This is a genomic window from Arthrobacter sp. MP_M4 (assembly GCF_035984855.1).
Classification (GTDB): domain Bacteria; phylum Actinomycetota; class Actinomycetes; order Actinomycetales; family Micrococcaceae; genus Arthrobacter.
This window is the reverse complement of record NZ_JAXCHX010000029.1, coordinates 1-48169: the sequence shown is the minus strand read 5'-3', so window position 1 is coordinate 48169 and position 48169 is coordinate 1. Positions and strand designations below refer to the sequence as shown.

General features: G+C 66.2%; 48 protein-coding genes. 25 read left to right on the top strand and 23 right to left on the bottom strand.

All coding sequences use genetic code 11. From position 1 onward, the window contains the following. Positions 1–167: 167 nt before the first annotated feature. The 5 genes from RCH15_RS16860 to RCH15_RS16840 all read left to right on the top strand — a co-directional run bounded on the left by RCH15_RS16860 (position 168) and on the right by RCH15_RS16840 (position 6689). On the top strand, positions 168–2651 hold the full coding sequence (locus RCH15_RS16860) for a DEAD/DEAH box helicase (protein ID WP_326961811.1): 2484 nt from the start codon (positions 168–170) through the stop codon (positions 2649–2651). Positions 2652–3062: 411 nt separating this feature from the next. Continuing rightward, entirely contained in the window at positions 3063–4091 is a 1029-nt protein-coding gene (locus RCH15_RS16855) for a nucleotide-binding protein (RefSeq protein ID WP_326961810.1), read from the top strand. Positions 4092–4122: 31 nt separating this feature from the next. After that, the gene (locus RCH15_RS16850) at positions 4123–5712 is read left to right on the top strand and encodes an AlbA family DNA-binding domain-containing protein (RefSeq protein ID WP_326961809.1); all 1590 of its coding nucleotides are present in this window, start codon (positions 4123–4125) and stop codon (positions 5710–5712) included. Positions 5713–5997: 285 nt separating this feature from the next. Beyond that, on the top strand, positions 5998–6276 hold the full coding sequence (locus RCH15_RS16845; RefSeq protein WP_326961808.1) for a hypothetical protein: 279 nt from the start codon (positions 5998–6000) through the stop codon (positions 6274–6276). Then, positions 6276–6689, top strand: a complete 414-nt coding sequence (locus RCH15_RS16840) for a hypothetical protein (RefSeq protein WP_326961807.1) — start codon at positions 6276–6278, stop codon at positions 6687–6689. The genes RCH15_RS16845 and RCH15_RS16840 overlap by 1 nt, the downstream gene beginning before the upstream one ends. A gap of 106 nt (positions 6690–6795) precedes the next feature. On the opposite strand, the gene RCH15_RS16835 is transcribed toward RCH15_RS16840, so the two are convergent. Next, complete coding sequence (locus RCH15_RS16835) at positions 6796–7542, bottom strand: haloacid dehalogenase type II (protein WP_326961806.1); 747 nt, start codon at positions 7540–7542, stop codon at positions 6796–6798. 45 nt (positions 7543–7587) lie between these two features. Here RCH15_RS16835 and RCH15_RS16830 point away from each other — a divergent pair, with 45 nt between their 5' ends. Then, complete coding sequence (locus RCH15_RS16830) at positions 7588–7725, top strand: hypothetical protein (protein ID WP_326961805.1); 138 nt, start codon at positions 7588–7590, stop codon at positions 7723–7725. 260 nt (positions 7726–7985) lie between these two features. On the opposite strand, the gene RCH15_RS16825 is transcribed toward RCH15_RS16830, so the two are convergent. Next, on the bottom strand, positions 7986–9461 hold the full coding sequence (locus tag RCH15_RS16825; RefSeq protein ID WP_442784537.1) for an SLC13 family permease: 1476 nt from the start codon (positions 9459–9461) through the stop codon (positions 7986–7988). A gap of 12 nt (positions 9462–9473) precedes the next feature. Further along, positions 9474–10592 (bottom strand): PrpF domain-containing protein, encoded by a 1119-nt coding sequence (locus RCH15_RS16820; RefSeq protein WP_326961804.1) that lies wholly within the window; start codon positions 10590–10592, stop codon positions 9474–9476. A gap of 240 nt (positions 10593–10832) precedes the next feature. Between RCH15_RS16820 and RCH15_RS16815 the strand changes: the two genes are divergently transcribed. Further along, positions 10833–11771, top strand: coding sequence for a LysR family transcriptional regulator (locus RCH15_RS16815; RefSeq protein ID WP_326961803.1), 939 nt, complete (start codon positions 10833–10835; stop codon positions 11769–11771). A gap of 23 nt (positions 11772–11794) precedes the next feature. Here the strand turns inward: RCH15_RS16815 and RCH15_RS16810 are convergent, their stop codons facing one another. The 5 genes from RCH15_RS16810 to RCH15_RS16790 form a co-directional block, all read right to left on the bottom strand. Further along, entirely contained in the window at positions 11795–13096 is a 1302-nt protein-coding gene (locus RCH15_RS16810; RefSeq protein WP_326961802.1) for a flavin-containing monooxygenase, read from the bottom strand. Between the two features lie 2 nt (positions 13097–13098). Next, a complete protein-coding gene (locus RCH15_RS16805) occupies positions 13099–13485 on the bottom strand; it encodes a TfoX/Sxy family protein (RefSeq protein ID WP_326961801.1) in 387 nt (128 codons plus the stop codon). 105 nt (positions 13486–13590) lie between these two features. After that, on the bottom strand, positions 13591–14883 hold the full coding sequence (locus tag RCH15_RS16800) for an ArgE/DapE family deacylase (protein ID WP_326961800.1): 1293 nt from the start codon (positions 14881–14883) through the stop codon (positions 13591–13593). Between the two features lie 116 nt (positions 14884–14999). After that, a complete protein-coding gene (locus tag RCH15_RS16795) occupies positions 15000–16331 on the bottom strand; it encodes an MFS transporter (RefSeq protein ID WP_326961799.1) in 1332 nt (443 codons plus the stop codon). 169 nt (positions 16332–16500) lie between these two features. Beyond that, entirely contained in the window at positions 16501–16809 is a 309-nt protein-coding gene (locus tag RCH15_RS16790; RefSeq protein ID WP_326961798.1) for a helix-turn-helix domain-containing protein, read from the bottom strand. A 303-nt stretch (positions 16810–17112) separates the two neighbouring features. Between RCH15_RS16790 and RCH15_RS16785 the strand changes: the two genes are divergently transcribed. From RCH15_RS16785 to RCH15_RS16775, 3 genes are all read left to right on the top strand, one after another. Beyond that, a complete protein-coding gene (locus RCH15_RS16785; RefSeq protein ID WP_326961797.1) occupies positions 17113–17859 on the top strand; it encodes a hypothetical protein in 747 nt (248 codons plus the stop codon). 96 nt (positions 17860–17955) lie between these two features. Further along, positions 17956–19650, top strand: a complete 1695-nt coding sequence (locus RCH15_RS16780) for an amidohydrolase (RefSeq protein ID WP_326961796.1) — start codon at positions 17956–17958, stop codon at positions 19648–19650. Next, on the top strand, positions 19647–20900 hold the full coding sequence (locus tag RCH15_RS16775; protein WP_326961795.1) for a M20 family metallo-hydrolase: 1254 nt from the start codon (positions 19647–19649) through the stop codon (positions 20898–20900). The genes RCH15_RS16780 and RCH15_RS16775 overlap by 4 nt, the downstream gene beginning before the upstream one ends. A gap of 199 nt (positions 20901–21099) precedes the next feature. Here RCH15_RS16775 and RCH15_RS16770 read toward each other — a convergent pair whose 3' ends face one another. The 5 genes from RCH15_RS16770 to RCH15_RS16750 all read right to left on the bottom strand — a co-directional run bounded on the left by RCH15_RS16770 (position 21100) and on the right by RCH15_RS16750 (position 25458). Beyond that, positions 21100–21444: a TfoX/Sxy family protein gene (locus RCH15_RS16770; protein ID WP_326961794.1), complete on the bottom strand. Its 345-nt coding sequence runs from the start codon at positions 21442–21444 to the stop codon at positions 21100–21102. Continuing rightward, complete coding sequence (locus tag RCH15_RS16765; RefSeq protein WP_326961793.1) at positions 21441–21827, bottom strand: hypothetical protein; 387 nt, start codon at positions 21825–21827, stop codon at positions 21441–21443. The genes RCH15_RS16770 and RCH15_RS16765 overlap by 4 nt, the downstream gene beginning before the upstream one ends. A gap of 418 nt (positions 21828–22245) precedes the next feature. Beyond that, complete coding sequence (locus tag RCH15_RS16760; RefSeq protein ID WP_326961792.1) at positions 22246–24045, bottom strand: glycoside hydrolase family 15 protein; 1800 nt, start codon at positions 24043–24045, stop codon at positions 22246–22248. A 37-nt stretch (positions 24046–24082) separates the two neighbouring features. Then, positions 24083–24559 carry a hypothetical protein gene (locus tag RCH15_RS16755; protein ID WP_326961791.1) on the bottom strand — a complete coding sequence of 159 codons (477 nt, stop codon included), beginning with the start codon at positions 24557–24559 and terminating at the stop codon, positions 24083–24085. Between the two features lie 443 nt (positions 24560–25002). Beyond that, on the bottom strand, positions 25003–25458 hold the full coding sequence (locus RCH15_RS16750) for a DUF4383 domain-containing protein (protein ID WP_326961790.1): 456 nt from the start codon (positions 25456–25458) through the stop codon (positions 25003–25005). 446 nt (positions 25459–25904) lie between these two features. Between RCH15_RS16750 and RCH15_RS16745 the strand changes: the two genes are divergently transcribed. Continuing rightward, the gene (locus RCH15_RS16745) at positions 25905–26753 is read left to right on the top strand and encodes an esterase/lipase family protein (protein ID WP_326961789.1); all 849 of its coding nucleotides are present in this window, start codon (positions 25905–25907) and stop codon (positions 26751–26753) included. A gap of 105 nt (positions 26754–26858) precedes the next feature. On the opposite strand, the gene RCH15_RS16740 is transcribed toward RCH15_RS16745, so the two are convergent. Then, complete coding sequence (locus RCH15_RS16740; protein ID WP_326961788.1) at positions 26859–27452, bottom strand: TetR/AcrR family transcriptional regulator; 594 nt, start codon at positions 27450–27452, stop codon at positions 26859–26861. A 193-nt stretch (positions 27453–27645) separates the two neighbouring features. Between RCH15_RS16740 and RCH15_RS16735 the strand changes: the two genes are divergently transcribed. Both RCH15_RS16735 and RCH15_RS16730 read left to right on the top strand, forming a co-directional pair. Next, complete coding sequence (locus RCH15_RS16735) at positions 27646–28098, top strand: nuclear transport factor 2 family protein (protein WP_326961787.1); 453 nt, start codon at positions 27646–27648, stop codon at positions 28096–28098. Beyond that, positions 28095–28982, top strand: a complete 888-nt coding sequence (locus RCH15_RS16730; RefSeq protein ID WP_326961786.1) for an SDR family oxidoreductase — start codon at positions 28095–28097, stop codon at positions 28980–28982. The genes RCH15_RS16735 and RCH15_RS16730 overlap by 4 nt, the downstream gene beginning before the upstream one ends. 142 nt (positions 28983–29124) lie before the next feature. Here RCH15_RS16730 and RCH15_RS16725 read toward each other — a convergent pair whose 3' ends face one another. Next, positions 29125–29859: a YoaK family protein gene (locus RCH15_RS16725; protein WP_326961785.1), complete on the bottom strand. Its 735-nt coding sequence runs from the start codon at positions 29857–29859 to the stop codon at positions 29125–29127. Between the two features lie 107 nt (positions 29860–29966). Between RCH15_RS16725 and RCH15_RS16720 the strand changes: the two genes are divergently transcribed. From RCH15_RS16720 to RCH15_RS16695, 6 genes are read left to right on the top strand one after another with little or no spacing between them, the layout of a single operon-like run. Beyond that, complete coding sequence (locus RCH15_RS16720; protein ID WP_326961784.1) at positions 29967–31640, top strand: ABC transporter substrate-binding protein; 1674 nt, start codon at positions 29967–29969, stop codon at positions 31638–31640. 9 nt (positions 31641–31649) lie between these two features. After that, positions 31650–32600, top strand: coding sequence for an ABC transporter permease (locus tag RCH15_RS16715; protein WP_326961783.1), 951 nt, complete (start codon positions 31650–31652; stop codon positions 32598–32600). Beyond that, positions 32601–33494 (top strand): ABC transporter permease, encoded by an 894-nt coding sequence (locus tag RCH15_RS16710; RefSeq protein ID WP_326961782.1) that lies wholly within the window; start codon positions 32601–32603, stop codon positions 33492–33494. It begins immediately after the preceding gene. Between the two features lie 4 nt (positions 33495–33498). Next, positions 33499–35328, top strand: a complete 1830-nt coding sequence (locus tag RCH15_RS16705) for a gamma-glutamyltransferase family protein (protein ID WP_326961781.1) — start codon at positions 33499–33501, stop codon at positions 35326–35328. Next, positions 35312–36943 carry an ABC transporter ATP-binding protein gene (locus tag RCH15_RS16700; protein ID WP_326961780.1) on the top strand — a complete coding sequence of 544 codons (1632 nt, stop codon included), beginning with the start codon at positions 35312–35314 and terminating at the stop codon, positions 36941–36943. The genes RCH15_RS16705 and RCH15_RS16700 overlap by 17 nt, the downstream gene beginning before the upstream one ends. Then, positions 36924–37631, top strand: coding sequence for a GntR family transcriptional regulator (locus tag RCH15_RS16695; protein ID WP_326961779.1), 708 nt, complete (start codon positions 36924–36926; stop codon positions 37629–37631). Before RCH15_RS16700 ends, RCH15_RS16695 begins: the two co-directional genes overlap by 20 nt. A gap of 104 nt (positions 37632–37735) precedes the next feature. On the opposite strand, the gene RCH15_RS16690 is transcribed toward RCH15_RS16695, so the two are convergent. After that, entirely contained in the window at positions 37736–38122 is a 387-nt protein-coding gene (locus RCH15_RS16690; RefSeq protein ID WP_326961778.1) for a hypothetical protein, read from the bottom strand. 111 nt (positions 38123–38233) lie between these two features. On the opposite strand from RCH15_RS16690, the gene RCH15_RS16685 reads away from it, so the two are divergent. Further along, positions 38234–39388: a DUF6226 family protein gene (locus tag RCH15_RS16685; protein ID WP_326961777.1), complete on the top strand. Its 1155-nt coding sequence runs from the start codon at positions 38234–38236 to the stop codon at positions 39386–39388. Positions 39389–39430: 42 nt separating this feature from the next. Here RCH15_RS16685 and RCH15_RS16680 read toward each other — a convergent pair whose 3' ends face one another. Further along, entirely contained in the window at positions 39431–39787 is a 357-nt protein-coding gene (locus RCH15_RS16680) for a VOC family protein (protein WP_326961776.1), read from the bottom strand. 163 nt (positions 39788–39950) lie between these two features. Between RCH15_RS16680 and RCH15_RS16675 the strand changes: the two genes are divergently transcribed. Together RCH15_RS16675 and RCH15_RS16670 are read left to right on the top strand one after the other, a co-directional pair. Beyond that, entirely contained in the window at positions 39951–40523 is a 573-nt protein-coding gene (locus RCH15_RS16675; protein ID WP_326961775.1) for a hypothetical protein, read from the top strand. Positions 40524–40672: 149 nt separating this feature from the next. Then, positions 40673–41944: an acyltransferase family protein gene (locus tag RCH15_RS16670; protein WP_326961774.1), complete on the top strand. Its 1272-nt coding sequence runs from the start codon at positions 40673–40675 to the stop codon at positions 41942–41944. On the opposite strand, the gene RCH15_RS16665 is transcribed toward RCH15_RS16670, so the two are convergent. The 3 genes from RCH15_RS16665 to RCH15_RS16655 form a co-directional block, all read right to left on the bottom strand. After that, positions 41938–42216, bottom strand: coding sequence for a GlcG/HbpS family heme-binding protein (locus RCH15_RS16665; RefSeq protein WP_326961773.1), 279 nt, complete (start codon positions 42214–42216; stop codon positions 41938–41940). The genes RCH15_RS16670 and RCH15_RS16665 overlap by 7 nt on opposite strands. Positions 42217–42435: 219 nt before the next feature. Further along, complete coding sequence (locus RCH15_RS16660) at positions 42436–42840, bottom strand: VOC family protein (RefSeq protein ID WP_326961772.1); 405 nt, start codon at positions 42838–42840, stop codon at positions 42436–42438. Between the two features lie 10 nt (positions 42841–42850). Beyond that, complete coding sequence (locus RCH15_RS16655) at positions 42851–43288, bottom strand: helix-turn-helix transcriptional regulator (RefSeq protein ID WP_326961771.1); 438 nt, start codon at positions 43286–43288, stop codon at positions 42851–42853. A 257-nt stretch (positions 43289–43545) separates the two neighbouring features. Here RCH15_RS16655 and RCH15_RS16650 point away from each other — a divergent pair, with 257 nt between their 5' ends. Then, positions 43546–43749, top strand: a complete 204-nt coding sequence (locus RCH15_RS16650) for a cold-shock protein (protein ID WP_024365339.1) — start codon at positions 43546–43548, stop codon at positions 43747–43749. Between the two features lie 113 nt (positions 43750–43862). On the opposite strand, the gene RCH15_RS16645 is transcribed toward RCH15_RS16650, so the two are convergent. Continuing rightward, entirely contained in the window at positions 43863–44213 is a 351-nt protein-coding gene (locus tag RCH15_RS16645) for a hypothetical protein (RefSeq protein WP_326961770.1), read from the bottom strand. A 418-nt stretch (positions 44214–44631) separates the two neighbouring features. Here RCH15_RS16645 and RCH15_RS16640 point away from each other — a divergent pair, with 418 nt between their 5' ends. Both RCH15_RS16640 and RCH15_RS16635 read left to right on the top strand, forming a co-directional pair. Next, positions 44632–45099 carry a hypothetical protein gene (locus RCH15_RS16640; protein WP_326961769.1) on the top strand — a complete coding sequence of 156 codons (468 nt, stop codon included), beginning with the start codon at positions 44632–44634 and terminating at the stop codon, positions 45097–45099. 108 nt (positions 45100–45207) lie between these two features. Continuing rightward, positions 45208–45960, top strand: coding sequence for a ZIP family metal transporter (locus tag RCH15_RS16635; protein WP_326961768.1), 753 nt, complete (start codon positions 45208–45210; stop codon positions 45958–45960). Positions 45961–46114: 154 nt separating this feature from the next. Here the strand turns inward: RCH15_RS16635 and RCH15_RS16630 are convergent, their stop codons facing one another. Further along, positions 46115–47008, bottom strand: coding sequence for a glucose 1-dehydrogenase (locus RCH15_RS16630; protein WP_326961767.1), 894 nt, complete (start codon positions 47006–47008; stop codon positions 46115–46117). A gap of 492 nt (positions 47009–47500) precedes the next feature. After that, positions 47501–48169, bottom strand: a 669-nt coding sequence (locus RCH15_RS16625; protein WP_326961766.1) for a hypothetical protein, incomplete at its 5' end; no start/stop codon positions are given.

Below are 48169 nucleotides of genomic sequence, written 5' to 3'. Positions count from 1 at the left end.
GACTGGACATGATTACTGGATTCCTGGTTCTCGCCCCACGCGATTAAGCGGACTTGCTATGAGCCCTTGGTACCGTTCCAGCCTGACACGTAGGGAGGAAGCGACCTTCTCGGGCACCAGCTAATCCGGAGGAGCTTTTCGGTTCTCTACCCAAGACGCCGACCCGTGTGCCTGCGCTTTGGGCACATCAAGCAGACCAGCTGCGCTCCTACTTCGAAGAGCACAAGAACAGCCCGGATGTTGCATTGGAACTGCCCACTGGCTCGGGAAAGACCCTCATGGGTCTTCTTATATCAGAGTGGCGGCGGCGATCACTATCGCATCGAGCGGTATTCGCGTGTCCGACACAACAACTTGCCGAACAAGTTCATGCCTCAGCCCAAGCGCAGGGGCTAGAGACAGTCCTCCTCATAGGCAGGAGCGTCCAGTGGGATGATTCTGACTTGAACGCATACACTCGCGGCCGAGCAACAGCTGTGACTACCTACAGTCAGATCTTTAGCGCCTATTCCAAGCTGTCAGATGCACAATCCATCGTCTTCGATGATGCGCATGCAGCGGAGGGCTATGTTGCAGAGTCATGGGCCCTGGAAATTCCGAAAAGGCTCTCCGTATATCAGCAAGTTTTCGACACTCTAGCTGAAGACCTGGATCCCTTGTTAGTCGCGCGAATTTCAGACGGCGACGCCAGTGAGGCATCCGAGCCTGAGGTGAGGATGCTGCCCTTAGCAGTCGTCGCCAAAAACAAGACGGCGCTGGCCCAAGTCCTGAAGAACGCCATCCTCGAAGAGGAAGACCTGAAGTGGTCCGTGCGGCGCGTTTTACCTCATCTCTCGTCATGCCTGTTCTACGTGGACAAGTCGCGGTGGTACGTCCGTCCGATGATCCCACCCACGTTCGAGCATGGGCCCTTCACCAACCCCGCACAGCGGATCTACCTCTCGGCAACGATTGGCGCAGGTGGTGAACTTGAGCGCGCCTTCGGACGACCTGCAATAGCAAAGATCGGTGTTCCGGCGGCTTGGGAAAAGACGGGGAGCGGACGACGCTTTTTCGTTTTCCCCAGTCTTGCTGAAGCCGCGCAACTACCGGGCGTTGTGCCTGAGGGTGCCCCGCCTCTCACAAAGCAGCTTTTCGACCTGGCAGACAAGCGACTTATTTTGAGCCAAAACGGCAAGACCACCGAACAAATAGCAGTGGTGCTGGAAGTTCCCGAAGATGAGATATATCGCGTCAGTAGCAGGCAGTTCAATGAATTTGCTGAAGCTAACGTAGGAACTCTACTAGCCGCAAACAGGTATGACGGGATGGACCTTGCCAACGAAATCTGTCGGATGATGTTGATTCACGGACTGCCAGGTGCCAGTCACCTTCAAGACAGATTCTTCGAATCAAAGCTTCGAGCCAGAAGAGTCCTACAGGAGCGGCTCCGGACCCGTGTAGTTCAGGGCCTTGGTCGATGCACGCGAGGGCCACAAGACTATTCAGTTGTCGTAGTGCAGGACGAGTCTCTCGTCAGGTTCCTCTCACGCGATGAGAACATCGAGGCTATGCCAAGGGAGATGCAAGCCGAAATTCGATTTGGTCTCAACACAAGCGAAAATGTCACAGAACCGCAGCTCGTGGCGCTCACACGAAGTGCTTTGAAGCAGGACAAGAAGTGGACGGCTCAGGCCGAACCGCAAATTATTGATTGGCGAGAGGACTCCGAGGTGAAACCCTATGCCGAGTCCAGTGAACTTGCTGCTTCAGCGGCGAAGGAGGTCCGGGCTTGGCGCGAGGCCTGGACCGAGCAGTGGGCAGCAGCCGGCCAGCTCGCGATGGAGGTCCACTCAGAATTGAATGGAAATGAACTAACCCCTTATCGATCGCTTTGGGCCTATCTGGCTCACTCTTGGTTGGCCTTGGCCGCCGAAGATGGCGCGCCAACCAGCAAGAAATCTCAAGAGTATTTAGATCTCGCGCACAACTCGTCGTTCGGCACTACTTGGCTCAAGGAGATCCAGCGCGTCAAGTCTTCCACTCCTACGTTGGAAGAATGGGACAAGCAGGCGGTCGCGGCAATTCATGGGAAGGCGGCCGCCGGGACCCGGCCAACGAAGTTGCAAAGCGAGTTGACTCAGATGTTGGCCGATGTGGGGCAGACAAACTCCAAGATCTACGAGCGCGGACTCACTGCCCTCGGGACATTCCTTGGTACGCGGGCTTTCAAACCGGAAGGTGATGCGCGGGCGGACAGCGTTTGGCTTCTGCCGGAGTTGTGGATGGCGATGGAAGCGAAGAGCGAGCAGCTCGTAGGTGGCACCATCAATCCGACCTATGTTCGTCAGACCAATACCCAGCTGGACATGCTGGCCGAAGACGAGGGGGTGGAGGGATATCCAGTTCAGAGCATCAGTGTCATCATCAGTCCGAAGGGAGTCGTGCGGCCCGAAGCTGTTGCTGGTGCTAACAAAAACGTCTATCTGGTGGTTCCAGAAACGATCAGGGAAATCGCAATCGAAACCAAGAAGGCTTGGGCAACAATTAGGACGTTCGCGACTGATCAAGAAGACAAGGGGCAACGGAATGAGGTCGCCGGCATCCTATGGGAGTGCGGCCTTCTCCCGACGCAAATTAGAGAGCGTCTCACTCGTGATCCTGTCAAATAGTACGTGTCTGGATGCCCTCGAATCGGAGGCGCAACCGAGTTAACTGCGCTCTCATTTAGTGGTCGCAGTTGGGGCAACTGTCATCAAATCGACAGTCGCCCCTGCTGCGCGGTTTCCTCCGAACAGTCTCGCGGGGAGCCCCAGGTATTGCCGAACCCGCAGGCTGTGGCGTTCCAATGCGTCTTAGCCAGATCGGAAACTGTGTCGCTCCGTCGGAGGTAGGCCAGCACGTTCGAAGTCGGCAGTCACGGAGCCTTGCTTCAGGTAAGTGGTCCACAGGTTTACTGAACCCGGAAGATTACGGAAACCAGCGTCGCGCCGTTTGCTGATCGGGTCCCCGATCCTCTCGCGTTGGTGGACCCGCTCGTCACGACAACACTTCCATAACGGTTAGTCCCCTAGGATTAGCCAATGGTGTCCTCACTCTTTCCTCCTCGCCTGCGCGCTTTGATTGCCAAAGCCTTAGGCTCCAGTACCTTCATTACGCAGTCCGATCTGGATAATCTTTGGATAGGTTACGGCTCTTATGAAGGTCCGCTGTCCGGTAATAAACCTTCGAAGGCCAATACTCTGGTTAGGTCCATCGCTCAAGGCTCAGATGCTGATGATCAGTTCCTGGCAATGCTCAACGATGTGTACTACACCTCTGGTGAAGGTGACCGCAGACGGAATGATGCCGAAGCGTTCAAGCCACTGCTCGTCGATCTCCTACGCCGGGGGTTCATCATCGATGAAGACGAGGGAATCCAGAAGCCCGCTTTGAAACATTCCAGCGTTTCAGAACCCGCGTCCAAAAATCAGGTCGTACCAGCCCATGTGCCCGGCTCGACAGCAACGCCAACAGTTAGGACAGAAGTGGATAAAATAGGCGACGGCCGCTCAGTATTCATTGTTCACGGTCGAAACACCGCAGCTAGGGACGAGTTGGCCAAATTTCTTCGCCACCTTGACGCTAAGCCAATCAGCTGGACTGAGGCAGCTGCCCTCACGAAAAAGCCCTCGCCGACCACGATGGAAATCATCAACGCCGGTATGGCCAAGGCCCAAGCGATCGTTGTCATCTTCACACCGGATGACGAAGCTCAACTTAAATCCAAGTACGTCAAAGCCGACGATGGACTACACGAGAAACAACTGACCGGGCAGGCCCGTCAGAATGTTCTTCTTGAGGCAGGGATGGCCCTGGGGGCAGCACCAGGCAGAACTGTTCTCGTGCGCCTCGGCCAGATTCGGATGATCTCCGACATCGAGGGAATCAACTGGATCGATCTAGGTGATGGCTGGGATGCCCGTACCCGACTCAGGGATGCGCTGGTCAACGCCAACGTCAGTCTTGAACTAAACAAGGACCTTACGGCGCCTGATGCCGGGAAATTCGCAGGCATAGATCTTGGTCAAACGACGGAGACCAAGCTGGTTCAGCAAAGCGTCGCTAGCTAGACGTCGCCGAGCAAGTCTCCAGGATCAGCAAATGAGTGCAACCGAACCTGAATACTCCGGCCCCATGCCGCCATTTGCATATGACGGCCAGGTTGGTGAGGAAAAGCTTGGTGAGCTCCTCGCTGTTGGAGCCGAACACTCCTACTTGGATTTCAAGACAGAACTAGATCTCAAAGACCCAACAAAAAAGCTCGACTTCATCAAAGACTGTGCAGCCATGATGAACCTGCCGCGAGGTGGGTACCTGGTGATCGGCGCACACGATGATGGAACACCGGCTAAGGGTTTTGAGGCGCCAACGAAGGAGATGTTCGATTCAGCCGCGCTGACTGAGATGGTCAAAGGCTACGTGGATGCACCTATCGATATCCGTGCCCAGGTTCACACCCTCCGCTTGAAGGGCGTCTATGCCAGCATGGCCGTCATCTACGTCGCACCGCCAGCAGACGGTATGCCTGCGGTGACGTCAAAGGCCGGCACCGCACAAAGCCAGGGCGGTGGGCGCATCCATCGCTTCGACCGAGGAGTGATCTTCACCCGCGAAGGATCCTCGAACGTTCCGGTTAGCCATAGAACTTGGGGAAATGTACTAGCGAACTTCAGGCAGCAACAGCGGGCGGAATCACGGCAAGATGTTGACGCGCTCATACGACGGACACTTCAAATGATGGGAAGTGGAGCTGCCCCGCCCAGGGTCCTGCCGCTTTTGAACATGGATTCGATTACCTTCTCTGAAGCCGTAGTTTCAAACCTCAGAGACGGTAGTACCAACGTTCTGCGAAGGTTCCTGATTACCGGCAAGAACGCTTACCTCAACAGCGCAAGCGATGTAGGTCGCAAGACGGCACTGAACAAAATCACGGCCGTGGCAGTTGAAGCACTTCTCTTGAGCGATATTGCTGCCGTCGAGTACGCCATGGATGCGCTCTTTGTGCTTTACGAAAGCCACCTGGTCGATCCGACTCGCACGGGTGGCAAACCAGGAGCGCAACCCATGTGGCTGGACATCATCCTGCACACCATGGTGATTGGTGCGGCGGCTGTCCGGGGTGGCATGTACGAAGCCATTCCCACCATCGCCCTGCGGAGAGTAGGCGACGAAAAATACTCGTACCGGTCTTGGATCCGTCACGGCCTTACCGAGGCGGCAAGGGCAGGACTATTTGTCCGGGCAGGTGAATCCTCGAAGGGCGGAAACTTGATCGCGCTTAGTTCAGAACTGATGGTAGAGAACCCGACGTTCTGGCCAGATATTCAAGGGTTTTCAGCCTCCGATCCAACTGCGGCGTTCGTAGATTCCCTTTGTCAGTTCGATTTTCTGTGGTGCTGTCTTTCCGTGGCCAACGTCGGAGAAGGACCTTTGTCAGCGTCCTTCTATCCGAGTTGCTCCGCTTACCACCAGTCAAGGATTCTTCCTCTGTTTCGAAGACTGGAAGCCGAACCGAAAATTAGGAACGCGGTCTTCGGAGACATCCCGGAGCCACAGATAGCGAACGCCATCATCACCGTGATTGAGATGGCCTACAGACAATCCTGGGATTACGGTGGCTGGTGGGACAGCCCTAGCGACCTTCCCACTAACGGATGGACCAAGAAGACGGCGACGCCGATTGATACTTAATTCGAGCCACGCCTCTAATGGTCGATGCAGGTTCCTGGAATCATTTCTGGTCCTCGCCCACGAAACCATAGACAGAGGAAGATCCCTTGGTCTGTCTTGAGTTCTGCTTGCTCCCGGTCCGGAAACCACCGTGCTCGTTGAGGGATCCGCCTGCGGGCGGCCGATTCCTTCTCCTAATCCGACTCGGTGTCTCGAGACCTCTGTGTACCGAGACGCATTCGATGCAAGACAACTAAATGCCCGGTTGAGCGATACCGAGCGATTACAGAAGGCCGCCAGTGGCCGGTGACCAGTCCCGCTAGTGAATTCCGGCCCCTTGAGCTTTCAGCGGGACTGGATGAAGCCCTCGCGCAAGCCGGCGCGGCACCGCTGGAAGCCCGGCCCCTGGTGGTCTCCATCGGCTCGAGTACAAGCGCCGACGTGATGCGGCGGAAATTCGCCAACTACCACCAGCCCGTCAGCACGGTCCTGCCGCTGGTCCGGGGGCAGCTGCACAACATCGCCGTTGGCCACTCCGTCCACGTGAGCAAGGCCGGCTACATCGCGGCCGCCCGTATCCGCTGATGGGAGAGTGCACAGCGGTCTGGCTTTCGTGGCTGGACGATGTCCAGCTGATGGCCCTCGACGAAACGGAGCCCAACTACCGGCGGATCCAGCTTGACGGCGAAGCCTGCCCGCTCGTGGTGGACCACGAGGATCGTCGGGGGGAGTTTTCGCTGTTCACCTCGCGCTGGGGCGTGCTGATTGACGGCGACGGCGGGAAGCTTCCCTTCCTCGACCAGCCCGCCCTCTTCGGGCTCCTCGCCGGCAGCGGCACCAGGGACCTCCTGGAGGAGGGGAAGTCCGTGTTCGGCGGGCCGCCGAAGCTTGTAGCCGAGCAACTCGCGTTGCCCTCGGTCCAGGCATGGGCCAGGGAATGGTTCAGCTCGGCCGGCCTCGCCGCACCAATGGACTTCGACGGGCCTTGCGCGAGGTAGCCCTCTGGAAGGTCGCTTTCACCCGGCGGCGATGTTTCCGGCGATGTGGGCTGTAATCGGCATCGCGGCACAGGATTCAGATCACGAAGCCGTATGCGGCATCAGCTCAGGCCTCGAGCTCGTGGGCCAGTTCGGTGATGCTCGATGCCGAGAGGTCCCAATCGCTCTCCGGCGTCAGATCCGCGGTCTGGCCCGGGCCGTATTCGGTGGGGCGGGCGATGAACGCCGTCGCCAGCCCGGCCTCCCGGGCAGCACGCAGGTCGTTGTTGTGGGCGGCCACGAGCATCACCTCACCGGGCCTGAGGTCCAGGAACTCCGCAGTCCGAAGGTAGGCCGTGGGCATCGGCTTGTACGTGCGCGTCATGTCCGAGCCGATGATCACGTCCCACGGAAGGCCGGCGTTTCTGGCCATGTCCAACAGCAGCGAGGTGTTGCCGTTGGAGAGCGGACCCACGATGTAGCCACGGCGGACGGCGGCCAGACCTTCCAGGCTGTCCGGCCATGGGGGCAGGCGGTGCCAGGATCTGTTCAACTCCTCCAGGGTTGCTGCGTCCAGCCGGTCCGGATCGAAGCCGTGGTGGCGGAGCACCTGGTCCAGGTTTTCGCGGTGGAGGGTGTCCAGGGTGGCGAATGCACGTGATCCGGAGCGGATGGACTCCATTGCCGGCTGGTAGAGGGCGCGCCAGTCATCGGCGAACGCCCCGGCATCGATATCCTGTCCGTGTGTTGCGGCGAAGGAGGCCGCCTGCCGGGCGACGCCGGTGCGCCAGTCCACCACCGTGCCGAAGGTGTCGAAGAGGACGGCGCGTACCCCGCACCCGGTTGACGGTGAACGGTATGGCTGGATCGTCATATCCTGTCTCCTTCCCGAAACTTCCCTGACGGTTAGTCTGGCAGTATGCGCACTGATTTCGATCCCGCAACCACGTCCGCCCGTGATTTCTACCGGTTGCTTACCGCAGTGGTGGTTCCCCGGCCCATCGCCTGGGTTTCGAGTGTCCCGCCGGATGGACTACTGCCGCCAATCCATGGGTAGCGAGGCACGCCCAGGGTGTCGCAGATCGGGCCCCGCCTTCCGGTTGATCAGTTGCTGTTCGTGCGACCCAACCCCTTCGTGGCAAGCCAAAGGCAGGGCGGCTGTGAAAGCCGCCCTGCCTTTGGCGCGTCCGCGTCTTCCCTGCGCCCGTCTGTCGGGTTTCCTGTTGCGGTGGAGTGCAGGGTTGTCCCGTCCGCGTGCCGGACGTGGATCCGGCAGTCTTTTACATATCAGCGCGAGCTCTGGACCGGCGGTGCAGCCTACATAACCCCGGTAGGCACCAGCAGCGCCCAGGCCAGCGCGGGAGCCACGAGAACAACTCCTCCGGCGTACATCATGAGCTGGCGGTAGACGCGCTGGCGGTCGTTGTCGCGGGCGTTCGCCACCACCAGGGCGCCGTCGGTGGAGAAGGGCGAGACGTCCACCACGGTGGCCGCGATGGCGAGGGCCGCGACGGTGCCGGAGGCGCTTAGTGAACTCGTGGCCAGCAGCGGACCGGCCATCGGGATGAACGCGGTGAGCAGCGCCGTCGAGGACGCAAACGCGGAGCCGACGCCGATGACGTAGCAGAGGACCAGAGCGATCAGCAGCGGCGCCCCCAGGGCCAGGGCCATCTCGGCGAGGGTGTCGATGACGCCCACGTGCTGGAGCAGCGAGACGTAGGTGATCATGCCGGCCACGAGCAGCACGGTGGACCACGAGACGCCCCCAATGAACGTCTTGTGTTCCTTGATGTTGACGAACGCCAGCAGCAGGCCGGCGGAGAGGGCGACGAACCCGATCGGCAGGTGGAAGCCCAGGGTGCACACCAGGATCGCGGCGATCAGAACCAGCGTGAAGATCTGCTGGCCCCCGGGACGGCCGGTGCGGGGCGTGTCGAGGCCGGCGTACTCGTTGGCGTGCTTGTCGCGCAGCTTGCCCAGCAGGGCGAACAGCACGATGGTCAGCGCGGAGAGGATGAAGTTGAGGGCGAAGCTGGCCGTGAAGAGCCCGCCCTGCGAGATGGGGAAGCCGTTCTTCAGCGCGATGTCATGCACCAGGACGCCGGCGACGGAGAGCGGGGAGAAGCCGCCGGCGTGCGCTCCGTTGATCACGAAGGCGCCCATCAGGACCGGGTGGATGCGCGACTCGTAGGCCAGTCCCAGTGCCGCCGGTGCCAGCAGCGCCACGGCCGCCGGGGAGAAGGTGCCCAGCGCCGTCAGCGCGGCAGCCAGGAGGAAGAACACCCAGGGCAGCAGCATGGTCTTGCCCCTGACCAGGCGCACGCAGGTCTGGACGATGATGTCGATCGACCCGTTCCGCTGGGCCATGCTGAAGAAGTAAGTCACGCCGATGATCGTCAGAACGATGCTGGCCGGGAAGTCCTCCAGGATTTCCTTGTCGCTCATTCCGAGCATGAAGTAGCCGACGCCGAAGGATGCGACCAGTCCCATGACGCCGATGTTCAGCGGCCATTTTGTGGCGACGACAAACATCACCACGAGGATGACGAGCGGGATGATCTGGGTGGCGGTCATGGTCTGCTCCGATCCAGAGGCGGCCGCGGGGTTGAAGAGGACACCTCCGAACAGGAGGGCGGCCAGACCCATGATAGTGACGGCGGCTACCGTCATCAGCAGGACGCGGCGGCGGCGGTCGGGGCGCCCGGAGGGCTCGATGCGGGTGCCGCCGGGGGCGGTCCCTACATCCGTCTGGTCCGTGGGCTGTTCTGCAGTCTTTTCTGAGATGTTAGTCATGATGCTCTCTCCTCATTGAGTAGCGCTGGCAAAGGAGGCGCCGACGGCGGTGCCGAGGGCCTCGGGAAGGTGGATGGTGGTGGAGGCGATGGTGCGGGCTGTGCGGTCGACGCCGACGAGCAGCGACCCGTCCCGTTCCTCGCTCCAGGTTTCGATGACCCCGGCCGGGGTGCGCAGCCGCAGGGTGGGGCGAACGGTGCGGCCGGTGATGTCGGCAAGCAGCGTGCCCGGGGTGCGGGCCGCGAGGGTCAGGGCGATGCTTCCGGTGATGGCCAGGGCCGGGTGCGGCTTGCCCATCGAAAGCATGACGACGTTGACGTCGCTTTCGGCGTCGGACGGGGCCGGGGCACCCACGACGGCGACCTTGGGGACGGCGCGGGCGGCGTCGGCGGGAGTGGCTGCCAGCCCCATCCGCACGGCCGCCTGGCGCCGGATGTGCTCCAGGGTGTCCAGCTGCAGTTCCAGCCCGGCGGGCCAGCTGCCGAAGCGCTCCGGGTCCAGGCCCAGGTCCGCGGCGCGCAGCATGACTACCGGCGCTCCGGCGTCGACCATGGAGACAGTCCAACGGGTTCCGCCGGCGACGATGGTGTCTGAAGCCGATTCCGTGGGAAGCAGTTGGCCGGTGGTTTTGCCGGCCGGGTCCAGAAAGCCGAGCCCCACCCGGTAGCCGGGGAACGGCACACCGGGCATCTGGGCCTGCGGGACGATCGGCAGAGCGCCGGCCGGCGTCGACACCCGCTGGATGATGACCTGGCCGGTGTTGGTGTTCCGGGTGACGATCCGGGTGACGTCGCCGGTGGGGACCACCCAGCCCTTTTCGATGGCATACAGGCCGACCACTGCCGAGCAGTTGCCGCAGTTGCTGCCCCAGTCCACGGTCGCCTCTTCTATGCCGACCTGGGCAAAGGTGAATTCGACGTCGACGCCGGCGTCGGCAGGGCGGTGAACGATCATCGCCTTGCTGGTGGTTGAGGTGGCGCCGCCAACGCCGTCGACCTGCCTGTGGTCGGGGCTCCCGAACAGCCGGGGCAGCAGCACGTCCGGGCTGGTCCCGGTTTCGTCCAGCTGGCCGGTTTCGAAGACCCAGCATTTGCTGGTGCCTCCGCGCATCCACTCCGCTTCGATCTTCATGGTCTGTTCCTTGCTTCGATTCTGCCCCGAGGTGTTCAAGGGCTTGATTCGAGATTGATCCAGATCACAAATGAAGACAAGGTTGGATTTCTGCAAAGGAGTGTAGCGATGCTTAATTCGCCTGGGTGCAGGATGTAAGTGCCTGCCTCAGGCGGTGGTCCCGTCGGAAATCAGCGGCTGTTCCCCGCGAATCAGGCGGTGAATGTATAGAATTAACTGATTCAACAGAAGGGTAAAGCGTTGCTTAACGATCATGATCAGGAATTGTTCGACATTCGGCGCCTTGCCTTGCTAGTGGAGGTGGTGGAGCAGGGATCCATCACCGCCGCAGCCGAGCTGATGATGTACACGCCCTCCGCCGTCTCGCAGCAGCTGCGCAAGCTTGAGCAGGAAGTGGGGCAGCCGCTCCTGAACCGCCGCTCCCGCGGGGTGGTGCCCACCGAGGCGGGGCAGATACTCGCCGGCCATGCACGCAAGATCATCGGGCAGATGCGGGCGGCGCAGTCGGACCTGGACCAGATCGCCGGCCTCAAGCGCGGCTCCCTGACCGTCGGCACCTTCCCGACACTCGCCGGATCCTTCCTGCCGGTGGTGATCCGGGCGTTCAAGAAGAGGTACCCGGCCATTGGCCTGTCGCTGCGCAGCGCGCGCTTCGATGACCTGGTGAGCGACCTGCAATCCGGAGTGACGGGCCTGTGTCTGCTCTGGGACTACCCCTGGAACCGCTTTCACGACGATTCCATCCGGATCACGGAGGTGTTCCAGGAGAGCACGGTGCTGCTGGTCTCCCGCAGCCACCCGCTGGCCGACCGCGACGAGATCCGGATGGAGGAGCTCCGCAAGGAATCATGGATCGTCCGCGCCGAGGCCCACCCCGTCGTCGAGGTGCTGCAGCGCTCCGCACACGAGGCGGGGTTCGAACCGACCATCGGCTTCCTGGCCAACGACTACCAGGAAGCGCAGGCGATGGTCAGCGTCGGAATGGGTGTGGCCATGGTGCCGAAGACGGCCGTGGCCTTGCAGCACCCGGACGTCCGCGTCATCAGCCTCGGCTCCGCCGCGCCCCTGCGGCGGGTGCTGCTGGCCCAGCGGCAGGACAAGGTCTACGCCCCGGCAGAGGTCGCGTTCCATTCCACGTTGCTGGAAATCGCCCGCGAACGGGCCGGAGACTACTTGTAACGACGGCGACGGCGACGGCGGCGTCACCGCCGTGCGATGTGCCCTGCCACGAACTCCGCGTCGTCACCCACCACCGGGAGCGTGGCCGACAGGTGCTTGGTGAGCCAGGGGAGGCCGACGGCGTAAAGACCCGGAACCTCGGTGACACCCCGACTGTGGCGCGGGTAATTCCACGCGTCGAGCACCGGGATGTCGAGGAAGCTGAAGTCCAGGCCGTACCCGGTGGACCAGATGACCGAGGTGACGCCGTCGGCGTCGAGGTCCAGGCGGGCCCCGGATTGCGTGGGCAGCCAGTCGTCCGCCGGCACCGGGTCAGCGGCCGGTGCGTCGATGCCGGCCGCCTCGATGTAGGCGTCGGCCAGGCGCCCGAGCCGCGCACCGAACCCGGCCTCCACCAGGGCGAGGCGTGCGGGGAGGTCGTCGCTGAAGACGAGTTCGCCGTCGTCCGTGCCCTCAAACCGGCCGTGCAGCCGGATACCCCGGCGGCCGAGGTCCCGCAGATGGATGCTGTGGCCACCGCCGTTGCCGGAGATCAGCGGGTTGCACAGAAAGCGCGCGGCGGGGGAGGGGAGCTGGTCTGTCTGGAGGCCGTTGATGCCGTATTCGGGGCCGTGGAGGTTGACCTGCAGGATCCAATAGAAAACGTCCTGGCCGCGGTACCGCCGCGGGGCCTCGGGGCAGGCCGAGACGGAGAGGTGGACCTCGCGGCCGGCCTCGAGCAAGTCCTCGGTGATTTGCCCGCCGGACTGTCCGGTGCCCACCACCAGCACGGCGCCCTCCGGGAGCTGTTGCGGGTTGCGGTAGTCGTGGCTGTGCAGCTGGCGGATGTGGCCGGGAAGAGCGGCCGCGGCCGGCGGGACCCGCGGGACTTGGAAGGCGCCGTTGGCGAGGACCACGTTCCGTGCCTGCCAGCGGCCGTGATTGGTGTCCACGGCGAAGCCGCCGTTGGCCGGGAAGCCGCCGTTGGCCGGGAAGCCGCCGTTGGCCGTGCTGACGCGGGTGACTTCCATGCCGAGCCGGACCGGTGCCGCGATTCGCGCGGCGTAGTTCCGGAAGAGCCCGATCACCTCATCCCGGGGGAGGAAGGCGTTCGGTTCGGGGCCGTCGTAGGTCATGCCCGGCAGCAGGAACGAGAAGTTGGGTGTGTTGAGGTAGAACGAGTCCCACCGGTCCTGCCACGCGCCGCCGAGTGTGTCCCGCCGTTCCAGCAGCTGATGCTCCACGCCGTGCCGGGTCAGCCAGTAGCTCGTGGCCAGGCCGGCCTGCCCCGCACCGATCACCAGGGTGTCGATCTTCTGGACTGGGCCCGCGGCGGTGGAGGGCATGGCTACTTCTTCGCGACCTTCGTATTGGGGGCCTTGGGAGCCTTCGGCGGCAGTCCGGCCACGTGCTCGAAGGCCTTCTCCACCCAGGCCCGGGCCCGCGCTTTGTCGCCGTCGCCCTCGCCGTTCCAGACCTCTGGCAAGCCGGTGTATCCGCCCATGGGGCGCTCGGCGGGCCCGAACGGAACCGTCCGCTCCGTGCTTTCGAGCAGTTCTTTGTCCTCGTCGGCCAGTTTCACCCCGATGGTGGGGCCGAACAGGCCGGCGAACATGTTTCCGTGCACGAAGGCGCCGAGGTTCCCGAACATCGGCTTGATCACCACCTCGGGGAAGTCCGGGAGCACCGCGCGGAAGTGCTCCTTGTCGGCGTCGGACGCTTTGGGCATGTCCATCGGTACCTCCGGAAACTGCGGGTGCGGAACAGTTCCTTTTGCAGGATATGCCCGCGGCCGGATCCGGTATAGACCGTGCCGGAGGGCACCGGCTTAGCCCGCGGTTTAGCTCCCCGCCACCGCCGCCGGCCGCTCGTCCAGGCCGCACCAGTCGGCGATGAACAGGGCAATGCTCTTGGTGATCCGGCGGACGGACTCGACGGAGACCCGCTCGTCGAAGCCGTGGATCGACTCCGAGACCGGGCCGTACACCAGCGCGGGGGTGTCGGCGTAGAGGGCGAAGACCCGGCCGTCGAGGTAGCCCGGGGTGGTAAAGCTCTCCAGCTCGCCGCCGAAGACCTGTTGGTGGGTGCGGCCCAGCAGGGTTTCGGCGTCGCTGCCCGGTTCCAGCACGTAGCCCTCGGCGAAGAACCCGGTTTTGACGCCGACCGCCTTGATGGGGTCCGGGCCGGTGCCCAGCTGCGCGAGGCACTCCCGGAGTTCAGCCCAGGCGTCCTCAGCCGCGATGCCCGGATAGATGGCCGCCCGCACGTCGAACTCGCACCACGCCGGCACGCTGGAAGGCCAGTCCCCGCCGGCGATCCCGCCGAAGTTGAAGTTGATCGGGTGCTCCAGGTCTTCGAAGTGGCGGTGCTGTCCCCGCTCGGCGTTCCACTTCTCCTCCACCTCACGCAGCGCGGTCATCGCCGTGTACGCGGCGTCGATCGCGTTGAAGCCGGTGCCCATCTCGCGCGGGTGGGTGGGGTTGCCGGTGACCCTGACCTTGAACCAGAGCACACCCACGTTGGCGCGGACCAGCATGTCCTCTTCCGGTTCGGGAATGATCACCGCGTCGGCCTGGTAGCCGCGCATCAGGGCGGACAGGGAACCGTTGCCCGTGCACTCCTCCTCGACGACGGACTGGAAGTGGATGCGCCCGGCCGGCTCGAACCCGGCGGCGCGAACGGCGTCGAACGCGAAGAGGTTCGCCGCGAGCCCCGCCTTCATGTCGCCGGCACCGCGGCCGTACATCCACCCGTCGATGACCGGGGCGTCCCAGGGGTAGCGGGACCAGTCCTCGGCCGGGCCCTCCGGGACGACGTCGATGTGGCCGTTGAGGATCAGCGACCGGCCGCGTTCGGTGCCGGGGCGGTAGGTGCCCACCACGTTGGTCATCCCGTCATAGGAAACCGTCACGGGGCCGAAGCCCTCATGGGCGGCCAGCTCCTGCGCGTCCAGCTCCCAGCGGTCCATGTCCAGGCCGCGGCCGGACATGGCGCCGAACATCAGGTCCTGGGCACTGCCCTCCCGAGTCCGCAGTGACGGGTGCTTGACCAGGTCCTGGGTGAAGGACAGCTGCGCGTCGAAGCCGGCGTCGACGGCGTCGAGGATGCGACGGGTGTGGTCGTCACTGAGCATGTTCGTCTCCTAACGGGCGGGGAGCCGTCCGCCGGACGGCTCCCCGCTGTTGATGGTTGAGCATTGGTTAGTGATGGCGACCGGGGGTGGGGTCCCGGCGGGCCCGCAGCCGGTCTCTAGGCGTCCGCGACGAGCTTCTTGTCCTGCACACGCAGGCGCTCGCCGAAGAACCCGCCCACGGCGGTGAGCAGCGAGATGATCATCAGGATCAGGGCCGCGCCCCAGGACTGGTTGCCGGAGACGCCCAGCATGGCGGTGGCCAGCAGCGGCATGAACCCGCTGGTGGCGCCGGCGATGTTGTAGCCGAGGGCCACGCCGGAGTAGCGCAGCTTCGGCGGGAACAGTTCGGTCAGCAGGGCCCCGTTCACGGCGTACGCCACCGCGATGAGCATGATGCCGATGGTGATGGCCAGCGTGATCAGGAGCGGGGACTTGGTGTCGATCATCGCGAAGAGCGGGAACGCCGTCACGGCGCTGACGATGCCGCCCCACATGGTGACCTTGCCGGGGCCGATCTTCTCGGCCAGCCGGCCCATGAGGAAGGTGACGCCGATCTGGGCCACAGCGGCAACCAGCGTCGCGTTGACCATGACGTTCCGGTCCACCTTCAGGGTGTTCGCGCCGTAGCTCACCACGAAGGTGGTGATCATGTAGAAGCCGCCGACGCCGAGCAGCGCGGCGAGGATTGCCACCAGCAGGCGGCCGCCGGCGTGGCGGAATACATCCAGGGCCGGGACCTTGGAGGTTTCGCCCATGGCGAGCAGGTCCTTGAAGATGGGGGACTCCTCGACCTTGAGGCGGATCCAGAGCGCGACGCCGAGCATCGGGAATGCCAGCAGGAACGGAATGCGCCAGCCCCAGGCGTCAAACGCTTCGGACGGGAAGAGCAGAACCAGCGAGAAGGCACCGGAGGCCAGCAGCGTCGCCACCGGCGACCCGACCTGGACCAATGCCGCATACCGGCCGCGCTTTTCCACCGGGGCGTGTTCCACGGCCATGGTCACAGCGCCGCCCCACTCGCCGCCGACGGCCAGGCCCTGGACCAGGCGCAGGACCGCCAGCAGGACCGGCGCGGCCAGTCCGATACTGCCGAAGTCAGGCAGCAGGCCGATCAGGGCGGTGGCGAGGCCGATCATCACGATGGTGATCAGCAGGGCCGGACGTCGGCCGTACCGGTCACCGATGTAGCCGAAGATGACGGCACCGATCGGACGGGCCGCGAAGCCGACGCCGAAGGTGGCGAAGGAGGCCAGCAGCGCCGCGGTGGGGTCCATGTTGGTGAAGAAGAGCCGGTTGAACACCAGCGCCGCGGCGGTGCCGAAGAGGTAGTAGTCGTACCACTCCAGCGCGGTTCCGACGAAGGCGGCGCGGGCAATTTTGCCCGCGTCCTTGCCGGAAATCACCGGAGGGGCACCTGCGGCGGGGGAGAGCGAGTTTGAGGTCGTCACTGCGTGGGCCCTTTCGAGCGGGGGGAGTTGTGCATCTCGGGTCCTGCGGCAGCCGGCAGGCGGGAGCCTGCGCGCTGCGGTGGTCCTTCGAGACTAGGCGAGTGATAAAGCCCTGAACAATGACAATTTCCACCCACTTTTCGCTCCCTAATTGGGCTTTTTCACAAAATTATTCGGCGACGTCGCTGTACCGGCTCAGCGCGATGAGGGCCCGGGCGGCCTGGGCCGGCACCGTGAGGTCCAGGCCGATCACCTCGTGCAGGCTGTGCAGGCGGTTCACTACGGTGTTGCGGTGGCAGAACAGTTCTTCGGAGGTTTCCTTGATGGAGCCGGTGCGTCCGTAGCTGCGTGCCACCTGCAGCAGGCGCTGGCGCTCCAGCGGCGTGCAATCGTCCAGCGCCTGCCGGATCGGCGCCGAGAAGTCCGGAAATTTCCGCTCCAGCAGTCCGCCGGCGATGCCCATCCAGGTGTCCTCCATGGTGGCAAGGCCGGCGCCGCGGGGGGGGGGGGGGGGGCGCCCCCCCCCCCCCCCCGCCCCCCCGGGGGGGGGGGCCCCCCCCCCCCCCCCCCGGGGGGGGGGGGGGGGGGGGGGGGGGGGGGGGGGGGGGGGGGGGGGCCCCCCCCCCCCCCCCGACGCGGCAGCCGCGGGGACGGCGGCCAGCCCCTCCACGCCGGGGACGTAGCCGGCCGGGAAGGGCGGAGCCTCCGCGGACCAGGTGCGCCCTTTGCGCTGTTGCCGGAAAAGGTACAGGACGCCGGCGTTCTCGTAGGCGTAGATGCGGTGGTCGGACTCGGACTGGCGCTGCGCCTGCGCCACGGACTCCGCGGTGACCGCCAGCACTTCGAAGCTGCCGGCGGCCTGCACGCCGAGGGCGGCGGCCAGCTCGCGGACTTCGGCAGGGCCGCCCAGGTCTGCGTTAAACAGCCGGGACAGCAGCCGCTGCCGGTAGAGCTGCTTGTTGCGGGCCAGCCGTGCTTCCTCCTCGGCATAGGCCTGCTGGATGCTGCTTACGTAGCCCTCGACGGCGTCGAGGACCCGGTCCATGTTGGCCACCAGAACGCCGATTCCGGTGGTCCCTGCCACGCGTTCCAGCCCCTTCCAGAGCACCCGGAAGTCATTGCGGATCGCTTCGAGGAACGCGTCCAGGGGGACTCCCTGGCGGGCCCGGCGCGACGCCACCTCCCGCGGCAGCGTCTGCAGGTCGGCGGGAAGCGGCAGGCCCGCCATCTGAAAGAGGAACATGTCCATGGTGTCGGCCGCGGTCTGGTAAACGTCCTCCGGGGGAACCAGGGCGTCGCCGTAGGAAATGGCGGAGAACCGGGCGAGGAAGTCTTTGACCAGCAAGTCCCGGTCCCGCCAGAGGCTCTCCAGCAGCTCGGTCCATTCCGGTTCCATGGGCCGCCCGGGCCGGAAGTCGCGGGGAGCGGCCGCGGCGGAACGGGCGTAGCCGCCGTCGTGTGTTGTCATGAGCCCACTTTATGCAAAAGCATAAATTTCGGCCAGAAAGCGGCGTTGGATGTCCATTGAGGGCAGCAATATTACAGCGTTGAATGGATTGGGAGCTTCACCTCCCGTACCAACCCGACCGTCAGCGCGGACCGGGGCCCACAGCAAAGAGGATTCATGCCCGTTGATCTCCTGATCCGCAACGCCCACATCCTGACCCAGGATGCCTCCCGCCCCACCGCGACCAGCCTGCTCATCCACGACGGTAAAATCCTCGACGTGGACCCGGACTCCGCCCTCGCCGGCTCCGCCGCACGGACCATCGACGCTGCCGGACTCACGGTTGTTCCCGGGTTCAACGATGTCCATGCGCACAGCGTGTGGTTCGGGCTGGGGCTGATGGAGGCCAATCTGGGAACGGTGCGCAGCCTGGCGGATGTGTACCGGATCATCGCCGACGCCGCGGACGGGCTGGCACCGGGCGACTGGGTGGTGGCTTCGGGCTTCAGCCCGCTGCTGATCGGCGGCCAGCAGCCGGACCGCGACCGGCTGGATGCAGCGGCCGGCGGGCGCCCGGTGTGGATCAAACACTCCTCCGGCCACGCCTGCACCCTCAACGGCGCGGCCCTGGATCTTGTCGCCGCGGGCGCCGACCTCAGCGCCCCGATCGACGGCGGCGCCGTCGTCGTCGATGACGACGGCATGCCCACCGGGCTGCTGGAGGAAAACGCGATGCGCCTGGTGCAGGAGATCTTGCTGCCCTACCCGCTGGAGACGATCGAACGGGCCCTGGACCTGGCCACTTCGCATTACCTTTCCGAAGGCATCACCAGCGTCACGGACGCCGGCGTCGCGGGCGGTTGGATCGGCTATTCGCCCCGCGAGTTCGCGGCCTACCAGAACGCCCGCGACCGGGGCCTGCTCAGCGTCCGGATGCAGCCGATGATGGTCATCGACGCCCTGCACGGAGTGCCCGGCCACGACGACGACCCGGCCTTCACGGGTCTGGACGGCGGCATCCGCACCGGGCTGGGCGACGACTGGCTCCGGCTGGGCCCGGTGAAGATCTTCAGCGACGGCTCGCTCCTGGGCAGCACTGCGTACATGACCGAGGACTATGTCGGCTGCTCCCACAACCACGGCTACCTGCAGATGGACGCGGAAAAGCTGCGCGAGTCGGCGCTGGGCGCCTACCGGGCCGGGTGGGCGGTCGCGATGCACGCCATCGGCGACCACGCGATCGACCATGCGATTGACATCATCACCGAGGCGCAGGAGAGCTACGGCCCGAACAGCCAGCCCAACCGGATCGAACATGGCGGCGTGGTCCGGCCCGACCAGCTGGACCGGATCGCCAAGGCCGGCATCGTGCTGGTCCCGCAGCCGCACTTCATCACCGAATTCGGCGACGGCATGGCCCGCCTGCTGGGTCCGAAGCGCACGGTGTGGTCCTATCCGGCCAAAAGCCTGCTGAGCCGCGGGCTGGTGCTGCCGGGCAGCTCGGACCGTCCCGTCTCCAACGGCCGGCCGCTGGACGTGATGCAGTCGTTCGTGGAGCGGCTGACCCCCTCCGGCACGGTCTACGGTCCGGCGGAACGAATCACCGCAGCCGAGGCGCTGGCGGCCTACACCACGGGTTCGGCCGCCGCGACCGGCACCGGGGACGTCAAGGGACGCCTGGCCGCCGGATACCTGGCGGATCTGGTGTTCCTCGACCAGGACCCGACCGCCATCGACCCGTCCCGGATCGGCGCCACCCGCGTCCTGGCCACCATGGTGGGCGGACAGGTCCGTTTCGGCGCAGACAATCTCCCGCCGCGGGCCCGCGGCGAAGACCTCGAGGCAGCATTGACAGGGAAGGAAACCCCATGAGCACCACCGACGAGCAGTTCCTTGCAGATTTCGCGACCATGTCCGGGTTCGGCGCGACCGCTGGCGGCGGCGTCGACCGGCAGGCCGGCACCGCCGCCGACCACGCCACCCGGTCGTGGTTCAGCCAGTGGCTGGCGCAGCACGGCTATGCCGAAACAGTGGACGAGGCAGGCAACCAGTTCGGCACCCTGGAGCTGGTGCCCGGCGCCCCCTACGTGCTGGTCGGCTCGCACCTGGACTCCCAGCCGTTGGCCGGCCGGTACGACGGGGCCTACGGCGTGCTCGCCGCGGCCCACGCCGGCAGCCGCGTCGCCGCCGAGGCCCGGGCCGGGAACCTGGACCCCGCCTACAACCTGGCCGTGGTGAACTGGTTCAACGAGGAAGGCAGCCGCTTCGCGCCCAGCATGATGGGCAGCGGCGTCTTCACCGGAAAGCTGACGCTGCACGACGCCCTCGCGACGGCGGACCCCGCGGGCACGACCGTCGCCGAGGCCCTGGCCGCAGGACACCGCGACGCCGACGCCGACGCCCCGGTCCTCGCTCAGGTGGCCCGCTACGCCGAAATCCACATCGAGCAGGGCCGGGAGCTGGAGGAGAGCGGCACACACGTGGGCATCGTGGACCGGACCTGGGCCGCGAGCAAGTACCGGGTGAGGGTGGACGGGGCGCAGTCGCATACCGGCGCGACCCGGATGGAGGACCGCCGTGACGCGCTCTACGGGGCCGCGCTGGTCATCGCCGCGGCCCGGGAACTGGCCGCGGAATTCGAACCCGGGCTGCTGCACACCTCGGTGTCCGAACTGTTCGTCTTGCCGAACTCGCCGGTGACGATCGCCCGGCAGGTCCTGATGAACCTGGATCTCCGCTCTCCGGACGAGTCCGTGCTGACCCTCGCGATGGAGCGGCTGAGCAAGCGGATCATCGACGCCGAGACCGATTCCCGCACGGACATCCACCTCACCCTCACGCACAACTGGGGGTTGTTGTCCTACCAGCCCGGCGGAGTGGCCCTTGGCAAGGCCAGCGCGGACAGCCTCGGCTACACCCACAAAGAGGTCATGACCGTCGCCGGGCACGATTCGACCAACCTGAAGGACGTCGTCCCGACCGTGATGTTGTTCGTCCCCAGCGTCGAGGGCATCTCCCATAACGAGGCCGAGTTCACCCGCGACGAGGACGCGCTGCGCGGCGTGGAACTGCTCACCGACGTCACCCGTCGTCTGGTGCGCGGCGAATTGGAAGAGAACTGACAGCACAGCCGCCTAAATGGGGGCCGCTATTCCACATGCCGCCGCCACCTGAACCTCAACCCCTGCCTCTCGGAACTCCTGCACCTGTCCCGGGTCCCGAGGCCGGGGCGGGGCATGGCCATCCATGTCCGCAGGTCAAAGCCGGGGTACCTGACCCGGCTCTCACCCGACGGCCAGCCGTAGAGGTAGCCGGACCTGTCTACGCTGTTGCGTCCCGGGAGTCGACGCCGACCCCCACCCAGAAGGAGAGCTCCGCGGCGTCGTGGATCTGTTGGCCCGGCACGCTGAGCCAGCCCCGGCCCATCGGCCGGTTCTTGCCCATGAGGGCCGGTACCCCGCCACGTTGCAGCAGCTCGTCGCGCCGGGCGGGATCGGTCCGTACGAGGAGGTCGCCGGTGCGGCCGGCGGCAACTGCCATCCGTTCATCCACCATGAACGATATGCCGCCGAACATGGGCACTTCGCGGACGTTGCCGGCCGGTCCCAGCAGGTCCCGGAGCCTTTGGGCGAGGTCCTCGCGCGGGCCTGGTCCGGCCGCCGTCACCGGCCACCCTTCGCGAGGTAGTCCTGACCGTCGTAGTGCAGGTCCAGGGTTGCGATCACGCCGCCGTGAAAGGTGAAAAACTCGGCAAACCGGACCCTGCCGGCGGGCATCTCGGCGTCGTACAGGACGGCGGACCCGAGCTCGCTATGCACCTCGCGGACCACGTCGATGCTTCGAACGGTCGCAATGAAGCCCTTCACGCCGTGGAGGAACCCGTCCGTGGCATTGAGAATGTGGCCCGCGAGGGAGCCGGTGAAATCGAGGTGGTCCGAGAGTAGTTCGCGGAGCCTCTGCCCCTCATCAAAGGCGTCGATTCCTGCGACAAGGACGCGGTAGTACTCCTGGAGTGTTGCCGGCGCGGACGCCGAGACGGTGCTGGCCACGGAGCTCTCCCTCGCTAGTACAAGTGTCTTCGAAGATGGCGTCCTGGCCTCCTATTGTCAAGGACGTCTGACGGTGACCGGGTCGCTTTGCCCATCGTGATTCGCTGCCGCGTTAGGTGCCGGCCACCAGCCCGCGCGCGGCATGCACCATCGGTGCGCCGGCCATTTCCACGATCCGCGCGCCGTCGTCGTACTGTCCACCCCGCCATCCCCAGGCGCACGCCGAGCACATTCGTTCCGGCGATGAAGGTGAAGACCCCGAACGCCCGGCCCGGGTCCATTAAGATGATCCCGCTGGCCATGGTGAGGGCGAAGTATCCCGGCGTGAGGGTCTGCACCCGCTGGTAGAAGCGGGAGCCGAAGAAATTCCGGCCGGCGATGACAGGGGTCATGGCACCAAGCTAAGGGCTTGCTGAATTCACCCTTGCGGCTCCTCGCACCCAACGTCGCGGAGCGCCAGCGCCGCCTGGACCAACGCGGCGTGGGTCAGGGCCTGGGGGTAGTTCCCGAGCAGGGCACCGGTGCCCGGGTCGGCTTCCTCGCTGAACAGGCCCAGCGGGCCCCCGACCACGAGCAGCGCTTCGAAGAGTTCCTCAGCTTCCGCGGTCCTTCCCGTGAGGGCGAGGGCCTGCGCCAGCCAGAAGGAGCAGGGCAGGAAGGCGCCCTCGTCCCCGGGCAGCCCGTCCTGGCCGGGCGGGTAGCGGTAGAGGAAGGGGTAGCCGGCGGACAGCTCCGCCCGGACGGCATCCACCGTGCCCCGGAGCCGCGCCGAGCCTGGCGACTCGAAACCGGTCACCGGCAGGATCAGCAGGGCCGAGTCCAGATTGCTGGAGCCATAGGACCGGGTGTACGTGTTCCTGGCCGGGTCGAATCCCCGGGCCCGGATGTCCGCGGCGAGGGCGCTTCTCGCGGTTTCCCAGCGGCGCCGGCGCCGCGTGCTGACCCGGTGGGTCTCGGCGATCCGCAGCGCCCGGTCCAGAGCCAGCCAGCCCATGACCTTGGAGTGCACGTGCTGCGCGGGGTCGTCGCGGATCTCCCAGATGCCGGCGTCCGGTTCCGGCCACCGCCGTGCCACGAGATCCGTGAAGCCCCGCATCGCCCGCCACGTTTCCGAATTGAGCCGGTGCCCCTGCGCCGCGAGGTTCCACGCTGCGTCCAGGACCCAGCCGTAGCCGTCGAGTTGGTGCTGGTGGGCGGCCCCGTTGCCCGTCCGCACCGGGGCGCTGCCCGCGTACCCCGGCCAGTTCGCCAGGGTGCGCTCGCGGGGGACATGCCCGCCGGTCAGCGTCAGTAGGGCCGGCAGCCGGGGCCGCTGCAGCCTGCTGGCATGCAGCAGCCAGTTCAGGAAGTTCAGGGCCTCCCCGTCCTTGCCCAGGGCGAGGAACGCGGCAATGCCGATGCTGGCGTCCCGCGGCCAGGCGAACCGGTAATCCCAGTTCCGGATCCCGCCGGGGTCCTCCGGCAGGGACGTGGTCGGGGCCGCCACCGGCGCGCCCGACGGCGAGTACGTCAGCAGCTTCAACGTCAGCAGGCTCCGCAGGACCGCCTCGCGGAACGGGACGTCCCCGCTGATGCCCGATGCCCAGTCCCGCCAGCGGGCTTCGTCCGCGTCCACCAGGTCCCACGCGGTCTCGGGGTCCACCCAGACCAGCGGCTCCGCGTAGGCCAAAGCGAGCACCAGCACCACGGGATGTCCGGGCACGACGGTGACTGCCGTCGTCGTCCCCGGTTCCACCCGCAGGCCGCCGCTACAGCCCAGCGACATGGCCAGGGCGCCCCAGTCGCAGACCAGGTGCTGCCCCTGCCGGATGCGCGGGCGGAGGTGGCGCTCGCCGAAGCGCGGGTCAAAGACGACGGCGGCCTGGGCCGGTGCGCCCGTCGCCTCCAGCCGCCGGATCAGGAGGGTGGTGGGCAGCAGCCGGCCGGATACCTCCGCGATCATCGCCTCGGTCAGGGTCAAGGTGCCGCCCTCCATGGCCCAGACTGTCTCGAGCGTCGCCGTGTGCGGGCGGTACCGTCGGATAATTCGTTCAGCGGGCAGGGCTGGGCCGGCGCGGAAGGTGCCGGCCTCCGGCCCGCCGAGAAGGGAGCCGAACACGGGGTCGCCGTCGAAGGTGGGGGCACAGAACCAGTCGATGCCGCCGTCGGCCGAGACCAGGGCGGCGGTGCGCGTGTCGCCGAGGAGCCCGTAGTCGGCGAGGGCGGGGGAGGGGGCCATGGCGTCCGTGGTGCTTCACCTTCTTTCGCTGGTTTGCTCAGTGCGCCGTGAGGAGCAGCCCGAGCAGCGAGCCGTAGACCAGGTGGGCTGCCACGGCCACCGCCGGCGTCTGGATCCCGTAGTTCAGGCCCAGCAGGCCGGGCGGTTCGAGGGCGGCGCGGCTGGCCGGACCGGCCCTGGTGCTGGCCATTCGGGGGTGAATGGCGGGCAGCAGCGGCAGGATAATGGTCAGGGCCACCATGACATGCAGGAGGCCCAGCAGCGCGCCGACCCACCAAGTGGCCCTGCCGAGCAGCGCGAAGACTGCCGCGTAGCCGAGGGCGAAGACCTGCCCAACGGCGAGGTGGATGAAGAATCCGGCGATCCGTGCCTTGTCCGGATCGGGCGTGACGAGGCTGCCCAGGACCAGGGGCAGGTCCAGCCGGGTCCAGCCGGCCATCTGGCAGGCGATCATCACCGCGGTCAGGGCGGTGGTGGCCAGCAGCCCGAACAGGGCCCAGCCTGGCCAGTCCATCTCAACCGCCCCGCTGGTTGCGGCGTGAGCATGCCGCTGGGGTTGTTTTCATGCCGGACCTTCTAAAGCTCGATTCCCTGATTTTTGAGTTGCGCCGGCGCGATGGGCAAGGTCCGTGGGTCGTCACGCTCGGGTTGGCCCTCAGCGGCGCCCCGCCTCCGGATACCGGCGGGGGATTCGTGGCGTAAAGCGCAAGGGCTTCCAGCCCGACGAGGACGAAGAGGATCCAGGCGACACCGCCGATCCGATACAGGGAGGCCCACGCCGCGGCCTTGGGCCAGAAAAGCGCCGACATGCCTCGATGATGGGCCGGAAACCGCCGTCGTTACAGGGCCGAACGCCCCCCGTGTCGTCCGGCGCGACTGCGGCCCCGGCACCGGCCGGGGGCAGGTGTCGGGGCCGCAGGGTGCGGCTGGGGTCCTGGCGGGCAGCCGGACCCGGGCTTAGGCGCGGGCCTTGGCCCCGGTGCCGCGGGTCAGGAGAACGGCGAGGGCGACCATGCCCAGGCCAAGCACCAGGTGGAGGATGTTGTCCGGGCCGTTCAGCGGGACGAAGTTTCCTGCTGATTCCTGGTCCACCACCAGGCCGTAGACCCAGAGGACCAGGTAGATGATTCCGCCGTAGAGCAGGAACGACTTGGCGCCGGTAGCGGTGCGGGCCAGCAGCAGGCCGGCCGCGCCGAAGAGCAGGTGGACGATGTTATGCAGGGCCGACACCTGGAACAGACCCAGCAGCATCGCATCGGAGTGGTGGCCGGCGAACTGCAGGGACTCGTAGTTGGTGGTGATTCCCGGGACGAAGCCCAGGACGCCGACCAGCAGGAAGACGGCGCCGACGGCGAGGCTGGCCTTCTGGACGGTGGTCCGGGCTGCGGTGCGGGTGTGGTTTGTGGTTGTCATGACTGGCTCCTTGAGTGCGGGTTGCGATGATGGGGCGGCCGTTGGCCGGCCGGTCCGGTGCTTATGCCAGCAATTCGGAGAACGCAGGGCGGCGGATTGCCCTGCGGCAATTTTTTGTCGACGCCGACGGTGGGCACTTCCTGATTCAGGGCCGGTCCCCGCGTCGTCGGCAGTGAACATTCGTGCAAGCCCCCAGGGCAGGCCTGTGCACAAGCGTCCGCTGCGAAACAGCTACTGAGCAGTAACTTTACTTCAAAGAAGGCTCGTCTACCCGTGCGGAACCGTCTCCGCTGGACGCCCCCGATGACGCGCACGTTTGTGCAGTCTCCGCCGTCTGGACCGCGGACCTGCCTACCATCTGAAGACCGTGGCGCCGATTCGACCGGCACGAAGGACCGGCAGCCGCGGCTGGTCCCACCCGCTGACACGCGAACAAAGAGGTCTCCATGTCATTGCTCACCAGAACCTTGTCCATCGCCGCCGCCGCGGTCCTCGCTGGCTCCCTCACCGTGGCTCCCGCTCAGGCCGGCACCCTTGATGTCGCCCCGCCCGGCGCCAACGACTGGACGTGCAAGCCCTCCGCCGAGCACCCCTATCCCGTCATCCTGGTGCCCGGGACCTTCGAAAGCATGGCCAAGAACTGGTCCACCCTCTCGCCCTACCTCAAGACCGCCGGGTACTGCGTGTTCGCCCTCAACTACGGCGAGACAAACGGCGTGTACGCCACCGCGCCGGTGGCCGAATCCGCGAAGGAACTGGCCCCGTTCGTGGACGCGGTACGTGCTGCCACCGGCGCCAAAAAGGTGGATCTGGTGGGCCACAGCCAGGGCGGCATGATGCCCCGCTACTACATGGGCTTCCTGGGCGGAGCTAAAAACGTCCATCAGCTGGTGGGGATCGCACCCTCCAACCACGGCACCAAGGGTGTGATCGTCCCGCCGCCGGGCTTCGTCCCGCCGCCGGACTACACCGCCTTGAGCTGTGCTTCCTGCGCCGACCAGCAGGCCGGATCTGCGTTTATGCGGCAGCTCAACTCCATCGGCGACACCGTTGCGGGACCGTCCTACACCGTCCTTTCCACGGTCTACGACGAAGTGGTCATTCCCTACAACAGCCAGTTCCTCAGCGGCCCGGCACGGCAGGTCACCAACATCACCATCCAGGACAAGTGTCCGGCCGACGTCTTCGAACACGATCAGACGCCGAACGACCCCGTGGTGCACCAGTTCGTGGCCCACGCCCTGGGAAAGGCCTCCGGCCCCGCCGATCCGACCTACCAGCCCAACTGCATCTAGTCGACTTCAGCGCCCCGGACAACAGTCGGGAGACTACGACGGCGGGACCCGCCAGATGGTGAGTCCCGCCGTCGGGCGTAGGCGGGCGTTGGCCCAGGGGGTCCGTCAGCTCCCGATTGCGGAAGAGCCGGGCAGGAGGTTTGCCCCAAGCGTTCTCGCGATGAAGTTCCCGTAGTGCTCGGCGCTCCAGCCGCGCCTGACCACCAGGCCCTCATACAGCTCGGCGGAGGTGCACGCGAACATGACGTCGGCTACCTCCGCTTCGGTCAGGGCCTTCCGCAAAAATCCTCTGGCGCGGACCTGCCTCGCGTTGTGCAGCATCCGGCTGTACCGCGCGTCCTCCACATCGCGGAGCAGCGCGGCCATGTCCGGATCCCCGCTCGCGGCGGCGTCTCGGATGAGAAGGAAGACGGGTGCTCCCAGCGGACTGACCTCGGCAGTAAACCGGCCGAACTGCTCCATGAGTTCACGGGCGTCAGTGACCGAGGTCTGCGCACGGTCCGACCGCTCCTCAGCGGGAGCGCCCCCGGCGCCGAGCAGGCTCTGCTCATAGATGGCCCGCACCAGCCCCGGCTTTCCGCCGAAGCCCTTGTACACGGACTCCTTCGAGACGCCGGCAGCCCGGGCAATCGCGGCAATGGTCGTCCGACCATAGCCCCCCGCCAGGAACAGCTCGCGAGACTGCGCAAGCACCCTCATCCGTGATTCCTCCGCCGCCTCCCGGCGGCGCTGTTTATCGTAGGCGCGAGAACGGGGGGCCCGACGATGCGGTTCGTTGACCTCGGGTCCCACGGGGCATAAACTCCTTGTAGAAGTTAATTACAGTTGACTGTATCAAAATTAGCGTACCAGCCTCTCCGCCTCCCGCGACGGATGTATTAAGGAGCAGACTATGGACGCCTCTGGAGCGGACCGCCTTCCCGAGGGGCCAGTACGGCGCATGGTGGCTGCCGCGAACCGTCACGACCTCGAGGAGATGGTGTCCCAGTTCGCCGAGGACTACACGAACACCACCCCCGTCCACCCGGCCCGCAGCTTCACGGGCTCCGCCCAGGTGCGGCAGAACTGGGCCGCGCTCTTCGCCGGGCTGCCGGACCTGAGGCTCACCGTGCAAGACGCAACGGCGGGCGCCGGCAACAAGGTCTGGATGGAATGGAGCAACCGGGGTACCCGGCCGGACGGATCGGTGACGGCGTCTGCGGGGGTGGCCATCTTCACCGTCCGCGACGACAGGATCGCTGCGGCGCACTTTTACCTCGAACCGGTGGAAAACGAGTCCGGTGACGTGAACGCCGCGGTCCGCACGGCTGTCCGCGGGGCAGCCGGGGGCGGTGACGGATCATGATCCTGGTGGTGGGCGGCACCGGCCGTCTCGGCCGCGCCCTGGTCCCCATGCTTGTGGCCGCCGGCCACCGGGTCCGCGTCATGGCACGCGGCGTTTCCACATCCCTCCCCGAGACGGCCGGCGGCGGCGTCGAGTTCCTGCATGGGGACCTCGCCTCCGAAACGGACTGCATGGAGGCGGTGGCCGGCTGCACGACGGCCGTGTTCGCGGCCTCGGGATTCGGCGTCACGGGCTCTGACCCACGCGCCGTTGACCGCGATGGTGCCATGCGGCTCGTCCGCGCGGCGGCGGCCGCGGGAGTCGAGCACGTGGTCATGATGTCCATGCACGGCGCCGCCCCCGATGGACCTATCGAGTACCTGCGCTGCAAGGCCGCAGCCGAGGAGACCGTCCGCACGTCCGGCATGGCCTGGACGGTCATCCGGATCGGGGCGCTCCTGGAACAGCGCCTCGAGACCATAACCGCCCCGCTCGAGTCCAAGGGCAAGGTGCTCGTATTCGGCTCCGGCTCTGCCCCCGTCACCTACACGTCGGAGCAGGACGCCGCCGCCGTCGTCCTCCGTGCGCTCTCGGACCCCGCGCTACGGAACCGCGTTTTCGAGTGGGGTACGCAGACGCTTACGGGCAACGAACTGGCCCAGGTTGTCCTTAGCCGTGCCGGCCATGGGAAGGTCAAGCGGATCCCGCCCGCCGCCGAACGCTTCCTGTCCATCGCAGCGAGGCCGTTCTCACCATTCCTTGCCCGGGTCGCAGGGGCCGCGATCTGGGAGGAAACGGGAGCTGCCGCCTTCCAGCCGGCACCCTCGCGGGCGGAGTTCCCCGACATTCCCGTCACAGGCCTGCAGCAAGTCCTCGAGAGTGCGGAGGCAGGATGTCAACGCTGAGGGGCCCCCGTCCCGGTAGTCGCCCCGGTAGGGGACCGTAAAGCCTCTCAGTGGTGGCCCTTCAGGATAGGCCGGCGGATGCGCGCGGTATAGGTGGGCAGTTGAACGCCGGCAGTGCCAGCCGGGTCCGGCAGTTCAGGTACTACGCGACCCCGGCCCTGACGACGGCCGTCTCCTCACTCGCGAGGGACGCCCTGGCGTCCTTCCGGTACCGCCGGTGCCCCACGAACGCCACCACCGACGCAATCAGCGCGGCAACGCCCAGCCCCATCCAGAGCCCCGCATGCAGGGCCGCGGAGCCGGCCAGGGCGCCCAGCAGGATCAGCACAATTGCCAGCGCCCGGCGGATCCAGTGGACGCCGGTGCCGCCGGCCAGGCGGGAATCGGCGGCCAGCCCGGTGATGGTGGACGTGACCACCACCGTGGTGATCTCGGCGACCTTGAGTTTCTTCGCCGTCGCGGCCTGGATCCCCATCAGCAGGGCCATCCCTGAGGTGGTGATGCTGCCGTAGAGCTCCTCGGCGTGCACCGGCGCCAGTGCCACAAACACCGTCAGGGCCCAGAGGCCCAGGGCCACGGTGAGGAAGTTCGCGGAGGTCCGGTGTGACCAGCCCTCGCCCGAGCGCCGCAGCACCCGCCCCGCCAGGGCGGCGCCCAGCATGAAGAAGGCCAGCGCCAGGGCCGGTCGCAGGACCGGCAGGCCGGTGCCGCCCACCACGGCCATGCCCAGCAGCACCACGTTGCCGGTCATATTGCCGGTAAACACCCGGTCCAGGCCGAGATAGCCCACCGCATCCACCACGCCGGTGGAGAACGTGAGCATCAGCATCAGAACCAGGTGGAGGCGGTCGGTACCGCCGGAAAACTTGGGTTTCACAGAAATATCTCCGATACATGCTTGAAACAAAAGTATACGAATGTAGGATCCATACACAGATTGTATTCAATACCGTAGTCGTCTTCGACCCGATGATTTGGATCCGTATGTCACCCTTGTTCCGTTCCACCGCCCCGCCGGTCACCGGCCGGCGCTACGCCCGGACTGCCGCCCTGTTCGGCGGCATCGCCCTGGTGGCCGTTGCCGCCACGGGCTGCCAGCCGATCCAGCCGCTGCCCGAAGCCGTCAACCGCACGGACGTGATGTCCGCCCCCATCGGCACCCAGCAGATCAAGGAGGGCGGGAACCTGGTGATGGCGCTCTCTGCCGAACCGGACCGCCTCGACCCGACAACGTCGTCGTCCCTCTACACCCGCTACGTCATGCAGACGATGTGCCAGAAGCTCTACGACATCGATGACCAGGGCGAGATCGTCCCGCAGCTGGCCACCGCGCTGCCGGAGGTCAGCGCGGACGGCCTGGCCGTCACCATTCCGGTCCGCACCGGCGCCACCTTCGCCGACGGCACCCCGTTCAATGCCGACGCCGCCCGGCTGACGATCGAGCGCGGCCTCACCCTGAAAGGCTCGGCCCGGAAAAGCGAACTGGGACCCATCGCCAGCGTCGAGACCCTGGACGAGACCACGCTGCGGATCAATTACAAGAAGCCCTTCGCCCCGATCACCGCCGCGCTCGCGGACCGGGCCGGCATGGTGCTTTCACCCAAAGCCGTGGCCGACGCCGGTGCCTCCTTCGGGGACCACCCCGTCTGTGTAGGTCCCTTCAAATTCGCCGAACGGGTGCCGCAGACCTCAATCAAGGTCGAACGCGACCCGCTCTACTACGACGCCACGAACGTCCACCTGGACACCATCACCTACCGGATCATGACGGACTCGAACATCCGGGCCGCGAACCTGCGCTCCGGCGACGTCCAGGTGGCCGACTCCATCTCCCCGCAGGATGTGGACGCCCTCTCCAAGGAGGACGACGTCGGCGTCCTCCAGGTGGGGTCCCTCGGTTACCAGGGACTGACCCTGAACCTGGGCAACACCGACGGTGTCGGCAAACCCCCGGGGGAGATCGACACCGCCCTGGCCAAGGACGCCAAGGTCCGGATGGCCCTCTCCATGTCCGTGGACCGGGCGGCCCTGGTGAACACCGTCTTCAACAACTGGTACGAACCGGCCTGCTCACCGATTGCGCCCTCCAGCCCCTTCGCCACGGACCTCAGCAGGGCCTGCCCGGAATTCAACCCGGAAAAGGCCAAAGCCCTCCTCCAGGAAGCCGGAGTGCAGACCCCGTACCCGGTGGAACTGCAGGTCAGCAACTCACCTGACACGCTGCGCTACGCCCAGGCCCTGCAGGCCGCGGTGGCGGACGCCGGCTTCGCCCTGACCATCCGGCCCGTGGAATACTCCACGCTGCTGGACGTGCAGACCCGCGGCGACTTTGCCGCCCTGCAGCTGGGCTGGTCCGGCCGCGTGGATCCGCACGGGAACATGTTCAACTTCCTCGCCACCGGCGCCGGCAACAACTACTCCGGCTACAGCAACCCGGCGGTGGACAAGCTCCTCGCCGCGGCCTCCGGCGCAACGGACCAGGCCGCCCGCGCGGAGCTCTACGGCCAGGTGGTGCAGCAGGTGCAGGCGGATAACCCGGTGATCTACCTCTACCGCGTCCGCAGCCTCACGGCCTACAGCACCGGGGTGGCCGGCATCGACACCTTCGCCGACGGCGTGGTCCACCTCAGCAACGCAGCCTTCGTGACGAAGAAGTAAGGACCTCCCATGACCCGCTATCTCTGGACCCGACTCTGGCAGTCCCTGGTCACTTTGGTCCTGGCCTCCCTGGTGATTTTCATCGGCATCCGGCAACTCCCCGGCGATCCCGCGATCGCCATGGCCGGGGAGGAGGCCAGCCCGGAACAGCTCGAGGCCGTCCGCTCCCAGCTGGGCCTGGACCAGCCCCTCCCGGCGCAGTACCTCAGCTTCATCGGCCGGCTCCTGCACGGGGACCTCGGCCAGTCCACCCGCACCGGCACCCCGGTCACGGACCTGATCGCCACCACGCTGCCCGTCACCCTCTGGCTCTCCGCCTACGCGATCGTGCTCGCCGTCGTCGCCGGCATCCTCCTGGGCGTCATCTCCGAACGGTTCCGCGGCCGCTGGCCCGAGTGGGTTTCGAACGCCGTCGCCCTGGTGGGACTCTCGGTGCCGAGCTTCTGGCTGGGCCTGCTCGCGATCCTCTACCTCGCCGTCAACCTCGGCTGGTTCCCCGCCTCCGGGTACGTGAACGTCCTGGAGGACCCGGTGCGGGGCCTGTACTACCTGACACTGCCGGCCATCATCCTGGGCACCGCGCTGGCAGCGGTGATTCTGCGGCAGACCCGCGCGTCGATGATCGAGACCATGAGCACCGACTATGTCCGGACCGCCAACGCGAAGGGCCTCAGCGGCGGCCGGGTGCTGTTCCGCTACGGGCTGCGCAACTCCCTGATTGTGGTGGTCACCATTGTGGGGCTGCAGCTGGGCGGGTTGATCTCCGGAGCCGTGGTCACGGAACGGATCTTCGCGCTGCCGGGCTTCGGCAAGCTCACCCTCGACGCCGTGTTCACCCGCGACTATCCCGTCATCCAGGCCGTGGTGCTCATCATCACCGTGAGCTACATCGTGATCAACCTCGCGGTGGACATCCTGTACTCGGTCATCAATCCGAAAATCCGAGTGGGAGTCAACTAAATGGCCATCACCGAAATCCGCCCCGCAGCGCTGGACTCAGCAGGACTGGGCTCCGCCCGCGGCCGCATCTGGAAATCACTGCGCCGCAACCCGCTGGGCCTCACCGGCGGCATCATGCTGGCCCTGGTGCTCATTGTGGCGCTCTTCGCGCCGCTCATTGCCCCCTACGATCCCGCGCAGGTGCACTTCAACACCCCGTTCCAGAAGCCCGGCACCGTCGGGTTCCTGCTCGGCACCGACGACCTGGGCCGGGACATCTTTTCCCGCCTGGTGTTCGGCGTCCGCGCCTCCCTGATCGTCGGGGTGCTCTCCGTCCTGCTCTCGGTCCTGGTGGGCGCCCCGCTGGGCCTGCTGGCGGGCTACTGGAAGTGGCTGGACGTCATCATCTCCCGCCTCACCGACGTGACACTGGCCTTCCCGTTCCTGATCATCGCCGTGGGCCTGGTGGCCATCAGCGGCCCCAGCCTGGCCAACGCGGCGGTAGCCCTGGGCATCGCCCACATCCCGGCCATGATCCGGGTGGTCCGCGGCGAAACCCTGCGGATCAAGGAAAGCGATTTTGTGCTGGCAGCCAAGACCATGGACGCCTCCGGCGGGCGGATCATCTTCCAGCACGTGCTGCCCAACACGGCGTCGGCCCTGATCGTGCAGGCTACGGTGATCATGCCGGTCGCCGTGATCGGTGAGGCCCTGCTGTCCTTCCTGGGCCTGGGCATCCAGCCGCCCTCACCTAGCCTGGGCATCATGCTCTCCGACGCCCAGCAGTACATCTTCCGCTCACCCACCGCCGCGATCATCCCGGGCATCGGCATCGCCGTCATCTGCCTGGCCTTCAACCTCTTCGGGGACGCCCTGCGTGACGCCCTGGACCCCACAGCCTCCAGCCGAAAGTAACCCCATGACCTACACCACCCCCGATTCCTTCACCACCCGTCCCACCCTGCAGGGGACCTTCGGAATGACCGCCTCCACCCACTGGCTCGCGACGGCGTCCGCGCAGGCCGTGCTGGAACGCGGCGGCAACGCCTTCGACGCCGCCGTCGCCGGAGCCTTTGTGCTGCACGTCGTGGAACCGCACCTGAACGGCCCGGGCGGGGACATGACCGGCGTCTTCGTCACCGCCGGCGCGCCCGCCGAACCCGTCGTGCTGATGGGCCAGGGCCCGGCCCCCGCCGCGGCCACGCGGGAACACTACCTGGCCGAAGGCCTGGAACTGGTGCCCGGCGCCGGCGGGCTGGCCGCCGCCGTTCCCGCCGCCGTCGACGCCTGGCTCCTCCTGCTCCGGGACCACGGCACCTGGGAACTGTCCGAGGTCCTGGCCTTCGCGATCGGGTACGCCCGGGACGGCCACCCGGTCCTGGACCGGGTAGGCAGCACCATCGCCTCCGTCAAGGAGCTCTTCACCGAGCACTGGCCGACGTCGGCCGCCCTCTGGATGCCGGAGGGCAGGATTCCGGCCGGCGGCGACCTCGTCAAAAACGGCGCCTACGCCGATGTCCTGGACCGGCTGATCGCCGCCGGCGGGTCCGCGGACGACGGCGGTGCCGGGTCCCGGGAATCCCGGATCGACGCCGCCCGGCGCGAATGGAGCGAAGGCTTCGTGGCGAAGGCCGCGGTGGAATTCCTGGCCACCCCGCACCGCCACTCCTCCGGCACGGACCACGCCGCGGTCATCACCGAGGCGGACTTCGCGGCCTGCAGCGCCTCCTACGACACCGCCACCACGCTGGAATTCCGCGGCCACACCATCGCCAAGACCGGCCCCTGGGGCCAGGGCCCGGCCCTGCTGCAGACCCTGGCCATCCTGGACGGCTACCCGGACGAGTACCTCGACCCCTCCACCGCCCTCGGCGCGCACACCATCCTGGAAGCGCAGAAGCTCGCCATCGCCGACCGCGAGGCGTACTACGGGGACGCTGCCGTGCCTCTGGACCACCTGCTGAGTCCGGAGTACGCCGCCGCCCGCCGCGACCTGATTACGGACCAGGCCTCGCACGAGTTCCGTCCGGGCACCGTCCCCGGCCACGAGCCGTTCGTTCCGCCGCTGCGCACCGAATACCTGCCGCCGTCGCACCCGGGCAAAGGCGAACCGTTGTTTGCCGGCGTCGGCGAACCCACGGTCATGCCCACCGGGGAAACCCGCGGAGACACCTGCCACATCGATGTGGTGGACCGGTGGGGGAACATGATCTCAGCGACCCCCTCCGGCGGCTGGCTGCAGTCCTCGCCCGCCATCCCCGAGCTGGGTTTCTGCCTCGGCTCCCGGCTGCAGATGACCTGGCTGGAAGACGGCGCCCCCTCCACCCTCACCGCAGGCAAGCGTCCGCGCACCACCCTGACCCCCACCCTGGTCCTCAAAGACGGCAAACCGGTCACCGCACTTGGATCGCCGGGCGGGGACCAGCAGGACCAGTGGCAGCTGCTCTACCTGCTCCGGACCCTGGTGGGCGGGTACTCGCCGCAGGAAGCCGTGGACGCGCCCGCGCTGCACACCACCTCCATCCCGGGATCCTTCTGGCCCCGGACCTGGACGCCCGGCGGCGCCGTCGTCGAGGACCGCCTCGGCGAGGACGTCATTGATGAGCTGGAACGCCGCGGCCACGTGGTGACCCGCGCCGGAGACTGGGCCCTGGGCCGGCTCTCCTGCGTGGTCTCCGATCCCGAAACCGGCGTGCTGAAGGCCGCCGCCAACCCCCGAGGAGCCCAGGGCTATGCAGCAGGACGCTAACAACAAGGACGCACCTCTGCTCTCCGTCCGGAACCTGGAGGTCAGCTACGGCGCCGCGCCGGTGTTGGAGAGCGTCAGCTTTGACCTTAAAAAGGGCGAGCGGGTGGCGATCGTGGGCCAGTCCGGTTCCGGTAAATCCACAGTGATCGGCGCCATCCTGGGTCTGCTCCCGGGCAGCGGCCGGATTTCCCGGGGCTCCATCCTGCTCGAGGACACGGATCTGGCGGATCTGAGCGGGAAGCAGATGCGCGGGATCCGCGGCACCCGGATCGGCCTGGTACCGCAGGACCCGATGTCCAACCTGAACCCCGCCATGAAGGTCGGCGCGCAAGTGGCGGACGCCCTCGTCAGCAACGGCCTGCGCGGCCGGGCGGCGGTGAAGCAGCGCGCCGTCGAACTCATGGCCGAAGCCGGGATTCCTGACGCCGGACGCCGGTACGGGCAGTACCCGCACGAATTCTCCGGCGGGATGCGCCAGCGGGTACTGATCGCAATCGCGCTCGCCGGTGAACCGGACCTGCTGATCGCCGACGAACCGACGTCGGCGCTGGACGTCACCGTGCAGCGGCAGATCCTGAACCACTTGCAGACCCTGGTGGACGCCCGCGGCACCTCACTGCTCTTCGTCACCCACGACCTCGGGCTGGCCGCGGACCGCACGGACCGGATCATCGTGATGGCGGACGGCCGGATCGTGGAGACGGGGACGCCGGAGGAAATCCTGTTCGACCCGCAGGAGGATTACACCGCGCGCCTGGTTGCCGCGGCACCGTCGGCCAGCCTGCTCCCCGGCGCCGGGCTGACCGCGGACCCACTGGCCAGCCGGGCACCCGAACCGGTGCTGACGGTGAGGAACCTGTCCAAGGTCTTCAAACTGCGCGGCCAGCGCGGCGGGGTGATCCAGGCGGTGGACGACGTCTCCTTCAGCGTCGAACGCGGCACCACCACCGCCGTCGTCGGCGAATCGGGCTCGGGCAAGAGCACGCTGGCGCGGATTGTGCTGGGACTCGAGACCGCCTCCGGGGGAGAGGCGCTCATCAACGGCGGCAGCCTCGCCACCACCAACGTCCGTGAGCGGCGGGCCCTGCGCCGGATCGTTCAACCGGTGTTCCAGGACCCCTACGGATCCCTGGATCCGACGTACTCGATTGAACGGTTGATCGACGAGCCGCTGCGGATTTTCGGCGTCGGGAACAAGGAAAGCCGGCGCCAGCGGGTGGGCGAACTTCTGGACCAGGTGGCCCTGCCGCGCACGGTGGCCCAGCGCCGGCCCAACGAACTCTCCGGCGGCCAGCGCCAGCGCGTGGCGATCGCCCGGGCGCTGGCACTCGAACCCGACGTTCTCATCTGCGACGAGGCCGTCTCGGCCCTCGACGTGCTGGTGCAGGAACAAATCCTGGATCTGCTGGGGGAACTGCAGGATAGGCTGGGCCTGAGCTACCTGTTCATCACCCATGATCTGGCCGTCGTCCGGCAGATCGCACACAATGTGGTGGTCATGAAAACCGGAAAAGTGGTGGAATCGGGCAGCGTGGACCAGGTCTTCCTGGCTCCGACCGCCGACTACACCCGAGAACTACTTGGAGCTATTCCTGGTGCAGCATTCGCTAGATAGCGCGGACACCGCCCCCCGCCAGCGCGTCCAGGACGAGATCCGCCGCGACATCATTTTCGGGATCCTCCCGGCGGGCAGCCGCATCACCGAAACGGCGTTGGCGCACAAGTACGGGATCTCCCGGGTGCCGGTCCGGGAGGCCCTGCGCGCCCTGGAAGTCGAGGGCTTCGTGGAATCCAAGCCCTTCGCCGGGTCCACGGTGTCCGCCATTCCGGTCGATGACGCGGACGATCTCTTCGCGATCCGGGAAGCACTGGAAGCAGCCACCGCGCGGCGGGCCGCCCGGAACGCGGCCGCGCAGTTTGCCGCCGGCGGCCCGGACCCGGCGTGGTGGAAAACCCGCAAGGACCTGGCTGTGCTGCTGGAAGAGGGGGATAAAGCGGTGGCCGACGGGCGGATTGATCTCCTGCCCGAGCTCAACATCCGCTTCCACCTCGGGATCGCGGACCTGAGCCGTAGTTCGTCCCTGACGGCGCTGCTCCGGCAGATTTCGGGGAAAATCGAGTGGCTGTACGCCTCCGACGTCGACAACCGGGGAAAAAGTTCCTGGCGCGAACACCGCACCATCATGGCGGCTATCGATGCGGGGAACGTGCTGGAGGCCGAGCAGGGCATGGCCGCGCATGTCCACAGCTCAAGGCTGGGGTACCTGACCCGGTTCTCACCCGACGGCGCACCCTCAGCGTAGCCGGACCTGCCGACGCTGTGGCGTCCCGGGAGTCGACGCCGACGCCCACCCAGAAGGGGAGTTCCCCGCCGTCGTGGATCTTTTCGCCGTCGTATCGGCGGCGGTCACCGGCCACCCTTCGCGAGGTAGTCCCGGCCGTCGTAGTGCAGGTCCAGGGTTGCGATCACGCCGCCGTGGAAGGTGAAGAATTCGGCGAACCGGACCCTGCCGGCGGGCATCTCGGCGTCGTACAGGACCGCGGACCCGTGCCCGCTGTGCACCTCGCGGACCACGTCGATGCTTCGAACGGTCGCAATGAAGCCCTTCACGCCGTGGAGGAACCCGTCCGTGGCATTAGGAATGTGGCCCGCGAGGCAGCCGGTGAAATCGAGGTGGTCCGAGAGTAGTTCGCGGAGCCTCTGCCCCTCATCAAAGGCGTCGATTCCTGCGACAAGGACGCGGTAGTACTCCTGGAGTGTTGCCGGCGCGGACGCCGAGACGGTGCTGGCCACGGAGTCCTCCCTCGCTGGTGAACGTGCTTTCGACGATGGAGTGTTGGCTATTTCTTGTCAAGTACTTCATTGCTCTCGGAGCCCAAGGGGCCCGCGGACTAGGATCCAGCTATGGGGACATCAGAGGACTTGTTCGATGGGCCGCCCGCGGAATTGCCGGCACCCATGCCGCGGCGTACGGCGCTATACCGGCCGGGGCCAGGCCCGGCCGTGGTCCGGCATGTGAGGGGTTATGCGCCCTTCGTTGACTTCTGCGCCGACCAGGGAGCCCGGCCCGGAGAACTGGCCGCCGACCCTGAACAGCTCATCCGGTTCCTGCGCACGTCCGGCCCGGAGATTGCGGGCGATGGCACGCTCGGCGAAGCGGCGGCCATCTTCGCCGGGAACACCATCGCCCGGATGCGGGCCGACGCGCAGTGGACCGCATACGAAGCGGCCCCTCCTCTGGTCGGAAACCGGAACAAACAGTTCGAGGTCGGCCGCCTGATCGATCGACTGTGCGACGCCGACGACGCTGCGGTCCAAGGGCTCGTGGCCGTGCTGCTGGACTGGGCCCGGGACGAGCCGGAGGAGCCACCGCAAATGCCGCCCCTCCCGGCACCCCCGAAGACCGGGCAACCGCGCTATGTCCGGCCGGCTCTTCCCACGGAGACCTACTACACCCGCAAGGGCGAGCTCATACCGTACGGCCGGCACTGGGGCGCCGGCGGGCCGGACCCGGACTCGTACAGCGTGGACAGCCACCCCGAGCGTTTCGCCGGCCTCCACGCCGTCGCCCGTGCCCTGATCGACCATCTCACGGCCGTGTACGACGTCGACGTCCAGGACGATCCGGTCCTCGCCGAGGAGTTGCTGATGCGGGGCGGGGAGGTACTGCAGGCGGTCAAGCTCACCCCTCGCGACTCCGGAGCGGCCTCCCTGACCTTTGTGTTGACCGGATATCCGGGAGTGATGGTGCACGCCGGGCTGCTCCACGACTTCCCGTTCCCGTCCTGCGGCTGCGATGCCTGTGACGAGACGGTTGAGACAGTGGCGGACCGGCTGGAGATGCTGGTGCTCACGGTCGCGGCCGGCGGCTACAGCGAACGGTATCCGGTGGGCCGCAAACGCTGGAGCGAATACGCTTTGACCGCATGGGACGGCTCCGGCTCCGAAAGCGGCCGCGGCGAACCGGGCCCCTTAACCGCCGCCCGGCTTCACGATGCTGAGCTCCGGTTGCGGGAGGCGGCCGGCGGATGGAGTGCCTGGCCGCTGCGCAGGAACTGACGGGCGCTTCGTGCGGCCTGTCCGAACGCCCAACCAGCGGAACTAGCCTTTCTTTCGGGCCCCCAGAATGCAGAACTCGTTGCCTTCCGGATCCTCAAGTACAGTCCACGGCTGCTCACCTTGACCAACATCGACTCTGCGGGCACCAAGGGAAACCATCCGCTCGACCTCGGCCGCTGGATTCTCCGGGCGAAAATCGAGGTGCAGACGATTCTTCGTCACCTTCGAATCCGCCACCGGCACAAAGACCAACCCTGGCAACCGGTCCGGTGCAGAGCGAATTTCGAACTCATCGTCAGCTTCGAAGGTCACAACCCAACCCAGAGCATTCGCCCACCACCGTCCGAGTTCGGCCGGCCGCGCCGAGTCAACAACTACCTGTTCCCATTCAAGACTCATGCGTTCCACCCTAATGAGCCGGACCGCGGCCCGGTCAAGAATCCCTGAGCGTGCACTGGCAGCCCTGGCCGCCATGGTCCGCCCTGATGGCGCAACGGCTTGCCGGTGAGGGCAAATCCGCACCTTCCGGGATTAGTCAGGACGTTGTAGGTACTCTGTGGGAATGTCAGCCGCACTCGTCATCAAGCTTTTGATCATTGTGTTCGTTTCCGTCGCCCTCGCAGGGGGCGTCTGGTGGATGCGTAAGCACCCCAACCGCTCCAAGAAATACCCCGAACAGCTTCGCATGCCCAAGATCGTGCCGATTGTCGGCTGGCTTTTCCTCGGCGTGGGTCTTCTTATGGGACTGGTCGCCTTCTCTCTGGATGACGCCCGCGACCCCGTAGGGTTCCGCATTGCTTCCGCCGCCATTGTTCTGGGTGGGCTGGTGTTCCTGATCATGTACCACAACTGGTATGTGGCCCCGCGGGCCGACGAGGTGGCTTTCCGCGGCCTGCTCGGCAAGGAACACGTACTTCCGTACCATGACATCGCCGAATACCGGCGGCTGGAGATGAACCGACAGCCGCTCTTGACAATCAAGTCCATCCACGGCGTGAAGCTCAGCCTGAACACCAGAATCTATGACATGACCCCCCTGCTGCGGGCCATCGATTTCCACCAGGCCACCGGCCGCTGGCCCGGACGAGGCGAACTGACTCCGGCACAATTCGGCGCGGACCAGTTCCGTAAGTGATCGACCGGTTCACGTCGATGGAGGAGCCCCAAAGGTTGTGGCGCGGACCGGACACAAAGCGCTAACCGAAGCCCCCGACGTCGTACTCCGAACGCCGCGGGGAGGCGTGGACCCCAAACCAAATGTAACGAACTGGTAACATTGAGTGGATGCGCTCCAAGTCAGGTCAAACCCGAGTCACGCAACTGGATGGCCTCCGGGGCATCGCAGCCCTGGTGGTGGTTGCCTGCCACATCCTCTCCACCCTGCCGGGAATCGGCAGCGTTGTGGAAGGCGACCGTTCCGCAGGACTCTCCACAGCGGGGGAGTGGGCGGTCTTCTCGCCGCTGCACATCCTCTGGAACGGCACCCCGGCGGTGCACGTCTTTTTCGTGCTCTCCGGCTTCGTCCTGGTCCTGCCATTCACCCGGCCAGGAGCCAAGGGCTGGGGGCAGTACTACGCCAAGCGCTTCTTCCGCCTCTACGTGCCGGCCTGGGCGTCCCTGGTGGTGGCGGTGGCGCTGATTCTGCTCATTCCCCGCACGGCGTCGCCCCTGCAGAGCCCGTGGGCGGACATGTATGTGGTTGATCCCACGGTGGGGCAGGTGCTCAAGGACGCGTCGCTGATGCTGAACGCCAGCACCATCAACACTCCGTTGTGGTCGCTCAAATGGGAGGTGGCATTCTCGCTCCTGCTCCCCGCCTATGTATTTCTCGCCCTCCGCTGGCGGCGGTTCTGGTCCCTGAAAATCGGCGTGGCGCTGCTGCTGGCTTTTGTGGGAGCGGTACAGGACATTGAGTGGCTGTCCTATCTTCCGATCTTCGCCATCGGCGCCGTCCTCGGTGTCGAGCGGGCGCGCATCGGTGAGCTGACCCGGCGCTGGCCCCGCTTTGTCTGGTTCTTCGTGGCCGCGGCAGGCTTGTTCCTGGCCAACGCGGAATGGATCAGCCCCGAGAAGCCGATCACCGGCGTCCGCGCCGTCGTGACCGTTGGTGCGATGCTGCTGGTCCTGCTGTTTGTGTTCTGTGCATCGGCTGCCCGCCTCGGCAATACTGCCGTCGCGCAGTGGCTGGGACGCGTCTCCTTCAGCCTTTACCTGGTGCACCTGCCGATCATCCTGGCCGGCGTCACCTTGCTGCGATCGGTCTCGCTTCCGCTGGCGCTCGCGGTCTCGGTGGCCGCCTCGCTGGTGATCGCCGAGCTGTTCTTCCGCTACGTGGAGCAGCCCTCCCACCGGCTGTCGATGGCCGCGGGCCGGGCCGTGGGCCGCCGGAGCCGCCGCGACGCCGCCCCGGCGAGCGCAGTCACCGCCGCCCCGGCGGTCACGGCCGCACCGGCGAGCGCAGTCACCGCCGCACCGGCGGGCCCGGCCACTCCGCACCACACAGTGCCGTCCGCGGCTGTCCCGACGCGCACGCCCGTGGGGGCCAGCCGTCAGTAGGCCCCGGCTCCGGCCTCGGCGACCTCCTGGTCTTGTTCAGTGGTTCCGGTGGACACCCCGATCACGCCCATGATCCGGCCGTCGCGCACCAGCGGGATGCCGCCGGGGAAAACCACCAACCGCCCGCCGTGGGCGTCGCTCAGCCCGTGAATGGGCCCGTGCGGCCGGGTGGCTTCCTGCAGATCGCCGGTCTCGCACTGGAAGGCAATGGACGTGTAGGCCTTGTTGATCGCGATGGTGATGGAGCCGATCGGTGGGAGTAGTGCGCCCACTCAAACACGCCACCGTTAGCCAACCTAGGAAGTTTCCCGTGGGTGTTGTGCCCCTGAAGGAAATAGTTGATTCGGCCTTCAACGCCCGCTACGGCGTGCCGGCGTTGCGGTGAATGCAACGGGTCTGGGCGGGACGCGGCCGGAAAGAAGAGGGATTATCAGGTGGTGAGAACGAGCCGGCGGGCCGCACACGGCTGCGGCCCGCCGGATGGTGCGGCCTCAGGCGGCCTGGTTGAAGCGGACCATGTTCCCGGACGGGTCGCGGAACGCGCAGTCGCGCGGGCCCCACGGCTGGACGATGGGTTCCTGAAGGACCTCCGCGCCGGAAGCCCGGACCTTCTCGAACGTGGCGTCCAAATCGTCGGTGCGGAACACGAGGATGGGGAGGGCGCCCTTGACGAGCAGCTGCTGGAGGGCGTCGCCGTCGTCCTGGGAGCGGCCGGCGTGCGGAACGGACAGCACCAGCTCCAGATCGGGTTGGGCCGCGCTGCCCAGCGTGACCCAGCGCTGCCCGTCCGAGCCGACGTCGTTGCGGACTTCCAGGCCGAGCACGTCCCGGTAAAACGCGAGCGATTCGTCGAGATCGTTGACGGTAATTTGTGAATACTGCAGTGAAATGTTCATGTCTTCCACGCTAGGCCAGGGGCTGCGGGGGCGCTTCTTCAATCCTGCTCGGTTTGCGTTCGGGCCGCGTGCGCAGCTTCGCGATGCACGAGGGCATGACCTTCACCCCGTGGTGCTGCCGGGACCGGTACTCGCTCGGCGGCATCCCGACGATTTCCGTGAAGCGTGAGCTGAACGATCCCAGCGAGGTGCAGCCCACTTCCATGCAGGCGTCCGTCACGCTGGCGCCGGCCCGCAGCAGCGCCATGGCGCGTTCGATCCGCCGGGTCATGAGGTAGTTGTAGGGCGTCTCGCCGTACGCGGCCTTGAACTGGCGGGAGAAGTGCGCCGGGGACATGAGGGCGCCGGCGGCCATGGTGGGCACATCGAGCGGCCGGGCGTAGTCGCGGTCGATCAGGTCCCGGGCCCGGCGCAGATGCGCCAGGTTGGCCAACTCCTGCGGTGTCATGCCGCCAGTCTAGAACCGGACAGGGTCCACGGGGAGCCCGAAAGGACCGGCCGCCGGCACCCTGCCAGCCGCGGTGGTAATTCGTCCCGGAAATCTCCTGTAGGGTTGATCCTGTTGTTGTGTTTATGCAGTTCGTAGTTCAGGCAGTACGCAAGGTTGCAAGACCTTGTTCTTCTGAAGCAGCGGTTTTGAGCACCCCACACCGGAGGACCCGAAAGTCGGGATTTTTCCTCTACCTTCACGAAGGACAAAAAATAATGGCTACTGGTACCGTCAAATGGTTTAACGCTGAAAAGGGCTTCGGCTTCATTTCCCCCGATGACTCCTCACAGGACGTCTTCGCACACTACTCCGCGATCGCCTCTTCCGGCTTCCGCTCACTCGAAGAGAACCAGAAGGTCTCCTTCGAAACCGAGCAGGGCCCCAAGGGTCCCCAGGCCGTAAACATCCAGGCTCTCTAAGACTTAGCTTTCAGCTAACTCTTCTGAGTACGGAACCTTACAGGTTTCGAGCAGGGTCCGTCTTTGACGGGCCCTGCTCTTGTTTAACCCGGGTCCGCTGGTTCAACCAGCTCTCAGCCCGCGGCGTTGTAGTCGAAATACACTGTGGCCGGCGGAGGGCCCTGCAGCATCTCGGCCGTCAGCCCGTGCAGGGTGACCAGATTCTTCCGGAACCAGACGTCGTAGGGATCTTCCGACGTCGCGATGGACCGGAAAGCCTCGGCCAGGTTGTCGGCCTCATGGAACAGGCAGACGAAGTCCCCCTGCGGCGTCTGCATAAGGCTGGCGACCTCACGGGTGACGCCCATGCGTTTTCTCGAACGTGCATGGTCCTCTCCCCGCGGGCCGCTCATCTCCGCGTCGAGCGCCTTCCATTCCTCAAGTTTTCCGGGCAGGATGGGTGCGAACCAGGTAATGCATTCCATGACAGATTTCCTTCCACGCAGTAGTGCGCACGGTGGCAATTCCATCGGTACAGCTGCATGGTAGTCCCGCGGGCGGTGCCGGGACAGGGCTCCGGGAAACGGAACCGTACGCGTTCCTGCAGTCAACAATGCGCTGACCGCAGCGGATCCCTGCAGGCACGCCCCAGTTCCGGCAACCGAGAAAAGGGGCCGTGCCGCTCCCGTGCGTCGCCGAGATATCTCTGGACACCCGCTCCCACGCGGGAGCATCCTGAACGTGTGCGCACTGGGTGCGGCAAGCGGCAATGGTGCGTAAAGCGGCAGCAGAGCGGGGGAGCCGGGCTCCGCTTGCAGCAACTGGGGCCGTCCGCGCACTCTGCGGGCGGTGGCCCCGTATCAGGGCGCGGACACAATCGGCGAGGGAAGCGGGCATCACATCATGGACGAAACATCCGATCCGCGGCATCGACTGTCCGCCCGTATCGAGGAAAAGCAATTGGCCGTCCGCACCTATCTGAGCAGACAGCGGCCCCGGCGCGTCCGACTGGCCAACATCAGCATTGTCGGCAGCGCATTGGCCGCAGCACTCACGGCCGGTCCCGCCGTCGGCGGCACGGGATTCACCAACGGCGTGGCCGAGCTCTTCAACCTGAGCGATGATTCGCTGGTGTGGCGCGTACTGTGCCTGCTCGCGGTGATTCTCTCCATCGCCGCGGCGCTGTCCACGAATTTTGCCACGTCCCATTCGCTGGCGGACCGGGTGAGCGCGGCCGAGACCTGCAGCGCACAGCTGGAGGGGCTGCAGGTCGCGTTGACCTTCGGGCACATCGAGATCGAAGAGGCGGTCAAGCTGTATCAGCAGTACACCACCCAGGTGGCGTTTGTAGAGGCGCTACCGGCGCGCTGACGTACGGCCGCCTTCGAAATCTGCAACAATTCTGAAGGCGCGCAGCGGTTCGCCGCGCCGTCTTCTCCTCTGACGAAACAGGCTTTGCGGCCGTGGAAGGTACATCACATGCCAATGTGGGCGCAGGCCATGCTCTGGGGAACCCTGGCAGGCGGAGCCCTGGTTCTGGGTTCCTGGCTGTCCTGGCAATGGACCATTCCGAAGAAGCTGGTCTCCTCGATCATGGCTTTCGGCGCCGGCGTGCTCATCTCCGCCCTCGCCTTCGAATTGGTGGACGAAGCCGTCAAGGGCGGCGGGCTCTGGCCTACCGCCGCAGGGTTCCTGGCCGGGGCGGTGGTGTACGTCGGCGCCAACACGCTGTTGGCGCGGGCCGGGGCCAAACACCGGAAGCGGTCAGGGGGCAAGCAGCCCTCCGAGAAGGACAGCCCCGGCAGCGGCACGGCGATCGCCGTCGGCGCCCTCCTGGACGGCATCCCGGAATCCGTAGTCCTTGGCCTCGGGCTTGTCACCGCCGGAACCGTCAGCCCGGCCATGCTGGCGGCCGTGTTCATTTCCAACGTCCCTGAGGGACTTTCCAGCACCGCCGGCATGAAGAAGGCCGGCCGCAGCGCGACGTACGTCTTCGGTGTCTGGACCGGCATCGCCCTGCTTTGCGGTCTGGCCTCGCTCCTTGGCTTCACCGCACTGGAAGCCGCCCCCGACGAAGCGGTGGCCTTCATCACGGCGGTGGCGGCCGGCGCGATCCTGGCCATGCTGGCTGACACGATGATTCCCGAGGCGTTCGAGGAGCACCACAACCTCACCGGGCTGGTGGCCGCCGTCGGCTTCCTGAGCGCCTTTACCATCCACACCCTCGGGTGATAAGTGGCGCCACCGGGGCGCGGAACCCGCCCCACGATGGCGGGTCCACGACAGCGGGCCCTTCCCGGCGGCTGGAAAGCCGTCCCGGAAGAGCCCGCGTGGTGTTGGTCCGCGTGGTGTTGGATTGCATTGGACACCGGCGCGGGAACGAGACCTAAGGCGTAGGCATACCGCCATTGACGTTGAGGGTCTCACCAATCACATAGCTGGACTCCGCAGAGGCGAGGAACACGTAGGCCGGTGCCAATTCAGCCGGCTGGCCGGCGCGGCCCAGCGGGGTTTCCTTGCCGAACTCCGGCAGATCCTCGGTCAGCTGACCGCCACTGGGCTGCAGCGGCGTCCAGATGGGGCCGGGAGCCACCGCATTGACGCGGATGCCCTGCGGTGCGAGCTGCTGGGCCAGTCCCTTGGTGAAGTTGTTGATCGCGCCCTTGGTGGAGGCGTAGTCCACCAGGGTTTCCGAGGGGCTGTACGCCTGGATGGACGTGGTGTTGATGATGGCCGATCCTGCCGGGAGGTGGGGGATGGCCTCTTTGGTCAACCAGAACATGGCGTACACGTTGGTCTTGTAAGTGTGGTCAAACTCGACGTCGGTGATGTCGCCAAGCGCCTTCTGCGCCACCTGCTTGCCGGCGTTGTTGACCAGGATGTCCAGCCCGCCGAGCTCCCGCACGGCAGTTTCGACGAGGTCCCGGCACACAGCGGAGTCCTTGAGGTCGCCCGGCACCTTGACCGCCTTGCGGCCGGCCTTTTCAATCAGGTTGGCGATGCGGGCTGCGTCCTCTTCCTCTTCGGGGAGGTAAGACATGACGACGTCGGCCCCTTCGCGGGCGAAGGCGATGGCCGTCGCGGCGCCGATGCCGGAATCCGCGCCGGTGATGAGCGCCTTGCGGCCTTCCAGCCGGCCGGTGCCGCGGTAGGTGTCTTCGCCGAGGTCCGCCTTGGGCGTCATCTTGACGTCGAGGCCGGGCTCGGGCTGGGTCTGCTCGGGCGGTTCGATCTGCTCGTAGGCCGTTACCGGGTTCTTGAACGTGTACTGGTCAGTCATGATGTTCCTCCGGATGGTTCGGTATCGGTGTCCGGCGTTCCGTTGCCGGCGCCGCACACATGCTAAGCATGCTTAGCTTCCACCCTAGTCAGGGGGAGGGTTCCGGCGCAACGGGACGGACTGGGCGCCTGCATCTACTTATCGCCGGAACGCGAACATCCAATGCGCCGGCCCTGGCCTGGTTGGGCTGGGGAAACGCCTCTGACTGAAACCGCCTCCGCGCGGGCGGCGATTGACGCCTTCGTCCGGTTCGTTCGCTGGTTACTCAACTGGGCCAGCGGCGACGCATTGCAGTTAACCCACAGCTGCTATATCGAAGCTGCCGTCGCTCGCTAGACCGTCCCGACCTTGAATGGTGCCGCCGTTAGCCAGCCACGAGGACTCAACGTGGCCGTGCACCGCAGCAGGAACGTCCGAAGCTCATGGTTGCCAGATTCAGCGCGAAGGCGCCTCTGACCATGGCCCGAAGCGCCTTCGCATAGCAAAGGGAGGTCAGGGGCCGAGCAACGCGCAGCCGTCAGTTACCCTGCCCGGACCGGAGAACAGCCGCTTTTCCGTTCCATCTGGATTGAGGGCGTAGTAGACATTGCCCGTGGTGAGAAAGAGGCCCTCCAGATGCTTGCCGGTGACTTCGGGAACGATGATGAGGTTCCTTCCGGTCGACCTGATCTCCTGACTGCCGTCGAGCAGGACCTGTATATGAGTTGACCCGGTGATGACGTAACTGACTGTCTTCCCGGAAGGACCGGTCAGGGTAATCGTGGCACCCGGAGAGATTCCAATAAAGCGGTCGCCGGGCAGGCCGATGAGTTTTGACTTACCTGAGAGTTGGCCCGTGACGTCGAAACCCGGGCAGGCGGACTTCAGTACCTCCTGCAGGCTGAATGGTTCGGCCGGGCTCGGGGTTGGCTTGTTTGGATGGGGAACAGCTCGAAGCCGTGCGGCGGCGGGGAAGGCGTGCCGCCTGGTGTGAGTCAGTTCACGGAGGTCATATTTCCGGAAGTGGACGTGGCGCGCGGGTTCTAGCTGGCTGCTTCGGCGCCGTTCCGGGGGTTTTGGGGGTGTGGGAGGGCGCGGGGGGTGGATTTGTGGTTGGTCGTGGGGGTGTGTATTGTTGTTCGAGTCGCCGCCGCTGTTGCGGAGAGTGCGACCGACCCCCTT

Bases quoted from the DNA above. Each gene is read 5' to 3' on its own strand.
- RCH15_RS16855 (WP_326961810.1), top strand. From the start codon at position 3,063: ATGGTGTCCTCACTCTTTCCTCCTCGCCTGCGCGCTTTGATTGCCAAA.
- RCH15_RS16850 (WP_326961809.1), top strand. From the start codon at position 4,123: ATGAGTGCAACCGAACCTGAATACTCCGGCCCCATGCCGCCATTTGCA.
- RCH15_RS16840 (WP_326961807.1), top strand. From the start codon at position 6,276: ATGGGAGAGTGCACAGCGGTCTGGCTTTCGTGGCTGGACGATGTCCAG.
- RCH15_RS16835 (WP_326961806.1), bottom strand. From the start codon at position 7,542: ATGACGATCCAGCCATACCGTTCACCGTCAACCGGGTGCGGGGTACGC.
- RCH15_RS16830 (WP_326961805.1), top strand. From the start codon at position 7,588: ATGCGCACTGATTTCGATCCCGCAACCACGTCCGCCCGTGATTTCTAC.
- RCH15_RS16825 (WP_442784537.1), bottom strand. From the start codon at position 9,461: ATGACTAACATCTCAGAAAAGACTGCAGAACAGCCCACGGACCAGACG.
- RCH15_RS16820 (WP_326961804.1), bottom strand. From the start codon at position 10,592: ATGAAGATCGAAGCGGAGTGGATGCGCGGAGGCACCAGCAAATGCTGG.
- RCH15_RS16810 (WP_326961802.1), bottom strand. From the start codon at position 13,096: ATGCCCTCCACCGCCGCGGGCCCAGTCCAGAAGATCGACACCCTGGTG.
- RCH15_RS16805 (WP_326961801.1), bottom strand. From the start codon at position 13,485: ATGGACATGCCCAAAGCGTCCGACGCCGACAAGGAGCACTTCCGCGCG.
- RCH15_RS16800 (WP_326961800.1), bottom strand. From the start codon at position 14,883: ATGCTCAGTGACGACCACACCCGTCGCATCCTCGACGCCGTCGACGCC.
- RCH15_RS16790 (WP_326961798.1), bottom strand. From the start codon at position 16,809: ATGGAGGACACCTGGATGGGCATCGCCGGCGGACTGCTGGAGCGGAAA.
- RCH15_RS16780 (WP_326961796.1), top strand. From the start codon at position 17,956: ATGCCCGTTGATCTCCTGATCCGCAACGCCCACATCCTGACCCAGGAT.
- RCH15_RS16775 (WP_326961795.1), top strand. From the start codon at position 19,647: ATGAGCACCACCGACGAGCAGTTCCTTGCAGATTTCGCGACCATGTCC.
- RCH15_RS16760 (WP_326961792.1), bottom strand. From the start codon at position 24,045: ATGGCCCCCTCCCCCGCCCTCGCCGACTACGGGCTCCTCGGCGACACG.
- RCH15_RS16755 (WP_326961791.1), bottom strand. From the start codon at position 24,559: ATGGACTGGCCAGGCTGGGCCCTGTTCGGGCTGCTGGCCACCACCGCC.
- RCH15_RS16750 (WP_326961790.1), bottom strand. From the start codon at position 25,458: ATGACAACCACAAACCACACCCGCACCGCAGCCCGGACCACCGTCCAG.
- RCH15_RS16745 (WP_326961789.1), top strand. From the start codon at position 25,905: ATGTCATTGCTCACCAGAACCTTGTCCATCGCCGCCGCCGCGGTCCTC.
- RCH15_RS16740 (WP_326961788.1), bottom strand. From the start codon at position 27,452: ATGAGGGTGCTTGCGCAGTCTCGCGAGCTGTTCCTGGCGGGGGGCTAT.
- RCH15_RS16735 (WP_326961787.1), top strand. From the start codon at position 27,646: ATGGACGCCTCTGGAGCGGACCGCCTTCCCGAGGGGCCAGTACGGCGC.
- RCH15_RS16730 (WP_326961786.1), top strand. From the start codon at position 28,095: ATGATCCTGGTGGTGGGCGGCACCGGCCGTCTCGGCCGCGCCCTGGTC.
- RCH15_RS16720 (WP_326961784.1), top strand. From the start codon at position 29,967: ATGTCACCCTTGTTCCGTTCCACCGCCCCGCCGGTCACCGGCCGGCGC.
- RCH15_RS16715 (WP_326961783.1), top strand. From the start codon at position 31,650: ATGACCCGCTATCTCTGGACCCGACTCTGGCAGTCCCTGGTCACTTTG.
- RCH15_RS16710 (WP_326961782.1), top strand. From the start codon at position 32,601: ATGGCCATCACCGAAATCCGCCCCGCAGCGCTGGACTCAGCAGGACTG.
- RCH15_RS16705 (WP_326961781.1), top strand. From the start codon at position 33,499: ATGACCTACACCACCCCCGATTCCTTCACCACCCGTCCCACCCTGCAG.
- RCH15_RS16700 (WP_326961780.1), top strand. From the start codon at position 35,312: ATGCAGCAGGACGCTAACAACAAGGACGCACCTCTGCTCTCCGTCCGG.
- RCH15_RS16685 (WP_326961777.1), top strand. From the start codon at position 38,234: ATGGGGACATCAGAGGACTTGTTCGATGGGCCGCCCGCGGAATTGCCG.
- RCH15_RS16680 (WP_326961776.1), bottom strand. From the start codon at position 39,787: ATGAGTCTTGAATGGGAACAGGTAGTTGTTGACTCGGCGCGGCCGGCC.
- RCH15_RS16675 (WP_326961775.1), top strand. From the start codon at position 39,951: ATGTCAGCCGCACTCGTCATCAAGCTTTTGATCATTGTGTTCGTTTCC.
- RCH15_RS16670 (WP_326961774.1), top strand. From the start codon at position 40,673: ATGCGCTCCAAGTCAGGTCAAACCCGAGTCACGCAACTGGATGGCCTC.
- RCH15_RS16660 (WP_326961772.1), bottom strand. From the start codon at position 42,840: ATGAACATTTCACTGCAGTATTCACAAATTACCGTCAACGATCTCGAC.
- RCH15_RS16655 (WP_326961771.1), bottom strand. From the start codon at position 43,288: ATGACACCGCAGGAGTTGGCCAACCTGGCGCATCTGCGCCGGGCCCGG.
- RCH15_RS16650 (WP_024365339.1), top strand. From the start codon at position 43,546: ATGGCTACTGGTACCGTCAAATGGTTTAACGCTGAAAAGGGCTTCGGC.
- RCH15_RS16645 (WP_326961770.1), bottom strand. From the start codon at position 44,213: ATGGAATGCATTACCTGGTTCGCACCCATCCTGCCCGGAAAACTTGAG.
- RCH15_RS16640 (WP_326961769.1), top strand. From the start codon at position 44,632: ATGGACGAAACATCCGATCCGCGGCATCGACTGTCCGCCCGTATCGAG.
- RCH15_RS16635 (WP_326961768.1), top strand. From the start codon at position 45,208: ATGCCAATGTGGGCGCAGGCCATGCTCTGGGGAACCCTGGCAGGCGGA.
- RCH15_RS16630 (WP_326961767.1), bottom strand. From the start codon at position 47,008: ATGACTGACCAGTACACGTTCAAGAACCCGGTAACGGCCTACGAGCAG.